This window comes from Massilia sp. LC238, assembly GCF_000735635.1.
Taxonomy (GTDB): Bacteria; Pseudomonadota; Gammaproteobacteria; order Burkholderiales; family Burkholderiaceae_D; genus Telluria; species Telluria varians.
In genome coordinates this window covers 1-54620 of the sequence record NZ_JNNN01000067.1, presented here as the reverse complement: position 1 = coordinate 54620, position 54620 = coordinate 1, and the positions used below count along the sequence as shown (strand labels likewise).

Annotated in this window: 53 protein-coding genes; 35 read left to right on the top strand and 18 right to left on the bottom strand. The window is 66.8% G+C overall.

The features are described 5' to 3' along the window. Nucleotides 1–136 precede the first annotated feature (136 nt). From FG94_RS19135 to FG94_RS19085, 11 genes are all read left to right on the top strand, one after another. Complete coding sequence (locus FG94_RS19135; RefSeq protein ID WP_036214905.1) at nt 137–931, top strand: hypothetical protein; 795 nt, start codon at nt 137–139, stop codon at nt 929–931. A 22-nt stretch (nt 932–953) separates the two neighbouring features. Further along, the gene (locus FG94_RS19130; protein WP_036214902.1) at nt 954–3179 is read left to right on the top strand and encodes a penicillin acylase family protein; all 2226 of its coding nucleotides are present in this window, start codon (nt 954–956) and stop codon (nt 3177–3179) included. 16 nt (nt 3180–3195) lie between these two features. Beyond that, nucleotides 3196–3750 carry a sugar O-acetyltransferase gene (locus FG94_RS19125; RefSeq protein ID WP_036214900.1) on the top strand — a complete coding sequence of 185 codons (555 nt, stop codon included), beginning with the start codon at nt 3196–3198 and terminating at the stop codon, nt 3748–3750. Between the two features lie 91 nt (nt 3751–3841). Then, the gene (locus FG94_RS19120) at nt 3842–4399 is read left to right on the top strand and encodes a thymidine kinase (protein ID WP_036214897.1); all 558 of its coding nucleotides are present in this window, start codon (nt 3842–3844) and stop codon (nt 4397–4399) included. 1 nt (nt 4400) lies between these two features. Beyond that, a complete protein-coding gene (locus tag FG94_RS19115; protein ID WP_051996924.1) occupies nt 4401–4937 on the top strand; it encodes a hypothetical protein in 537 nt (178 codons plus the stop codon). A 199-nt stretch (nt 4938–5136) separates the two neighbouring features. Beyond that, the gene (locus tag FG94_RS19110) at nt 5137–7395 is read left to right on the top strand and encodes a carboxy terminal-processing peptidase (protein WP_373965413.1); all 2259 of its coding nucleotides are present in this window, start codon (nt 5137–5139) and stop codon (nt 7393–7395) included. Nucleotides 7396–7732: 337 nt separating this feature from the next. Then, complete coding sequence (locus FG94_RS19105) at nt 7733–8473, top strand: PEP-CTERM sorting domain-containing protein (protein WP_152571047.1); 741 nt, start codon at nt 7733–7735, stop codon at nt 8471–8473. 126 nt (nt 8474–8599) lie between these two features. After that, nucleotides 8600–9802, top strand: coding sequence for an acyl-CoA dehydrogenase family protein (locus tag FG94_RS19100; protein ID WP_036214889.1), 1203 nt, complete (start codon nt 8600–8602; stop codon nt 9800–9802). Nucleotides 9803–9813: 11 nt separating this feature from the next. Continuing rightward, nucleotides 9814–10953: an acyl-CoA dehydrogenase family protein gene (locus tag FG94_RS19095; protein WP_036214885.1), complete on the top strand. Its 1140-nt coding sequence runs from the start codon at nt 9814–9816 to the stop codon at nt 10951–10953. A gap of 9 nt (nt 10954–10962) precedes the next feature. Next, a complete protein-coding gene (locus FG94_RS19090) occupies nt 10963–11430 on the top strand; it encodes a MaoC family dehydratase (protein ID WP_036214884.1) in 468 nt (155 codons plus the stop codon). After that, nucleotides 11423–11881, top strand: coding sequence for a MaoC family dehydratase (locus FG94_RS19085; protein ID WP_036214881.1), 459 nt, complete (start codon nt 11423–11425; stop codon nt 11879–11881). Before FG94_RS19090 ends, FG94_RS19085 begins: the two co-directional genes overlap by 8 nt. A gap of 203 nt (nt 11882–12084) precedes the next feature. Here FG94_RS19085 and FG94_RS19080 read toward each other — a convergent pair whose 3' ends face one another. The 3 genes from FG94_RS19080 to FG94_RS19070 form a co-directional block, all read right to left on the bottom strand. Then, nucleotides 12085–13317, bottom strand: coding sequence for an acyl-CoA dehydrogenase family protein (locus FG94_RS19080; RefSeq protein WP_036214879.1), 1233 nt, complete (start codon nt 13315–13317; stop codon nt 12085–12087). Nucleotides 13318–13340: 23 nt separating this feature from the next. Then, nucleotides 13341–14405, bottom strand: coding sequence for a phosphotransferase (locus FG94_RS19075; RefSeq protein WP_036214877.1), 1065 nt, complete (start codon nt 14403–14405; stop codon nt 13341–13343). Nucleotides 14406–14494: 89 nt separating this feature from the next. Continuing rightward, complete coding sequence (locus tag FG94_RS19070; RefSeq protein WP_036214875.1) at nt 14495–15199, bottom strand: histidine phosphatase family protein; 705 nt, start codon at nt 15197–15199, stop codon at nt 14495–14497. 157 nt (nt 15200–15356) lie between these two features. Between FG94_RS19070 and FG94_RS19065 the strand changes: the two genes are divergently transcribed. The 11 genes from FG94_RS19065 (at nt 15357) to FG94_RS28485 (ending at nt 26088) form a co-directional block, all read left to right on the top strand. Beyond that, nucleotides 15357–17060, top strand: a complete 1704-nt coding sequence (locus FG94_RS19065; protein ID WP_036214874.1) for a GspE/PulE family protein — start codon at nt 15357–15359, stop codon at nt 17058–17060. Further along, nucleotides 17060–18301, top strand: a complete 1242-nt coding sequence (locus FG94_RS19060) for a type II secretion system F family protein (RefSeq protein WP_036214872.1) — start codon at nt 17060–17062, stop codon at nt 18299–18301. Before FG94_RS19065 ends, FG94_RS19060 begins: the two co-directional genes overlap by 1 nt. Continuing rightward, nucleotides 18298–18804, top strand: a complete 507-nt coding sequence (locus tag FG94_RS19055; RefSeq protein WP_152571046.1) for a hypothetical protein — start codon at nt 18298–18300, stop codon at nt 18802–18804. Before FG94_RS19060 ends, FG94_RS19055 begins: the two co-directional genes overlap by 4 nt. Nucleotides 18805–18850: 46 nt before the next feature. Beyond that, a complete protein-coding gene (locus FG94_RS28585) occupies nt 18851–19351 on the top strand; it encodes a type II secretion system protein (protein WP_051996923.1) in 501 nt (166 codons plus the stop codon). A gap of 344 nt (nt 19352–19695) precedes the next feature. Further along, nucleotides 19696–20631, top strand: a complete 936-nt coding sequence (locus tag FG94_RS19045) for a hypothetical protein (RefSeq protein WP_036214868.1) — start codon at nt 19696–19698, stop codon at nt 20629–20631. Further along, complete coding sequence (locus FG94_RS19040; protein ID WP_036214866.1) at nt 20628–21275, top strand: PilN domain-containing protein; 648 nt, start codon at nt 20628–20630, stop codon at nt 21273–21275. The genes FG94_RS19045 and FG94_RS19040 overlap by 4 nt, the downstream gene beginning before the upstream one ends. After that, on the top strand, nt 21272–21982 hold the full coding sequence (gene gspM, locus FG94_RS19035) for a type II secretion system protein GspM (protein WP_036214865.1): 711 nt from the start codon (nt 21272–21274) through the stop codon (nt 21980–21982). Before FG94_RS19040 ends, gspM begins: the two co-directional genes overlap by 4 nt. Next, nucleotides 21979–22332, top strand: a complete 354-nt coding sequence (locus FG94_RS19030) for a hypothetical protein (RefSeq protein WP_229445993.1) — start codon at nt 21979–21981, stop codon at nt 22330–22332. The genes gspM and FG94_RS19030 overlap by 4 nt, the downstream gene beginning before the upstream one ends. A 26-nt stretch (nt 22333–22358) precedes the next feature. Continuing rightward, complete coding sequence (gene mshL, locus FG94_RS19025) at nt 22359–24131, top strand: pilus (MSHA type) biogenesis protein MshL (protein WP_036214973.1); 1773 nt, start codon at nt 22359–22361, stop codon at nt 24129–24131. After that, the gene (locus FG94_RS19020) at nt 24131–25021 is read left to right on the top strand and encodes an ExeA family protein (RefSeq protein WP_036214859.1); all 891 of its coding nucleotides are present in this window, start codon (nt 24131–24133) and stop codon (nt 25019–25021) included. Before mshL ends, FG94_RS19020 begins: the two co-directional genes overlap by 1 nt. Then, the gene (locus FG94_RS28485) at nt 25018–26088 is read left to right on the top strand and encodes a tetratricopeptide repeat protein (RefSeq protein ID WP_036214857.1); all 1071 of its coding nucleotides are present in this window, start codon (nt 25018–25020) and stop codon (nt 26086–26088) included. The genes FG94_RS19020 and FG94_RS28485 overlap by 4 nt, the downstream gene beginning before the upstream one ends. A gap of 60 nt (nt 26089–26148) precedes the next feature. Here the strand turns inward: FG94_RS28485 and FG94_RS19010 are convergent, their stop codons facing one another. Both FG94_RS19010 and FG94_RS19005 read right to left on the bottom strand, forming a co-directional pair. After that, nucleotides 26149–27306, bottom strand: a complete 1158-nt coding sequence (locus tag FG94_RS19010; protein WP_036214854.1) for a pyridoxal phosphate-dependent aminotransferase — start codon at nt 27304–27306, stop codon at nt 26149–26151. A gap of 25 nt (nt 27307–27331) precedes the next feature. After that, nucleotides 27332–27799 (bottom strand): putative toxin-antitoxin system toxin component, PIN family, encoded by a 468-nt coding sequence (locus FG94_RS19005; protein ID WP_036214851.1) that lies wholly within the window; start codon nt 27797–27799, stop codon nt 27332–27334. 34 nt (nt 27800–27833) lie between these two features. On the opposite strand from FG94_RS19005, the gene yaaA reads away from it, so the two are divergent. Beyond that, nucleotides 27834–28604, top strand: coding sequence for a peroxide stress protein YaaA (yaaA, locus tag FG94_RS19000; RefSeq protein WP_036214848.1), 771 nt, complete (start codon nt 27834–27836; stop codon nt 28602–28604). A 43-nt stretch (nt 28605–28647) separates the two neighbouring features. Here yaaA and FG94_RS18995 read toward each other — a convergent pair whose 3' ends face one another. Next, the gene (locus FG94_RS18995) at nt 28648–29484 is read right to left on the bottom strand and encodes an outer membrane protein assembly factor BamD (protein ID WP_036214845.1); all 837 of its coding nucleotides are present in this window, start codon (nt 29482–29484) and stop codon (nt 28648–28650) included. A gap of 97 nt (nt 29485–29581) precedes the next feature. Between FG94_RS18995 and FG94_RS18990 the strand changes: the two genes are divergently transcribed. Next, nucleotides 29582–30589 carry an RluA family pseudouridine synthase gene (locus tag FG94_RS18990; protein WP_051996922.1) on the top strand — a complete coding sequence of 336 codons (1008 nt, stop codon included), beginning with the start codon at nt 29582–29584 and terminating at the stop codon, nt 30587–30589. Further along, nucleotides 30589–31365 (top strand): peptidoglycan editing factor PgeF, encoded by a 777-nt coding sequence (gene pgeF, locus FG94_RS18985; protein WP_036214839.1) that lies wholly within the window; start codon nt 30589–30591, stop codon nt 31363–31365. The genes FG94_RS18990 and pgeF overlap by 1 nt, the downstream gene beginning before the upstream one ends. 25 nt (nt 31366–31390) lie before the next feature. On the opposite strand, the gene FG94_RS18980 is transcribed toward pgeF, so the two are convergent. Next, the gene (locus FG94_RS18980) at nt 31391–31615 is read right to left on the bottom strand and encodes a hypothetical protein (RefSeq protein WP_036214836.1); all 225 of its coding nucleotides are present in this window, start codon (nt 31613–31615) and stop codon (nt 31391–31393) included. Between the two features lie 55 nt (nt 31616–31670). Between FG94_RS18980 and phaC the strand changes: the two genes are divergently transcribed. From phaC to FG94_RS18960, 4 genes are all read left to right on the top strand, one after another. Beyond that, nucleotides 31671–33428, top strand: a complete 1758-nt coding sequence (phaC, locus tag FG94_RS18975; protein ID WP_051996921.1) for a class I poly(R)-hydroxyalkanoic acid synthase — start codon at nt 31671–31673, stop codon at nt 33426–33428. 358 nt (nt 33429–33786) lie between these two features. Then, nucleotides 33787–34350, top strand: a complete 564-nt coding sequence (gene phaR, locus FG94_RS18970; RefSeq protein ID WP_027867422.1) for a polyhydroxyalkanoate synthesis repressor PhaR — start codon at nt 33787–33789, stop codon at nt 34348–34350. A 133-nt stretch (nt 34351–34483) separates the two neighbouring features. Continuing rightward, nucleotides 34484–35932 (top strand): 30S ribosomal protein S12 methylthiotransferase RimO, encoded by a 1449-nt coding sequence (gene rimO, locus FG94_RS18965; RefSeq protein ID WP_200880001.1) that lies wholly within the window; start codon nt 34484–34486, stop codon nt 35930–35932. Then, nucleotides 35929–37092: a cystathionine beta-lyase gene (locus FG94_RS18960; RefSeq protein ID WP_051996920.1), complete on the top strand. Its 1164-nt coding sequence runs from the start codon at nt 35929–35931 to the stop codon at nt 37090–37092. The genes rimO and FG94_RS18960 overlap by 4 nt, the downstream gene beginning before the upstream one ends. Before the next feature lie 46 nt (nt 37093–37138). Here the strand turns inward: FG94_RS18960 and FG94_RS18955 are convergent, their stop codons facing one another. Further along, a complete protein-coding gene (locus tag FG94_RS18955; protein WP_036214830.1) occupies nt 37139–37501 on the bottom strand; it encodes a membrane protein in 363 nt (120 codons plus the stop codon). 118 nt (nt 37502–37619) lie between these two features. Continuing rightward, nucleotides 37620–38057, bottom strand: coding sequence for a thioredoxin TrxC (trxC, locus tag FG94_RS18950; RefSeq protein ID WP_036214827.1), 438 nt, complete (start codon nt 38055–38057; stop codon nt 37620–37622). A 105-nt stretch (nt 38058–38162) separates the two neighbouring features. On the opposite strand from trxC, the gene FG94_RS18945 reads away from it, so the two are divergent. The 4 genes from FG94_RS18945 to FG94_RS18930 all read left to right on the top strand — a co-directional run bounded on the left by FG94_RS18945 (nt 38163) and on the right by FG94_RS18930 (nt 40632). Beyond that, nucleotides 38163–38963, top strand: coding sequence for a DUF72 domain-containing protein (locus FG94_RS18945; protein WP_152571045.1), 801 nt, complete (start codon nt 38163–38165; stop codon nt 38961–38963). After that, nucleotides 38957–39739, top strand: coding sequence for a Mut7-C RNAse domain-containing protein (locus tag FG94_RS18940; protein ID WP_036214824.1), 783 nt, complete (start codon nt 38957–38959; stop codon nt 39737–39739). Before FG94_RS18945 ends, FG94_RS18940 begins: the two co-directional genes overlap by 7 nt. Before the next feature lie 88 nt (nt 39740–39827). Beyond that, complete coding sequence (locus tag FG94_RS18935) at nt 39828–40160, top strand: hypothetical protein (protein ID WP_229445992.1); 333 nt, start codon at nt 39828–39830, stop codon at nt 40158–40160. Between the two features lie 82 nt (nt 40161–40242). Next, nucleotides 40243–40632, top strand: coding sequence for a cupin domain-containing protein (locus FG94_RS18930; RefSeq protein ID WP_036214820.1), 390 nt, complete (start codon nt 40243–40245; stop codon nt 40630–40632). A gap of 239 nt (nt 40633–40871) precedes the next feature. Here the strand turns inward: FG94_RS18930 and FG94_RS18925 are convergent, their stop codons facing one another. The 4 genes from FG94_RS18925 to mfd form a co-directional block, all read right to left on the bottom strand. After that, the gene (locus FG94_RS18925; RefSeq protein WP_036214817.1) at nt 40872–41294 is read right to left on the bottom strand and encodes a hypothetical protein; all 423 of its coding nucleotides are present in this window, start codon (nt 41292–41294) and stop codon (nt 40872–40874) included. 91 nt (nt 41295–41385) lie between these two features. Continuing rightward, nucleotides 41386–42720, bottom strand: a complete 1335-nt coding sequence (locus FG94_RS18920; protein WP_161783982.1) for an SGNH/GDSL hydrolase family protein — start codon at nt 42718–42720, stop codon at nt 41386–41388. Between the two features lie 257 nt (nt 42721–42977). Continuing rightward, nucleotides 42978–43820 (bottom strand): phosphoserine phosphatase SerB, encoded by an 843-nt coding sequence (gene serB, locus FG94_RS18915; protein WP_036214968.1) that lies wholly within the window; start codon nt 43818–43820, stop codon nt 42978–42980. A 14-nt stretch (nt 43821–43834) separates the two neighbouring features. After that, the gene (gene mfd / locus FG94_RS18910) at nt 43835–47281 is read right to left on the bottom strand and encodes a transcription-repair coupling factor (protein ID WP_036214813.1); all 3447 of its coding nucleotides are present in this window, start codon (nt 47279–47281) and stop codon (nt 43835–43837) included. 137 nt (nt 47282–47418) lie between these two features. Here mfd and FG94_RS18905 point away from each other — a divergent pair, with 137 nt between their 5' ends. Further along, nucleotides 47419–48090, top strand: a complete 672-nt coding sequence (locus FG94_RS18905) for a class I SAM-dependent methyltransferase (protein WP_036214811.1) — start codon at nt 47419–47421, stop codon at nt 48088–48090. Between the two features lie 13 nt (nt 48091–48103). On the opposite strand, the gene FG94_RS18900 is transcribed toward FG94_RS18905, so the two are convergent. The 5 genes from FG94_RS18900 to FG94_RS18880 form a co-directional block, all read right to left on the bottom strand. Next, nucleotides 48104–49066 (bottom strand): HDOD domain-containing protein, encoded by a 963-nt coding sequence (locus tag FG94_RS18900; protein WP_036214808.1) that lies wholly within the window; start codon nt 49064–49066, stop codon nt 48104–48106. Nucleotides 49067–49203: 137 nt separating this feature from the next. Then, nucleotides 49204–49479 carry a hypothetical protein gene (locus FG94_RS27955; protein WP_051996918.1) on the bottom strand — a complete coding sequence of 92 codons (276 nt, stop codon included), beginning with the start codon at nt 49477–49479 and terminating at the stop codon, nt 49204–49206. A gap of 136 nt (nt 49480–49615) precedes the next feature. Then, nucleotides 49616–51379: a bifunctional diguanylate cyclase/phosphodiesterase gene (locus tag FG94_RS18890; RefSeq protein ID WP_036214805.1), complete on the bottom strand. Its 1764-nt coding sequence runs from the start codon at nt 51377–51379 to the stop codon at nt 49616–49618. After that, the gene (locus FG94_RS18885; protein ID WP_229445991.1) at nt 51372–52730 is read right to left on the bottom strand and encodes a diguanylate cyclase; all 1359 of its coding nucleotides are present in this window, start codon (nt 52728–52730) and stop codon (nt 51372–51374) included. The genes FG94_RS18890 and FG94_RS18885 overlap by 8 nt, the downstream gene beginning before the upstream one ends. 25 nt (nt 52731–52755) lie before the next feature. Beyond that, nucleotides 52756–53145 carry a PAS domain-containing protein gene (locus FG94_RS18880; protein WP_036214802.1) on the bottom strand — a complete coding sequence of 130 codons (390 nt, stop codon included), beginning with the start codon at nt 53143–53145 and terminating at the stop codon, nt 52756–52758. Between the two features lie 194 nt (nt 53146–53339). On the opposite strand from FG94_RS18880, the gene FG94_RS18875 reads away from it, so the two are divergent. Then, the gene (locus tag FG94_RS18875) at nt 53340–54590 is read left to right on the top strand and encodes an AMP-binding protein (protein WP_051996917.1); all 1251 of its coding nucleotides are present in this window, start codon (nt 53340–53342) and stop codon (nt 54588–54590) included. Nucleotides 54591–54620 lie beyond the last annotated feature (30 nt).

The following is a 54620-nucleotide window of genomic DNA, read 5'->3' as shown; positions in this document are numbered from 1 at the left end:
AAGGTGGATACTTCGGGAACTTAGCTAGAACGCTGCGGACCGATTCCGCTTACTCATCCATTGGTCGTCCCGCCGGGATGGTGTAGCATGCCGGACGGCGGTTTTACCCGTTGCCGCCGCTGCAAGAGGACAAGAATTGAACATCATTATCAATGACGAACTGCGTGCCTTCGTCGACCCGCTGACCGACATCGAATATGCCGCGCTCGAGCGCAGCCTGCTGGCCGAGGGTTGCCGCGATGCGCTGGTACTGTGGCGCGACACCCTGATCGACGGCCACAACCGCTACGAGATCTGCCAGAAGCACGGCATCCCTTTCCGTACCGTCCACAACAACAACTTCGCGTCGATCGACGACGTGATGCTGTGGATGATCGACAACCACCTGGCGCGCCGCAGCGTGTCGGACTTCCAGCGCGGCGTGCTGGCGCTCAAGAAGAAAGAGATCGTCACCTCCCGCATGGCGGAAGAGATGGCGAAAGAGCCGCCCAAGCCCGAAGCCGACGACATGGATTCGCGTCCGCCGCCGCCCTGGAACACCCGCGAGGAAGTGGCCAAGGCCGCGCGCGTGTCGGCCAATACCATCAGCCAGATCGAGCGCATCCAGAAAGCCGCGACGCCCGAACTGCGCGAAGCCGTGCGCACCGGCACCATCTCGATCAACGCCGCCGCCAACGTGGCGCAGCTGCCGGAGGAGGCGCAGAAGGCGGCCGTCGCGGGCGGACGCAAGGAGCTGCAGCAGGCCGCGCGCCAGGTGCGCGAGCAGAAGATGGCGACGCGCCCGAAGAAAGAGACCGTGCCGAGCGACCCGGCCGACGAATTGGCCGCCGCACGCGCCGAGATCGCTTCGCTGAAGGATCGCGTGGCGACCTTGCTGACCGAGAACGAAGTGCTCAAGCAGCGCCTGATCCACGCCGGCGCCACACAATAAAACCATAACAAGGAGACCACGCATGACCACCACCCGCACCATGCTGCCGACGATCCTGGCCTGTGCCCTCGGCGCGGCCGTTCCGGCGTTCGCCGCGCCGGCGGCCGCACCGGCCGAGAAACAGGCCGCAAGCAGCGCCGAGCTGGCGCGCTGGAAAAAGACGGCGGCGCGGGTGACCATCATGCGCGACAAGTGGGGCATCCCCCACGTGTTCGGCAAAAGCGACGCCGACGCGGTGTTCGGCCTGCTGTACGCCCAGGCCGAGGACGATTTCAACCGCGTCGAACTCAACTACATCAATGCGATGGGCCGCCTGGCCGAGGTCGAGGGCGAGAAGGAAGTCTGGCGCGACCTGCGCATGAAAATGTATATCCAGCCGAGCGACATGCAGGCCAAGTACGCGGCCAGCCCGGCCTGGCTGAAGGAGCTGATGAATGCATTCGCCGACGGCCTGAACTACTACCTGCACACGCACCCGGAAGTGAAGCCGAAGCTGATCACCCGCTTCGAGCCCTGGATGGCGCTGAGCTTCAGCGAAGGCAGCATCGGCGGCGACATCGAATCGATCGACCTGAAGGACCTGGAGCGCTTCTACGGCAAGCGCAATGTGGCGCAAAAAGTGGCGGCGCTGGAGAATGCCTTCGACGCCGAACCGCGCGGCTCCAACGGCTTTGCCATCGCCCCCAAGCTGTCAAAGACGGGCAATGCGCTGCTCCTGATCAACCCGCACACCTCCTTCTACTTCCGCCCCGAAGTGCACATGGTCAGCGAAGAGGGCCTGAATGCCTACGGCGCCGTGACCTGGGGCCAGTTCTTCATCTACCAGGGCTTCAACGACAAGGCCGGCTGGATGCACACCTCGGGCGGCGGCGACGTCATCGACGAATACCTGGAGACCGTGGTCGAGAAGGGCGGTAAATACTTCTATCAGTATGGAAGTGAACAGCGCCCGGTACAGGCAAGGCAGATCACGCTGCCCTACAGGACCCCATCCGGCGCCATGGCCAGCAAGAACGTGACCGCCTATTTCACCCACCACGGCCCGATCGTGCGCGAGGAGGGCGGCAAGTGGGTGGCCGTCAGGATGATGGATGAGCCGCTCAAGGCCCTTACCCAGTCGTACACGCGCACCAAGGCGCGCGACTACGATGCCTTCTACAAGGCGATGGAGCTGCGCACCAATTCCTCGAACAACACCGTGTACGCGGATGCGAAGGGGAACATCGCCTACTTCCACGGCAACTTCATCCCGAAACGCGACCCGCGCTTCGACTGGAGCCGCCCGGTGGACGGCAGCACTTCCGCCACCGAATGGCAGGGCCTGCACGCCATCAAGGAAACCATTACCCTGTTCAACCCGGCCAGCGGCTACATCTCGAACACCAACAACTGGCCGTTCAGCGCTTCCGGCGCGAGCAGCCCGAAGCGCCAGGACTGGCCCGACTACATGTGGTCGCTGCCGGAAAACGCGCGCGGCCGCCATGCCGAGCGCGTGCTCAAGGACGCCAAGGACTTCACCCTCGACAGCCTGATCGCCGCCGCCTACGACAGCCACCTGACCGCCTTCGAACCGCTGGTGCCCCAGCTGCTGAAGGATTACGACGCCCTGGCAGCGAACGACCCGCGCAAGGCGCTTCTTTCGGCCCAGGTGGCCAGCCTGCGCGGCTGGGACCTGCGTTTCGGCGTCGATTCGAAGCCGACCTCGCTGGCGATCTACTGGGGCCAGGACATGGTGGCCCAGCACGCGCCGCGCGCCCGCGCCGAGGGCACGCCGACGGTCGACTTCATCACGCACAAACTGAACGCGGACGAGCGCCTTGCCTCGCTGCAGCGGGCCTCCGGCAAGCTCACTGCCGACTTCGGCACCTGGCAGACCCCCTGGGGCGAGATCAACCGCTTCCAGCGTATCAGCGGCGACATCGACCAGCAGTACGACGACAGCAAGCCGAGCTGGCCGGTCGGCTTCGCCTCGGCCAACTGGGGTTCGCTGGCTTCGTTCGGCATGGTGGCCAAGCAGAAGACCAGGCGCATCTACGGCGACCGCGGCAACAGCTTCGTCGCGGTGGTGGAATTCGGCCCGCGCGTGCGCGCCAAGAGTATCCTTGCAGGCGGCAACAGCAACAACCCGGCCTCGAAGCACTTCGCCGACCAGGCCGAGATGTACAGCCGCGGCGAGTTCAAGGACGTGCTGTTCTACAAGGAAGACATCGAAAAGCACCTGGAGCGCAAGTACCACCCGGGCCAGTAATCCGCAAGATAAGCGCATGAAGATGAGCGAACGCCACAAGATGCTGGAGGGCCAGCCCTACCACGCCAGCGATCCCGAACTGGTGGCGGAACAGGCCCTCACTAGCGCCTGGCTGGCGCGCTACAATGCGGCGCTGGGCCAGCCGGCGCCTAGCTGGCGCAGCCTGCTGGCCGAGCGCCTCGCCGCGGTGGGCGAGGGCAGCATCGTGCGTCCTCCCTTCCATTGCGACTATGGCTGGAACATCCGCATCGGCAACCGGGTCTTCATCAATTTCAACTGCATCATCCTCGACGTCGCCCGCGTCGGCATCGGCGACGACACCCGCATCGGCCCGGCGGTCCAGATCTACACCGCCGAGCATCCGCTCGACTCCCACCAGCGCCGCAGCGGCCTGGAATCCGGCCGGCCGGTCACGATCGGCAGCAACGTCTGGATCGGCGGCGGCGCCATCATCCTGCCGGGCGTCACGATCGGCGACGACGCCGTGATCGGTGCCGGCAGCGTGGTGACCCGCGACGTGCCGGCGGGCGGGCGCGTGGCCGGCAATCCGGCCACGCTGCATGCCGGCTGAACGGGCCCGGAGGCTGGTGTCGGGACAGTCCTGCTTGTTATAATCCGGTAATTATTCGTATATTCGTATCGATTCGTTTCAGGGCAGGGCCGTGGCAAAACTCTATTTCAGGTACTCGGCGATGAACGCCGGCAAATCGACCGCCCTGCTGCAGGTCGCCCACAATTACGAAGAGCAGGGCCAGCAGGTCAAGCTCTACACGGCGGCCATCGACAACCGCTACGGCGTCGGCCTGATCACCTCGCGCCTGGGCCCGCAGCGCCAGGTCGACCTGTTCGACAGCGATACCGATTTCCTGGCCAGCGCGCCGCCCGTCGCCTGCATCCTGGTCGATGAAGCCCAGTTCCTCAGCACGGCGCAGGTGCAGCAGCTGCACCAGGTCGCCCAGGTGCGCGGCATCCCGGTGATCTGCTACGGCCTGCGCAGCGACTTCCGCGGCGAACCGTTCCCGGGCTCGGCTTACCTGCTGGCGCTGGCCGACGACATCGAGGAAATCAAGAACATCTGCACCTGCGGCAAGAAGGCGACCATGAACATCCGCGTCGATGCCGAAGGCCGCCGCATCCGCGAGGGCGAGCAGGTTTCAATCGGCGGCAACGAAAGCTATCGCCAGGCCTGCGGCCGCTGCTTCTACTCCGGATCGCATTGACATGAGCCTGGCGGGTTGGTCGGACCTGCTGCTCTACCTGCTACCCTCGGCCGCGCTGGCGCTGCTGCTGTGGATCGGTTCGGGCGCGCATCCCTTCTTCTTCGTGTTCACGGCCGCCGGCACCCTGTGCCACGAGCTGGCGCACTTCTCGGTCGGGCTGCTCACCAATGCCGAGCCGATCGGCTTGAGTGTGATTCCCAAACGCATCAAGAAGCCGGGCAAGGGCCACAACTGGGAACTCGGTTCCGTCACCTTTGCCAACCTGCGCTGGTACAACGCGGCGCCGAGCGCGCTGGCGCCGCTGCTGGTGCTGGCGCTGCCCTTCGCCGTTGCCTGGTGGCGCACCCGGCACGGCCTGGTGTTCGAGCCGGTCGACCTCGCGCTGGCGTTTTTCCTGGCGCCGCAATTCCTGTCCTTCTGGCCTTCTCCGGTGGACTGGCGCCTGGCGGCGCGTTCCTGGCCCTGGATCCCGGTCCTGCTGCTTGCCGGATTCGCCACGGTTTTCCGCGACGAACTGCTCCAGCTTGTCAAAGGATGAATGCCTGGCTTACGCCAGCCTTAATTAATGGGCGTAAATGCGCTTACGCTGGCTCTGCCTTCCCCCGGCTTCCTGTAGAATGGCCCGCAAAGGGCGTATTGACCGGCCCGCCGCCGGTCGCGCCGAGGCATGAAATACCGTTTCGGAGAGACGACGAATGAAGAAGCACCACCTGTTCATGGCCGCGATGGCCTTTGCGATGTCCGCCCATGTGGTGACGGCCCAGCCCGAAAAGGAAAAGGCCGTTGCCGCCGTGCCGGTCAAGGCTGCAGGCGCCGGTGCCGGGTCGGCCGCTGCCACGCTGCAGATGAAGCCGCTCGCCGAGCAAACCCAGGCGGCGCTGTGGGCATCGCGGGTGCTCGGCCGCTACCACTACAAGGCGGTGCCGCTCGACGATGCGATGTCGGTCAAGATCTTCGACAACTATTTCGAAGGGCTCGACAGCGAGAAGCTGTACTTCGTCCAGGCCGACCTCGACCGGTTCGCTTCGCTGCGGACCAAGATGGACGACGCCATCAACAACGAGGACCTGACCGGTCCCTTTGCCGTCTTCAACCTGTTCCAGCAGCGCTATAACGAGCGCATGAACTACGCGCGGCAGCTGCTCAAGACCCGCCCCGACTTCACCCTCGACGAATCGATCGAACTCGACCGCGAGAAGTCGCCCTGGGCCAAGAGCGAAGACGAAGTCCGCGAGCTGTGGCGCAAGCGCGTCAAGAACGACTGGCTGCGCCTGAAGCTCGCCGGCAAGGACGAAAAAGCCATCCGCGAGACGCTCGACAAGCGCTACGAGAACTACATGACCCGCATGCGCAAGTTGAACAACGAGGACGTGTTCCAGATGTTCATGAACGCGTATGCCACCGCGATCGAGCCGCACACCAATTACCTGGGCCCGCGCTCGGCCGACAATTTCGACATCGCGATGCGCCTGTCGCTGGAAGGCATCGGCGCCGTGCTGCAGACGCGCGACGAATACACCATCATCCGCGAGATCGTGCCGGGCAGCCCGGCCGCGCTGTCGGGCAAGCTGAAGGTCGGCGACCGCATCGTCGGGGTGGCCCAAGGCGACAAGCCCTTCACCGACGTGCTGGGCTGGCGCATCGACGACGTCGTGCAGCTGGTGCGCGGCGAGAAGGGCACCACGGTCCGCCTCGACGTCCTGCCCGGCGACGCCGGTCCCGACGCCAAGCACGTGAGCGTGTCGATGGTGCGCAAGAAGATCAGCATGGAAGAGCAGGCCGCCAAGAAATCGATCATCGAGGTCAAGGAAGGCGCCATCAAGCGCCGCATCGGCGTGATCTCGCTGCCGACCTTCTACCTCGACTTCGAGGCGCGCCGCCGCGGCGACAAGGATTACCGCAGCGCCACCCGCGACGTGGCCCGCATCCTGGGCGAACTCAAGAAGGAGAAGGTCGACAACGTCCTGATCGACCTGCGCAACAACGGCGGCGGCTCGCTGACCGAGGCGATCGAACTGACCGGCCTGTTCATCGACAAGGGCCCGGTGGTCCAGCAGCGCGATGCGCAGGGCCGCGTCGAGGTCGAGTCCGACCTGCAGCCTGGCCTGGCCTGGGACGGCCCGATGGGCGTCCTGATCAACCGCGGCTCGGCCTCGGCATCGGAAATCTTCGCCGCCGCGGTGCAGGACTACGGTCGCGGCCTGGTGATCGGCGAACCGAGCTTCGGCAAGGGCACGGTGCAGACCCTGATCGACCTGGACCGTTTCTCGCCGGCCGAGAAGGTGCGCTACGGCGAGCTGAAGATGACCATTGCGCAGTTCTTCCGCATCAACGGCGGCACCACCCAGCTGCGCGGCGTGACGCCGGACATCAAGCTGCCGGTGCTGACCGACCCGGAAAGCTTCGGCGAGTCCTCGTATGCCAACGCGCTGCCCTGGGTGGCCATCAAGCCGGCCAGCTACACGGCCGCGGGCGACCTCAAGGAGCTGATCGGTCCGCTGCAGAAGCGCCATGAAGCCCGTATTGCGAAGGACAAGGAGTTCCAGTTCCTGCAGGAAGACATCGCCGAGGTGCTCAAGATCCGCAAGGAGAACTCGATCTCGCTGAACGAGACGGTGCGGCGCAAGGAACGCGACGCCCAGGATGCCCGCGCCAAGCTGCGCGAAGCACGCCTGGCCGGCGCGAGCGGCACCAGCAGCGACGAGCCGGCGGCAGGCCCGGCCGGCAAGGAAGCGCGCGGCAAGGTGCCGAACCCGACCAAGCCGGCCAAGGCGGTGACCGCCGTGCGCGGCACACCGCGCCAGGACGATGGCCTGCAGTACGACGAGCGCGACCTGCAGGCGGAGCTGGCTGCGGAAAAGGCAGCCAAGGACGCCAAGGACATCCTGCTGCAGGAAGCCGCCAACATCCTGGCCGACGAAGTCGGGATGCTGCGTACCGATACCCGCCTGGCCTCGCGCGCCATGCCTTACATGGCCTCGCGCAACGGCAACTGAGCGGTACAGCGCCGCCTGAACCGGTCACATGGCCGGGTCCTGCTTGCAGGGCCCGGCCATTTTCTTTTGTTTTGCTAAATCCTCGTCAATTGCTTCTCAATTTCCTTTAGGATGCAAAGTTGCCTTAAAAGCACAAAAGCCTACAGTTAACTGCTCCAAGCCGTCCCCCCGCCAACCCTCCAAGTAGGATCAATCCTACTGAATTTAGAGTGTTTTTCTCAGATTCATACCCCGCGCACTGTTGAGCTGGACTTAAAGCTGAGTTTTTTTTAGCTGTGGTAGGATAACTCTACGGTTGTAAAAACAACAATTGCACATCAACTCAGGAGTTATCGCTATGTTAATTCGCCGCCTTGTCATCGCAAGTCTTCTCGCCGGCGCAGCTACTGCCCAGGCCGGTACCATCACCACCGCGGCTGCGCAGCCGTCGAACGTCGTCAGCGGTTGGACTACCGGTAACGGTACCGACGTGCTCGGTTCTGGTGTCCTGCAAGGCAACCTGAACCTGGTGGCCGGTGTGTCCCATACCGCGAACGCCAGCCTGGCCGACATCCTGTACGGCAAAGTCGCCGGCAGCGTGCAGCAGGTCGAAGGCCAGACCAAGCTGTTCTTCCAGCGCGGTATCGAGGCAAACTACCTGCTGGCGTCGGGCCACGGCATTCTGGCCGCCACCGCGGGTACCGGCAAGTCGGTGGTTGGTGACGCTTATGGCGCCATCATTTCGGATGGCGTGGGCAATCAGAGCTCGGGCGGCGGCAACAGCGCTCCGGGCCTCGTCACGGGCGGCGATCTCACGAGCACGATCCCGCCTGCCGGCCAGGGCAACGGCATGAACGACAGCACTTCCGGCCAGCTCCCGGGCAACGGCAATGGCAACGGGAATGGTATCGACAACGGCATCGGCAACGGCGCCCTGAACGGCAACGGCAATGGCATCGGCAACGGCCAGGGTAATGGCCTGGGCAACGTCGCCAACCAGGAAGGCCAGGCGGCCGAAGTTCCGGAGCCTTCGAGCATCGCCCTGATGCTGCTGGGCATGATGGGCGCGGGCGCGATCACCCGCCGCCGCAGCCGCTGACCCTGTCGCATGTAGGGCGGCAGTCCGTCCTGCATGCTTCCAAATTTCTAACTAGTCAGTAAAACTGTCGGGTACAATCCTTGTGAACGACCGTGCTTTTTAAGGCGGCGGTAACAAGGAGACGACATGGACCTGCACTACACGGACGAGGACCTGGCCTTTCGCGACCAGGTCCGCGCCTTCCTCGATTCCCACTTGCCGAAAGACCTGCAAGCCAAGGTGCTCAAGCACCTACGGCTGAGCAAGGACGACTTCGTCCGCTGGCACCGCATCCTTGCCGAACAGGGCTGGGTGGCGCCGGGCTGGCCCGTCGAATTCGGCGGCCCCGGCTGGACACCCGTGCAGCGCCATCTCTTCGAGGAAGAGTGCGCCCGTGCCGGCACCCCGCGCGTGATGCCCTTCGGGATCGACATGGTCGCTCCCGTCATCATGGCCTTCGGCTCCCAGGAGCAAAAGGATTATTTCCTCCCGCGCATCCTGTCCTGCGAGGACTGGTGGTGCCAGGGCTATTCGGAGCCGGGCGCCGGTTCCGACCTGGCCTCGCTCAAGACCACGGCCGTGCGCGGCGTGGACGCTCAAGGCGAGCACTACATCGTCAATGGCCAGAAGACCTGGACCACGCTGGCCCAGCACGCCGACATGATCTTCTGCCTGGTCCGCACCGACCCAGCCGTGCGCAAGCAGGAGGGCATTTCCTTCTTGCTGATCGACATGCATGCGCCCGGCGTCACGGTACGCCCGATCATCATGCTCGACGAAGACCACGAGGTGAACGAAGTCTTCTTCGACAACGTCCGGGTGCCGGCGGCCAACCTGGTCGGCCAGGAAAACCGCGGCTGGACCTACGCCAAGTACCTGCTGGGCCACGAACGCACCGGCATCGCGGCAGTCGGCCGCAGCAAGCGCGAACTGGCCTTCCTCAAGCGCCTGGCGCGCCGCGAGCAGAAGAATGGCCGCCCGCTGCTCGAAGACCCGCTGTTCGGCGCCAAGGTCGCGGACCTGGAGATCGAACTGATGGCGCTGGAAATGACCGTGCTGCGCGTGCTGGCCAAGTCCAGCAAGGCCCCGGGACCCGAGGCCTCGGTGCTGAAGGTGCGCGGCACCGACATCCAGCAGGCCCTCACCGAGCTGATGCTGGAAGCGGTTGGCCCGCTGGCCTTGCCCTTCGATCCCGCCTACCTGGAGGGCGAACACGAGCACAGTGTCGCGGGCGACGACGATGCCGCCCCGCTCGCGTCCTACTACTTCAATTACCGCAAGACCTCCATCTATGGCGGCTCGAATGAAATCCAGCGTAACATCATCTCCCAGATGATCCTGGGGCTGTAAGGAGAAGCACCATGCATTTCGACTTCAAGGAAGAGCAGCTCCAGTTCGCCGACGCGCTCAAGCGCTGGATAGGCCGCGACTACGGTTTCGAGCAGCGCCGCGCCATCGTCGCCTCCAGCCAGGGGACATCCGATGCGGCCTGGGCCACGCTGGCCGAGCTGGGCATGACGGCGCTGCCGGTGCCGGAAGCCCAGGGCGGATTCGACGGCACCGCGGTCGACCTGTTCGTGGTCATGCGCGAGCTGGGCCGCGGCCTCGTGGTGGAGCCGTATTTCGCCACCGTGCTGGGCAGCCAGTTCCTCAAGCTGGGCGGGGCGCACGGCCCGCTCCTGGAACAGGTGGCGCAGGGCAGCCTGAAGCTGGCCTGCGCGCTGGGCGAGCGGCAGGCGCGCCACGAGCTGTGCGACATCGCGACCCGCGCGCACGGCATCGACGGCGGCTGGCGCCTGGATGGCGAGAAGACGGCGGTCGTGCATGGCCTCGAGGCCGGCGTGCTGGTGGTCTCGGCACGTAGCGCCGGCAGCCAGCGCGACGAGGCAGGCATCACCCTGTTCGCGCTGCCGGCAGATGCGCCTGGCGTGCAGCTGACCGGCTACCGCACGCTCGACGGCCAGCGCGCGGCAAACCTGCGCCTGGACCGCGTGCAGCTGGGGCCGGACGCCGTGATCGGCACGCCAGGGGCCGGCTGGGACATCCTGGAAGCGGCTGCGGACTACGGCGCCGGCCTGCTGTGCGCCGAGGCGCTGGGCGCGATGGAAGCGCTGTTCGATGCCACGCTGGACTACCTCAAGACGCGCCAGCAGTTCGGCGTCCCGATCGGCAAGTTCCAGGCGCTGCAGCATCGCATGGCGGACATGGTCATCCACCTGGAGCAGGCGCGCTCGATGGCGCTGCTGGCGGCCGTGACCCTGGATGGCCTCGACGCCGGCGAGCGCCGCCGCGTGGTGTCGGCGGCCAAGTACCGCGTCGGCCAGGCGGCCCGCTTCATCGGCCAGCAGGCGGTGCAGCTGCATGGCGGCATGGGCGTGACCGACGAACTGGCGGCCGCGCACTACTTCAAGCGCCTGTCGATGATCGAGCTGACCCTGGGCGACCGCGACCACCACCTGGCGCGCTTCATGGCGCAGCCGGGCTTCCAGCAAGCCGCGTAAGGAGGACACATGGCGCGTCAATGGTATTTCGAAGATTTTCATCCCGGCCAGGAGATCGATCTCGGCGAGCGCAGCGTCAGCGAGGAAGAGATCGTCGCCTTTGCCCGGCAGTTCGATCCGCAGCCCTTCCATGTCGACCGCGACGCGGCCCAAGCGTCGATCTACGGCGGCGTGATCGCCAGCGGCTGGCACACCTGCAGCCTGATGATGCGGATGGTCGTCGACGGCCTGATGGCGTCAAGCTCGAGCATGGGCTCGCCGGGCCTGGACGGGGTGCGCTGGCTGCGTCCCCTGCGTGCGGGTGACACGATCAGGGTGCGCTACCTCACCACCCAGGTCAAGGCGTCGAACTCGAAGCCGGACCGCGGCGTGGTCTGGTCGAAGTGGACCGCCACCAACCAGCGCGGCGAGGAGATCTGCACCATCGAAGGCATGGGCATGTTCGCGCGCCGTCCCGGGGGAGGGGACGATGCCTAGGACGATTGCGTTCGCGCAGCTGCCGCAGCTGGTGGGAAGCGAGGTCGCCGTCTCGCACTGGTTCGAGGTCGGCCAGGAGCGCATCAAGGCCTTTGCCGAGGCGACCGAAGACCGCCAATGGATCCACGTCGATCCCGAGCGTTGCGCCCGCGAGTCGCCCTTCGGGGCACCGGTGGCGCACGGCTTCCTGACGCTGTCGCTGCTGCCCGCGATGCTGGACAGCGCGCTGGTGATCGAGGGCATGCGCATGGGGCTCAACTACGGGCTGAACCGGGTGCGCTTTCCGGCGCCGCTCCCGAGCGGGAGCCGGGTCCGGGGCAGGTGGCTGCTGGCGGCCTGCGATCCGATCGAGGGCGGGGTGCAGCTGACGTGGAACGTAGCCGTCGAACCCGACGGGGAGGGCGCCAAGCCGGTGTGCGCCGCCGAGTTCCTGATACGCGCCCACACCTGAATCGCCGTAGTTTCTTTCCTTGCGTTAGCCCTGAGACCGTCGCACGCCCCGCCGGGGCCTACGACTCCCGGCGAAGGCCGGAACCCAATTCCCATGCATAGTGGTGCATTCAGCTTGCACCACTACGCTGGCAAACTTGGGCCCCGGCCTTCGCCGGGGCGACGAGCTAACAAAGTTGGCATTGCAATCGGCGGATCGGCTGCCTAGTCTCCTGCCTTCGCATACTTCGCCAGCTCCAGCTTGGCCACCGCATTGCGGTGGACCTCGTCCGGCCCGTCGGCCAGGCGCAAGGCCCGGTTCGCCGCCCACTGGTAAGCCAGCGGGAACTCGTCCGACACGCCGGCCGCGCCATGGGCCTGGATCGCCCAGTCCAGCACGTCCTGGGCCACGGTCGGCGCCAGCACCTTGATCATCGCGATCTCCGCCTGGGCCACCTTGTTGCCGACCGTGTCCATCATGTAGGCCGCCTTCAGCGTCAAGAGGCGCGCGGTATCGATCCGGATGCGGCTTTCCGCGATGCGCTCGCGCCAGACACCCTGGTCGGAGAGCTTGCGCCCGAAGGCCACGCGGGTTTCCAGGCGCCTGCACATCAGCTCCAGCGCGCGCTCGGCCACGCCGATGGCGCGCATGCAGTGGTGGATGCGGCCCGGTCCCAGGCGGCCCTGGGCGATCTCGAAGCCGCGACCTTCGCCCAGCAGCATGTTCGTGCCCGGGACGCGCACGTTCTCGAACAGGATCTCGCAATGACCGTGCGGCGCATCGTCGTAGCCGAACACCGGCAGCGGGCGCAGGATGGTGATGCCCGGCGTGTCGGCCGGGACCACGATCATCGACTGCTGCTGGTGGCGGGGTGCGCTCGGATCGGTCTTGCCCATCACGATGAAGACCTTGCAGCGCGGGTCGCCGGCGCCCGAGATCCACCACTTGTGGCCGTTGATCAGGTAGTCGTCGCCACTGCGTTCGATCCGGGTGGCGATGTTGGTCGCGTCCGACGAGGCCACGCCCGGTTCGGTCATGGCGAAGGCCGAGCGGATCTCGCCGCGCAGCAGCGGTTCCAGCCACTGGCGCTTGATGTCTTCAGGCGCGTAGCGCTCCAGCGTTTCCATGTTGCCGGTGTCGGGCGCCGAGCAGTTGAATACTTCCGGGGCCCAGGGCACGCGGCCCATGATCTCGCACAGCGGCGCGTAGTCGAGGTTCGACAGGCCCTCGGGCGCGCGTGTCGACCGCGGCAGGAACAGATTCCACAGGCCGGCCTCGCGTGCCAGCGGCTTGAGGCGCTCGATCAGGTCGAGGGGCAGCCAGCGTGTGCCCCGGTCGCGGGCATTGGCCGCGATCTCTTCGTTGAACGCGCGTTCGTTGGGATAGATGTGCTCGTCCATGAAGGCGAGCAGGCGCGCCTGCAGTTCCCTGCAGCGCTCGGAATAGGCGAAGTCCATGGCTTGTCCTCCTGTCGTAGGAATCAGCGGCTGCGGCTGGCGAACTGCCACGCCATCTCGGCCATCGGCCGCGCCGCCTTGCCGTTCTCGAGGGCCTGCGCACTGGACGCGGTGCCGTCCACGTAGCGCTTCATGATGCCCTGCATGATGCCGGCCAGGCGGAACATGTTGTAGGCTAGGTAGAAATCGAAGTCCTCGGCGCGCAGGGTCTTGCCGGTGCGTTCGCAGTAGCGCGCCACGTAGGCCTCCAGCGAGGGGATGCCGAGCGCCTCCAGGTCCAGGCCCGCGATGCCGCGGAAGCGCCCCGGCGGGATGTGCCAGCTCATGCAGTGGTAGGAAAAATCGGCCAGCGGGTGGCCGAGGGTGGACAGCTCCCAGTCGAGCACCGCCAGGATGCGCGGTTCGGTCGGGTGGAAGATCATGTTGTCGAGGCGGTAGTCGCCGTGCACGATGCTGGTGTCGTCACCAGGCGGGATGTGCTGCGGCAGCCATTCGATCAGGCGCTCCATGGCCTCGATCGGCTCCGTGACCGAGGCCTGGTACTGTTTTGTCCAGCGCTCGATCTGGCGTGCGAAATAATTGCCCGGCTTGCCGTAGTCGCCCAGGCCGATGCTCGCGTAGTCGACCGTGTGCAATTGGGCGATCACGCGGTTCTGCTCGTCGTAGATGGCGGCCCGTTCGCTCGGCGACATGCCGGGCAGCGACTGGTCCCACAACACGCGCCCCTCGACGCATTCCATCACATAGAAGGCGCGCCCGATGATGGCTTCGTCCAGGCACAGCGCGTACTGGCGCGGGACCGGGAAGCCGGCGCCGTGCAGGGCGCGCATCACGCGGAACTCGCGGTCGATCGCATGGGCCGAGGGCAGCAGCTTGGCGGCCGGGCCGGGCTTGGTGCGCAGCACGTAGCGCTGGCCGCCAGCTTCGAGCCGGAAGGTGGGGTTGGACTGGCCGCCCTTGAACTGTTCGACCGCCAGGCTGCCGCCGGGATAGCCGTCGACATGCGCCTCGAGCCAGGCGCCGAGGGCCTCGAGGTCGAAGCGCTGGCGTTCGGATACGGGCTTGGTGCCCATCATTTCCTCGTACATCGCGTCTCCATGATTGTGTTTTGTTCTGCATTCTAGCCCGAGTTCGGCATGAATGCGCACGGGCGTGCTTTTTTTGCGGGTAAAAAGCTTCAGCGGCCTTTGCGGTACTGCTCGAACAGCTGTTCCATGGTGGTCGCACGCGCTTCCGGCTGCAGCGGGCCGGGGGGAACGTAGTTTACGAAGCGGACCAGCCAGTCGGCAGCGTCCTCGCCGACGTCGAGCGCATTGATGCAGCCGGCAGCCTGCGACAGGCCGCCCAGGAACAGGCGCTGCCCGGTCAGGGCCAGCGACAGGATGGCGCAATTGACGCCCCCGTGCAGCACCAGCAGCACGGTGTCCCAGTCATCCTGCGCGCGCAGGCGAGCGATCGCCGGATGGACCCGGTCCATCATCTGGCCGACCGATTCGCCGCCGAGGAAGCGCTGCTCTTGATCGACCACGCCCTCGAAGGCGCCGGTAAACGCGCGCCGCAGTTCCTGCGTCGGGATGGCGGACAGGCGACCGCCGCGGATCTCGTGCAGTTCCGGCCACACGTCCAGCGCGATCTCCTGCCCGCTCGCCGCCAGCACCCGCTGCGCCGTCTCATTGGTGCGCGGCAGGCCTGAGGTGATGACGCGGTCGAAGCGCACGCCGGCCTCGCGGAAGGCCAGGCCGGCGGCATCGGCCTGGGCCTGGCCGGCCGGGTTCAGCGCCACGGTTTCGGGAAGGAAGGGTTTGCCGGTCTCGTCGAAATAGGTAACGCTGCCGTGACGCATCAGGTAGACGCGGCGGCGCAAGCTGGGGGGGTGTTCCATGGGCTTCCTCGTCGTTTTTTCTGGCCATCTTACACGCGATGCCATTTCATCAAGGCGAAAGGGCGACACTTTGCATGCCGCGCGTTCATTTCGTAGGTCAATTCCTACAGGTTCTGGCATAAAATATTCATCGCAAGCAATAACAACAAGGGATGTCATGGCAAGGCCGGAAAAAATTCGCCTCGGCGAGGTGCTGATCCAGCAGAAACTGCTGTCGGAAGAGCAGCTCGAGCAGGCGCTCGCGGACCAGAAGCGCACCGGGCGCAAGCTCGGCCGTGTGTTCGTCGAGAGCGGCTTCGTCACCGAAGACCAGATCTCGGGCGCGCTGGCGCGCCAGCTGAACATCCCGTATATCAACCTCAAGTTCTACAACATCAACGCCGAGCTGGTGCGCCTGCTGCCGGAAACCGCCGCGCGCCGTTTTCGCGCCCTGGTGCTGGAAGACCGCCGCGAGACCCTGCTGGTGGGCGTGTCCGACCCGACCGACCTGTTCGCCTATGACGAGATCGCGCGCCTGCTGAAGAAGACCGTCGAGCTGGCGGTGGTCAACGAGACCGAGGTGCTGGGCGCGATCGACCGCATCTACCGCCGCACCGGCGAGATCACCGGTCTGGCGCGCGAGGTCGAGCAGGACCTGGGCGACACCTCGATCGATTTCGGCGCGTTGGCCGTCAATCCGGGACTGGAAGAGGCGCCGATCGTCAAGCTGCTGCAGTCGGTGTTCGACGATGCGGCCCAGGTGCGCGCCTCGGACATCCACATCGAGCCGCAGGACGGGCGCCTGCAGATCCGTTTCCGCATCGACGGCGTGCTGCACCTGCAGACCGAGGCCGACATCAAGGTGGCCACGCCGCTGGCCCTGCGCCTCAAGCTCATGGCCGACCTCGACATCTCGGAAAAGCGCCTGCCGCAGGACGGCCGCTTCGCGGTCAAGGTGCGCAACCAGCGCATCGACGTGCGTATCTCGACCATGCCGACCCAGTACGGCGAGTCGGTCGTCATGCGACTGCTGAACCAGGGCGGCACCACGCTGCGCCTGGATGCGATCGGCATGCCGGCGCGCATCGTGGAGCGTTTTCGCGCGCTGGTGCAGCGTCCCAACGGCCTGGTACTGGTCACCGGCCCCACCGGCAGCGGCAAGACCACCACCCTGTACAGCGCCCTGTCCGAGCTGAACTCGGTGGAGAAAAAACTCATCACGGTCGAGGACCCGGTCGAATACCGCCTGAAGGGCGTGAACCAGGTCCAGGTCAACGACAAGATCGAGCTCTCGTTCGCGCGCGTGCTGCGCTCGGCGCTGCGCCAGGACCCGGACATCGTGCTGGTCGGCGAGATGCGCGACCAGGAGACCGCCCAGATCGGCCTGCGCGCGGCCATGACCGGCCACCTGGTGCTGTCGACCCTGCACACCAACGACGCCGCCTCGACCCCCCTGCGCCTGATGGACATGGGCGTGCCGCGCTACATGGTGGGCGGTTCGCTGCAGGCGGTGCTGGCCCAGCGCCTGGTGCGCGTGATCTGCGAAAGCTGCTCCACGCCTTACCAGCCGACGCCCCTGGAAGCCAACTGGCTGCGCGCGGAACTGGGCGAACGCGCCGCAACGACGTCCTTCTTCCACGGCAAGGGCTGCTCGCACTGCAACGGCACGGGTTTTCGTGGCCGTACCGGCGTCTATGAACTGCTCGAGATGACGCGCGCCGTCACCGAGGCGGCCAACCACCCGGACCCCTCGCACTTCCTGAGGGTGGCGCATGCCGAGATGGGCGGAGAGACGCTGCGTCGCCATGGCGTGAGCCTGGCGGTGCAGGGCAGGACCACCATCGCCGAAGCGATGCGCATCAGTAACCAGTACGAAGACTGATGCCTTATTTTTCCTACAAGGCGCGCAACGCCGCCGGCGAACTGCTGCAGGGCATCCTCGAGGGCGCCGACAGCGGCGCGGTCGCCGACCAGCTGTTCGGCAGCGGCGCCACGCCCATCGAGATCAACCCCAGCCGCAAGGGACCGGCCTCGAAGGACGGCGGCGAAGGCTGGCTGGCGCGCCTGCAGGAAAAGAAGGTCACCTCGATGGACGTGCAGCTGTTCAGCCGCCAGATCTATACGCTGCTCAAGTCCGGCGTGCCGATCATGCGCGGCCTGGCGGGCCTGCAGGAGTCAAGCATCAACAAATCCTTCGGCCGCGTGATCAAGGACCTGCGCGAGTCGCTCGATTCAGGCCGCGAACTCTCAAGCGCGATGACGCGCCACCCGAAGGTCTTCAACACCTTCTACCTGTCGATGGTGCGGGTGGGCGAGATGACCGGCCGCCTGGAAGAAGTCTTCCTGCGATTGTTCGACCACCTCGAGTTCGACCGCGACATGCGCGAGCGCGTCAAGACCGCGATGCGCTACCCGACCTTCGTCGTGATCGCGATGGCGATCGCGATGGTGATCGTCAACGTGTTCGTGATTCCGCAGTTCGCGGCGGTGTTCAAGTCCTTCAATGCCGAGCTGCCCCTGATGACGCGGATCCTGCTGTCGACCTCGAATTTCACGGTCGCCTACTGGCCCGCCATGGCGGCCATGCTGGGCGGCGCCGTGTTTGGTTTCAAGGCCTGGGTGGCCACGCCCAATGGCCGTCTGGCCTGGGACAAGCACAAGCTGCGCCTGCCGATCGCCGGCAAGATCATCCACAAGGCGACCATGGCGCGCTTCGCCCGCAGCTTCGCGCTGTCGACCCGCAGCGGGGTGCCGATCGTGCAGGCCCTGACGGTGGTCGCGCAGACCGCCGACAACGCCTACCTGAGCTCGCGCATCGAGGGGATGCGCGACGGCGTCGAGCGCGGCGAGAGCATCCTGCGCACCTCGATCGCCGCCAATGTGTTTACCCCGATCGTGCTGCAGATGATCGCCGTGGGCGAAGAATCCGGCTCGCTCGACGACCTGATGGACGAGATCGCGCAGATGTACGAGCGCGAGGTCGATTACGAGCTGAAGACCCTGTCGAGCCAGATCGAACCGATCCTGATCACCTTCCTGGGTGTGATGGTGCTGATCCTGGCGCTGGGCATCTTCCTGCCGATCTGGGACCTCGGCAAGGCGGCGCTACACGGAGGCAAATGATGCTACCTGCCCGCATGCGCGGGGCCACCCGCTTCGAGTTTGCGGTCTGCGTCGTGGTGACGGGCTTGCTGGCGGGGGTGCTGCTGGGCCGCCTGCTCGAGTGGCGTGCGCAATCGGAGCGGACCGCCGCCTACCACGTGGTGGGCGCGCTGCGCACGGCGCTGGCGGCGCGCGAGGCCCAGCTGCTTACGGCGGCCGGCAAGGATGCTGTATTAAAACTATTGCAAGAAAATCCGATGAGTTGGTTGCTCAGGCAGCCAGCCAATTATGTCGGCGAATACTACTCGCCCAGGCCCGAGATGTTGCGGCGTGGAGCCTGGTTCTTCGACCGGACGGATCGGACCGTGAATTATGTGCTAAGTAACGACACTTTTTCTTTCAAGACATCTAAATTGCTTAAGTTCAAGGTAGAATTATCTAGTTCGTATCATCCGGCCGAAAGCGGGCGGAGCGGCAAGCACGGGGCACTGGTCATCGACGAAGTCGGCGCCGGGCCCAAATAAACCAAGACCGCGGGCTCACCCGCACACCTTCAACGGAGAGAATTACATGAACAAGTATTCCAGCAAGAGCGCGCAGGGCGGCTTTACCCTGATCGAACTGATCGTCGTGATCGTTATCCTGGGCATCCTGGCCGCGACCGCGCTGCCGAAGTTCGCCGATTTGGGCGGCGATGCCCGTGCCGCCAGCTTGAAAGCGGCAAAAGGTTCGCTCACTTCGGCAGCAGCGATGATCCACGCGAAGGCGCTGGTCGACAATGTCACCACTGGGCCGGTGGTTATCGAAGGCGCCCCTGTTAACCTGATCAATGGCTATCCGGCTACTGCGTCCCAGGCTAACGCGCGCGCGTTCGCCACTGCTGCCGGCCTCAGCGAAACCGACTACACCTTCAGCTTCGGCGGCACCGGGCTGACCGTGTCGCCGAAAGGTGTTACTACGGCCAACGTCGGCAAGTGCTCGGTGACGTACACGCCGCCAACAACGGCGAACACGGCCCCAACCTTCACCGACAATATGGACACGACTACCAACAAGTTCATCTGCAGCTAATACAGCTGTTCCGACTGCCGTCATGCTCCGCCATCCCGGTAGCCGCCGGGATGGTCATGCACCTCCCGATTTGCAGGACCGGTCGATCCGGCCGGAATGCAAAGCCCGTCATTCATTTCCGCTACCTTCGACCAGCCTTCGCGCCGGAGTCGACCAATAGCACGGGGACGGCGTTATTAGGCGTCCAGTCCTCGAATCCTGCATCGAATGCTGTCAAAAAAGCGTGGCGAATAAACTCGGAAATCGCCTATTTTTGCTGACAGGCGATTTATTGTGATCAAGGATGGCTCGGCTTGAATATAATCAAGTTTTTGCCGTATTGAATTATTTCCGCGATCCCGTGCATGCGTTTTCTTAAGAGAGCAAAGAAGAAAGATGGCTGGCTCACCATCGCCGTCCTGGCGGATGGCGTGGCCGCGACCAGCGTCAAACCGGTCGCGGAAGGAATGCCTTCCGTGCGCTTTGCTCATTTCTTGCCGGGCAAGCCGGATGCGGCCGTGCTGGAAAAGGCCGCGCGCGAGGGCCAGGCGCATGCCTACCGCTGCCTGACCCTGCTCGGGCCGGGCGAATACCAGCTCATCAACCTCGAGGCGCCGAACGTGCCGCGCGAAGAGCTCAAGACCGCGGTGCGCTGGCGCCTGAAGGACATCCTCGATTTTCCGGTCGTTGAGGCCACCGTCGACGTGCTCGACATTCCGGTCGACGCCGGCCAGGTGCGCGCCCAGCAGTCGGTGTTCGTGGTGGCGGCGCGCAATACCGTCATCAAGCCGCGCCAGCAATTGTTCCTCGACGCGAAGATCGGGCTGGAAGTCATCGACATCCCGGAAATGGCGCAGCGCAATATCTCGGCACTGATCGCGCCTGAAAACCGCGGCGTGGCCATGCTCTCGTTCGGCGCCGAGGGCGGTCTCCTGACCGTGACCTGGCGTGGCGAGCTCTACCTGTCACGCCGGATCGACGTCACGCTCGAGCAGCTGCTCGAGCCCGACCACGAGCGCAAGCACGCCAGCTTCGACCGCATCACCCTCGAGCTGCAGCGCTCACTCGACAACTTCGAGCGCCAGTATTCCTTCATCAGCATTGCCAAGCTGGTGCTCGGGCCCAGCAAGGTGAACGGCCTGGACGAGTACCTGTCGAGCAACTTGTACACCCCGGTCGAGACCCTCGACCTGGCCTCGGTGTTCGACCTGGTGCGCACGCCCGAGCTGCAGGACCAGGCCGTGCAGGGGCGCTTCCTGATCCCGCTGGGCGCCGCGCTGCGCGCGGAGGCGGCGCCATGACCCAGCAGATCAACCTGTTCAACCCGGCGTTCCAGCCGCAAAAGAAGGTCTTTACCGCGGCCACCATGGCGCTGTCGCTGCTGGTGCTGGTGGGCGGCATCGCCGCGCTGGCCGTCTATGGCCGGATGCAGACCGCCAGGCTGGAGGCGCAGGCCGGCGCCGGCGCCGTGCAGCTGGAGCGCAAGCAGGCGCGCCTGGCCAGCGTGAATCTCGACTTCGCGCCGCGCCAGAAGAACAAGGACCTCGACGCCGAGATCGCCGAGGCCCAGGCCCAGCTGGCCGCGCTGCGCAACATCTCGCGCGTGATCGAGCGCGGCGAGCTGGGCGACACGGCCGGCTATGCTGGCTACCTCAAGGCCCTGGCGCGCCAGAGCGTCACCGGCCTGTGGCTCACCGGCGTGAGCGTTTCTAGCGGCGGCAGGGACATCGGGATCCGCGGCCGCACCACCGACCCGGCCACGGTGCCCGGCTACCTGGCGCGCCTGACCGGCGAACCGCTGATGCAAGGTAAATCCTTCGCCAGCCTGTCGATCAGCCAGCCGGCGCCCGTGAACACCGCCGAGGCCGACGGCAAGCCGGTCGCCAGCCCCGCGCCCTGGGTGGAGTTCAGCTTGGAATCAAGGCCCGAGGAGCCGCGCAAATGAAGGCGCGCCTGATCGAACTGATGGCGCGCATCAACGCGCTCACGCTGCGCGAACGCGGCCTGCTGTTCGCGGCCGTCGCCGCGGTGATCGTGTTCATCGGCCACAGCGCGGTGCTGGGGCCGATCTACCGCGAGCAGGACCTGCTGCGCGAGCAGATCAGCCAGCAGCAGAACAACCTGGCCGGCATGGACGGCGAGATCGCCGCCAGGGTCCAGGCCTTCCAGGTCGATCCGGATGCGCCGGCGCGCGAGAAACTGCAGGCCATCCGGCAGGAAACCGCCGCGCTGGGCGACTCGCTGCTGGCGATGGAGCACGGCCTGGTGCCGCCCGAGCGCATGGCGCCGCTGGTCGATACCATCCTGCGCGCCAACGCGCGCCTGAAGCTGGTGTCGATGCGCACCTTGCCGGTCGAATCGATGTCCTCTCTTGGCGCACAGGCGGCCGCCACGCCGGCGCCGCCGGCCGCCGAAGGCAGCGACGCGGCGCCCGGCCAGGCGCCCGCCCCGGCACTGCTGTACCGCCACGGCGTCGAAGTCACCGTGCGCGGCAGTTACCTCGACATGGTCGATTACATGAGCGCGCTCGAAGCGATGCCCACCCGCCTGTTCTGGGGCAGGGCGCAGCTCGACGTGGAAGCGTACCCGGCCGCGCGACTGACGCTCACGCTGTATACCCTGAGTCTGGACCGCAAATGGATGAAGCTGTGAAAAAACTGACCCTCGCCCTGAGCCTGGCAAGCCTGCTGGCCAGCCTTCCGGCTGCCGCGCAAGCCCTGGCCGACCCGACCCGTCCGCCGGCCGCGCTGGATGCCAGCCGGCCGGACGGCGCCGACGGCCTGCCGCGCCTGCAGTCGATCTTGATCTCGCCGCGCGCGGGCGGACGCCACGTCGCCGTGATCGACGGCGAGACGGTGCGCCTGGGCGGGAGCTTCCGCGGCGCGCGCGTGGCCCGCATGACCGAGAACCAGGTCGAGCTGGTGCGCGGCCGCGAACGCCAGGTGCTGCGCCTCGACCCGGTGGAAGGCACGGTCGCCGGCATCACGCCTGCCGCCCAATGACGAATCGCTCGATGCCACGGACCATGATGAACAAGCTCTCCTTGACCAGCGCCGCCGTCGCCGGCGCGCTGCTGCTCTCCGGCTGCCAGACCAGTTCGCAGCACGAGACCTATGACGCGATCGGCAAGGAGATGGCCAAGGCCCAGGCCAGGCCCGCCGCCGCGCCCGCGGTCGACGATGCCGTCGCCGCGGCGCTGCTGCCGCCGGCCAGCGCGCTGGCCAGCCAGCTGCCCAAGGCCAGGCCGGCGCTCGAGGAGCGCTTCAACGTCGCGTTCAACAATGTGCCGGCGCAGCAGTTCTTCCGCTCGATCGTGGCCGGGACCCGCTACAACATGCTGGTCCATCCCGAGGTCTCGGGCAACATCAGCGCCAACCTGAAGGACGTGACCATCGCCGAGACCCTGGAAGCGATCCGCGACATGTACGGCTACGACTACAAGATCGACGGCACCCGCATCACGATCCGTCCGCTGACGATGCAGACCCGGATGTTCCAGGTGAACTACCTGACCGCCAAGCGCCGCGGCACCTCGAACCTGCGGGTCAGCTCGACCTCGGTGGCGGACGCGGGCCGGGATGGCACCGGCAACCGCAACAACAACGGCACCGGCCAGGGCAACACCGGCAACGACAGCGACCGCAACGCGCTCGGCGGCAACAACGTGCAGCTCGACAGCACCGACATCCGCACCACCTCCGACAACGATTTCTGGAGCGAGCTGAAGGCCGCGCTGGAAGCCATCGTCGGCTCGAAGGAGGGCGGGCGCAGCGTCGTGATCAGCCCGCAGTCGGGGGTGCTGGTGATCCGCGCCATGCCGGAAGAGCTGCGCAGCGTCGACGCCTACCTCAAGGCCACCCAGCTGGCGGTCGACCGCCAGGTGATCTTGGAAGCCAAGATCCTCGAGGTGGAGCTGAACGACAGCTTCCAGAGCGGGATCAACTGGGCCTCGTTCGCCTCGATCAAGAGCTCGCACCCGAACCGCGTCTCGGGCGGCATGATCGCCCCGGGCGCCAACCTGGCGCCGCTCCCCTACACCGGCGGCCAGCCGCCACCCATCAACAACGGCCAGGGCCTAGCCGCCAGTACCGGCTTCTCGCTGTCGAACGCGGCCACCGCGGCCGGTTCGCTGTTCGGCTTCGCCTTCCAGACCAATAACTTCGCGGCCCTGATTTCCTTCCTGGAGTCGCAGGGCCAGGTGCACGTGCTGTCCAGCCCGCGCGTGGCGGCGATGAACAACCAGAAGGCGGTGCTCAAGATCGGCACCGACGAGTTCTTCGTCACCGGCGTCACCAACACCATCAACGCCACCGACAACGGCACCACCAATACCCCGAGCGTGACCCTGCAGCCCTTCTTCTCGGGCGTGGTGCTGGACGTGACGCCGCAGATCGACGACAGGGGCAACATCCTGCTGCACGTGCACCCTTCCGTGAGCCAGGTCTCCACGGTGACCAAGAATGTCGACCTCGGTTCGGCCGGCACCCTGACGCTGCCGCTCGCGGCCTCGGCCACCTCGGAGCTGGACAGCTATGTGCGCGGCCAGAGCGGCCAGGTCGTCGCGATCGGCGGCCTGATGCGCCAGGTGTCGAGCGGGGACGTCGACCAGCTGCCGGGCGCGAGCAAGGTGCCGGTGCTCGGCGCGCTGTTCCGCAACAAGACGCGCATGAGCCAGAAGCGCGAGCTGGTGGTCCTGATCAAGCCGACCATCGTCGACGGCGCCAACGACTGGAGCCAGGACCTGCTGGACGCGAGCCGCCGCATCGAGGCGCTGGATCCGCGCACCCGGGAGCGCCGCTGATGTACGCGGCCCACTTCGGCCTGCGCGAGCTGCCCTTCGGGATCACCCCGGACACCAGCTTCTTCTTCGGCAGCGCGCGCTCGCAGGAGGCCCTGAACACGCTGCTGGTGGCGGCGCGCAGCGGCGAAGGCTTCATCAAGATCACGGGTGAGGTCGGCACCGGCAAGACCCTGCTGTGCCGCAAGTTCATGGCGACGCTGGGCGAGGGCTTCGTGACCGCCTACATCCCGAACCCCTACCTGGAGCCGCGCACCCTGATGCTGGCCCTGGCCGACGAGCTGGAACTCGATCTCGCGCGCGATGTCGACCAGCACCAGGTGCTCAAGGCGATCAACCTGCGCCTGCTCGAACTCGCGGGCCAGGACCTGCGGGTGGTGCTGTGCCTGGACGAGGCGCAGGCGATTCCGGTGGAGAGCCTGGAAGCCCTGCGCCTGCTCACCAACCTGGAAACCGAGAAGCGCAAGCTGCTGCAGATCGTGCTGTTCGGCCAGCCGGAACTGAACCGCAAGCTGGAACTGGAATCGATCCGCCAGCTGGCCCAGCGCATCACCTTCCACTACCATCTGGGCGCGCTCAGCCGCGACGACATGGACTATTACGTGGCGCACCGCCTGCGCGTGGCCGGCTTCACGGGTGCGCGCCTGTTCTCGCGCGCGGCGATCCGCGGGCTGTACCGCGCCAGCGGCGGCGTGCCGCGCCTGGTGAACATCATGGCGCACAAGGCCCTGATGCTGAGCTACGGCGAGGGCAAGCGCGAGGTGGCGGGCAGCCACGTGGCCACGGCGGCGCGCGATACGATCGGCGTCGGGCGCACCATCTGGACCTGGCTGCTCGGTGGCGCCGCGGTGTTCTCGACCGCTGCCGGCCTGGCATGGGTGTTTGCACGATGAGCCTCATCAACCGGATGCTGCAGGACCTGGACGCACGCGCCGGACAGCCCGGAGCGGCGCCGCTGCCGTCCGACGTGCGGCCGGTGCCGGCGCCCGCGCGCGCCTGGCCATTGAACCGCGTCGCCATCGCCGCCGGCGTCGCGGCGGTCGTGACGGCTGCAGGCTTTGCCGGCTGGCGCTTCTTCAAGCCGAAGGCGACTCCGGCGCCGGTGGCGGTTGCGGCCCCGGCCGCCGCACCGGTGCTCAAGCCGGCGGCGCCTGCCGCGGCCGTGCCGGTCGTGGCCTTCGAGGTGCCGGTAGCCCCGCGCCAGGACCTGGCCGGCCCTGCGGCGCCCGTGGCCGAGGCGGCGCAGGTCGACGCGCCGGCACCGGTAGCGAAGCCTGCCGCACCGGTGGCGGCCAAGGCTGCGATCAAGCCTGCGAGTCCGGTCGCAGCCAAGCCCGTGCGACCCGCGGCCGCGAAGCCCGTCGCGCCCGCGAAGGGCGGCAGGGAAGAGACGCCGACGCAGCGCGCCGAGAACGCCTACCGGCGCGCCCTGGCCAGCCTGGAGGACGGGCGCGTGACCGAGGCCATCGCCGGCCTGCAGGCGGCCCTGAAGGTGGACCCGCGCCACGAACCCGCGCGCCAGACTCTGGTGGGCCTGCTGGTCGAAGCCAAACGGCTTGATGAGGCCATGCGCCAGCTGCAGGCGGGGCTCGCACTCGACCCGGCCCAGCCGGCGATGGCGATGCTGCTGGCGCGCCTGCAGATCGAGCGCGGCGGCTCCGGCATCGAGACCCTGATGCGCAGCCTGCCGCATGCGGCGGGCAACGGCGACTACCACGCGTTCCTCGCCGGCGCGCTGGCGCGCGAAGGACGCCAGCGCGAGGCGGCCGAACACTATGGGGCTGCCTTGCGCACGGCGCCGCAGAACGGGGTGTGGTGGATGGGCCTGGGCATCTCGCTGCAGGCCGAGAAGCGCAACCTGGAAGCGGCCGGGGCGTTCCAGAAGGCGCTGGACAGCGGGACGCTGTCGGGTGAGCTGCAGGGGTTCGTGGAGCGCAAGCTGAAGCAGCTCAATCGCTAGCCGGTTGACCGCGTGGGCGGGAAAACAGTCCATTGGACTGTTTTCCCGCCCACCCTACGTTCATAGACGGCTCAAGGTATCGAGCGCCTTCTGCAGGGTCTCATCCTTCTTCGCAAAACAGAAACGCACGATCCCCGATTCGGTCGGCCGGCTGTAGAAGGCCGACACCGGAATCGCCGCCACCTTCGCTTCCACCGTCAGCCACCTGGCGAATTCCGCCTCCGGCAGGCTTGATATCGCGCCATAGCGCACGCACTGGAAATAGGTGCCGCTCGATTCCAGCAGCTCGAAGCGCGAGCCGGCCAGGCCGGCGCGGAACAGGTCGCGCTTGTGCTGGTAGAAGCCGGGCAGCTCCAGGTAGGGCGCCGGATCCTCCATGTAGGCGGCGATCCCGTGCTGCATCGGCGTGTTCACGCTGAACACGTTGTACTGGTGGACCTTGCGGAACTCGCGCGTGAGCGAGGCCGGGGCGGCCACGTAGCCCACCTTCCAGCCCGTGACGTGATAGGTCTTGCCGAAGCTCGAGACCACGAAGGCGCGTTCGGCCAGCACCGGGTGGCGCGACACCGAGGCATGTTCCTCGCCGTCGTAGACCATGTGCTCGTACACCTCGTCGGACAGCACCAGGATCTCGGTGCCGGCCACGATGGCGGCCAGCGCCTCGAGGTCGGCGGCGCGCAGGATCGAGCCGGTCGGGTTGTGCGGCGAGTTCACGACGATCATGCGGGTGCGCGGCGTGACCGCGGCGGCCAGCAGGTCCCAGGGCACGCTGTAGCCCGCGCTGTCCACGCGCATGGCCACCGGCACGGCGACGCCGCCGGCGAGCGCGATCGCGGGAAGATAGCAGTCGTAGGCCGGCTCGATGACGATCACTTCGTCGCCCGGATGCACGCTGCACAGGATGGCCGACTGGATCGCCTGCGAGGCGCCGTTGGTGACCGTGATTTCGCCGGCCTCGTCATAGCGGCGGCCGTACAGGCGCTCGAGCTTGGCGGCGATCGCCGTGCGCAAGGCGGGAATGCCGGTCATCGGCGCGTACTGGTTGTGGCCCGCGCGCATGGCTTCGTTCACGAGGTCGAGGAGCTTCGGGTCGCAGCCGAAGTCGGGGAAGCCCTGGCCCAGGTTGACGGCGCCGTGTTCGAGGGCGAGCTGCGACATCTGGGTGAAGACGGTGGTGCCCACGGCGGGCAGGCGGGTCGGCAATGCGGGAGTGCTCATGATGGCGTGGAAGATGTCGATGCTGTCATTCTAGCGTGCTTGCCTGCTGGGCCTTGAGCCAGGCTTCGGGCTGCATGATCTTGAACAGGCCTTCGCGCGCGGTGCGGCGGCCCAGCTTGAGCAGGGCCTTGTCCTTGGTGACCAGTACCTCGGCGTCGGCATCGCGTGCGATCTCCAGGAATTTCTGGTCGTCGCGGTCGGTGCAGACCGGCAGGCGCACGTGCCTGGCGTCGGGCGCCACCACCCGCAGCAGGGCGTCGAAGCGCTCTGCCGCCCGGGCACGGCTGCTGTCGTCGAGCGGCAGGTGCGGGTAGTTCAGCACGGCGCGATATTCGTCGCGGCAATCCGCGCGCGTCACGGCGACCAGTTCCCCCGACTCCAGCGCTGCCAGCAAGGGCAGGAAGCGCGGGTCGTGGAAGACGAACAGGTCGAGGCAGACGTTGGTGTCGATGACGATGGGTTTCACTGAGGTCGAGGTCAAAGCAGGTATCATGTAGGAAATTTTTCTAGTAAAGCAGTTTGAACCGATGCTGATTGTCCTGTCGCCCGCCAAATCCCTCGACCTCGAATCCCCAAGCACCACCAAGGAAGCCACCACCCCGGATTTCATCCCGCACGCCGCCGAGCTGATCGCCGTGCTGCGCGGCTATTCGCCCGGCCAGGTCGCCGAGCTGATGGACCTGTCCGATAGCCTGGCCATGCTCAACGTGTCGCGTTATGCGCACTGGAGCGAAGATCATGCCGAGGCACGCCAGGCCATCATGTCCTTCAATGGCGACGTCTATGCGGGGCTGGACGCGCGCACGCTTGCACCTGCGGCGATCGCCTACGCCCAGCGCCACCTGCGCATCCTGTCGGGCCTGTATGGCCTGCTGCGTCCGCTGGACCGCATGCATCCGTATCGCCTGGAAATGGGCACGCGCTTGAAGAATCCGCGCGGCGGCAATCTCTATGCCTTCTGGGGCGAGCGCGTGACGCAGGCGCTCAATGCCCAGCTGGCGGAAATCGAGGCGGGAGCCCTAGTCAACCTGGCGTCGGAAGAGTACTTCAAGTCGGTGAAGCCCAAGCTGCTGAACGCACCGGTGATCACGCCGGTGTTCGAGGACTGGAAGAACGGCAAGTACAAGATCATCTCGTTCTTCGCCAAGCGCGCCCGCGGCCTGATGGCGCGCTATGCGGCCGAGCACGGCATTCTTGACCCGCAGCAGCTCAAGGACTTCGACGTCGACGGCTATGCCTTCGACGCGGCGGCGTCGAGCGAGACCACCTGGGTGTTCCGCCGCCAACAGGCGGCATGAAGGGGCAGGGCGCGGCCGGATCGACCAGCCGCGCCCAAGCTGCTTACTGTACCGCGTCCTTCGGCGACGCCTTCGGGCCCGACTTCGACCAGAAGCGCCACCACGGCGCATCGCCCGCGGCGTTCGGGTTCAGGAAGCGGCTGTTCGGATAGTTCAGCACCAGCACGCGCTGGGTGTCGTCGCGCAGCACCGGCATGCCGAGCTTGTCGTAGGAGCGCATCATGAGGAACAGGGCTTCCTCGCGCGCCGGCGCATCGCTGTATTCCTGCACGGCCAGCTGGGCGCGGTTGAGCGCTGCCAGGAAGGCGCCGCGGCGGTAGTAGTAGTTCGCCACGTGCACTTCGTACTGGGCCATGGCGTTGACCAGGTAGTTCATGCGCGCGATCGAATCTTCGCGGTATTTACTGTTCGGGAACTTGTCGACCAGGGCCTTGAAGGCGGCGAAGGCTTCGCGGGTGGCTTTCGGGTCGCGCTCGGTCGGGTCCTGCTCGTAGATGAAGCTCAGGAAGCCGATCTGGTCGTTGAAGTTGATCAGGCCGCGCAGGTAATACATATAGTCGACCTGGGCGTGGTTCGGGTGCAGCTTGATGAAGCGCTCGACCGCTGCGAGCGCCTCGGCCTGGTCACCCGCCTTGTAATGGGCGTACGCAATTTCCATCTGCGCTTGCGCAGCATAGGTGCCGAAGGGGTAGTTCGATTCGAGCTGCTGGAACAGCTTGATTGCCGCTTCGTAGTGGCCGCCGTTCATCTCATCGCGTGCCTCAGCGTATAATTTCTCCGCTGTCCAATTTTTACTGGCGTCATCCGCCTTCGGCAAGATGTTGCAAGCGGACAGACTGAGGGTGAAAGCGACGACCAGCACAGACAATTTTTTTTGCATAGCTCTTTGCAAGAAAGTTTTACCTAGATTCAACGAACGGCTGATTATAGCCGATGGGACTCACGTGATATTAACTCCTGCGCCGAATTCGGCGGAAATGCCTGTGGACTCTGACCTCGACGATGAGATCGGGTTCGAACTCCCCGCCGGTCCGGACCTCTCTCCGATCACCCTGCAGCTCACGCCCGAGGTCTGCGGCCAACGCCTCGACAAGGTCATCGCCGGCCTGGTGCCCCAGTTCTCGCGCAGCCGCCTGCAGCTCTGGTTCGAAGGCGGCTTCGTCAAGGTCGACGGCAAGCCGGCGCGCGGCAAGGACACCGCCTACGGCGACGAAACCGTGCTCATCGAACCGCAGGCGGCGCCCGAAGACACGGCCTTCGCGCCCGAGCCCATGGAACTTTCCATCGTCCACGAGGACGAGGACATCATCGTCATCAACAAGCCGGCCGGACTCGTGGTCCACCCGGGCGCCGGCAACTGGTCGGGCACGCTGCTCAACGGTTTGCTGCACCATTGCCCGCAACTGGTGGGCGTGCCGCGCGCCGGCATCGTGCACCGCCTCGACAAGGACACCAGCGGCCTGATGGTGGTCGGCAAGACCCTGGCGGCCCAGACCGACCTGGTGCGCCAGCTGCAGGCGCGCACCGTCAAGCGCGAATACTTCGCGCTGGTCTGGGGCACGCCGCAGCTGTCCGGCACGATCAACGCCTCGATGGGCCGCCATCCGCGCGACCGCGTCAAGATGGCGGTGTCGACGGGCATGTTCGGCAAGCCCGCCATCACCCATTTCAAGCGCGTCGCCGAAGGCAGCCTCGACCGCCGTCCGGTGAGCCTGGTGCGCTGCAGCCTGGAGACCGGCCGTACCCACCAGATCCGCGTCCACATGCAGCACCTGGGCTTCGCGCTGGTGGGCGACGCCGTCTACGGCAAGCAGCACCTGGTCCCGGTGTTCCACCGCCAGGCCCTGCAGGCGCGCCGCCTCGGCCTGGTGCATCCGGGCACGGGCGAGCCCTGCGAATGGACGGTGCCGCTGGCCGCCGACTTCGCCGAGCTGATCTCCAAGGCCGGGATCGCCGAGCCGGGCGATGAAGACAGCGAGGAGTGATGGACCGCAGCGCTCTGGTATGGCCGGACTGGCCTGACCTGCCCGCGAACGTCGGCGCGCTGGCCACCAGCCGTGACGGCGGCGTGAGCCAGGGTCCGTACGACGACGGCAAAGGCGGCGGCGGCTTGAATCTCGGCATGCACTGCGGCGACGATCCCGAGGCCGTGCGCGGCAACCGCGAGCGATTGCAGGCCTGGCTGCCGGGCCGTCCGGCCTGGATCGCGCAGGTGCACGGCGCCGCCGTGGTCGATGCCTGCACGGTGGGACCAGGCCAGCCGGTGCGTACCGGCGACGCCAGCGTCACGACCGAGCCGGGCGTGGTGTGCGCGATCCTCACCGCCGACTGCCTGCCGGTGCTGTTCGCCGACCTCGAGGGCAAGGTGGTGGGCGCGGCCCATGCCGGCTGGCGCGGCCTGGCCGGCGGCGTGCTGGGCGAGACGCTGCGGGCGATGCGCGCTTCCGGAGCAGGCGAGATCACCGCCTGGATGGGACCGGCGATCGGCCCGCAGGCGTTCGAGGTGGGCGAGGATGTGCGCGACGCCTTCCTGGCCGCCATGCCCGGCGAGGCCACCCTGGCCGCGTTCACGCCGAAATTTGACCAACCGGTAAAATTCTTGGCCGACATGTTCACGCTGGCGCGCCTGATGCTGGCGCTTGAGGGCGTGACCCGCGTCCATGGCGGGGGCATGTGCACCTTCAGTGCGCCGCAGCGTTTTTATTCCTACCGCCGTGATCACGTCACGGGCCGCCAGGCCAGCTTGATCTGGCTCAAGTAAGCGGCGCCATGCGGGCCCACAATGTTCAGTCGCCTGCGCCGCCCGACGCGTCGTTTGAGGCCGCTGCCGCGTTGCTGCGGGCCAGCGCTTCGCGCCGCGCACGCCGTCGTTTTGACCCTGTGAGATAAAAAAGAATGGATAATGGCAGGGCGCAATAGAACAGGAACGTCATCACGCCGTGCACCACGGTCGGTTCGGTCACTGCCATGAGGGCAACGACATAAATCCAGGCAACGGCGACGATCCACATGAGCTTTCCCCAAGGTTTTTATTCTGTACCCCGATTCTAAACAACGGACGCTGACATGAACATGCCTGACCCCCAAGCTTTTGCCGCCTCCTGGATGAGCCAGTTCACCGACCCGAGCGTCTGGCAAGGCTGGATGACGATGCCGGCCATGACCCCGCCCGCCGCCGGCGCCAATGCCTTCGGCGCCAACCCGCTGGCCGGCGTGCTGAAGGACTTCGGCGCCGGCATCGCCCCGGCGAAGCTGGAAAGCATCCGCGACGACTACCTGAAAAAGGCCGGCCAGCTGTGGCAGGATTTTGTCAGCGGCAAGACGCCCGAGATCCACGACCGGCGCTTCTCCAGCTCCGAATGGCGCGAGCACCCGCTCTCGAGCTTCTCGGCCGCGTCCTACCTCTTGAATTCGGAATTCATGCTGGCCCTGGCCGACGCCGTCGAGGCCGGCCCGCGCGAGCGCCAGAAGATCCGCTTCGCGGTCCAGCAGATGGTCGACGCCATGTCGCCGGCCAACTTCTTCGCTACCAATCCGGAAGCGCAGAAGAAGCTGATCGAGACCAAAGGCGAGAGCCTGACCAAGGGTTTGAGCAACCTGCTGTCCGACCTGCAGAAGGGCCGCATCTCGCAGACCGACGAATCGGCCTTCGAGGTCGGCCGCAACGTCGGCACCACGCCGGGCCAGGTGGTGTTCGAGAACGAGCTGTTCCAGCTGATCCAGTACACGCCGAGCACGCCGAGCGTGAAGGCGGTGCCGCTCCTGATGATCCCGCCGTGCATCAACAAGTTCTACATCCTCGACCTGCAGCCGGAAAACTCGCTGGTGCGCTACGTGGTGGAGCAGGGCAACACGGTGTTCATGGTGTCGTGGCGCAACCCGGACCGCAATCTGGCAAACGTACGCTGGGATGACTACGTCGAGACGGGTGCGATCAAGGCGATCGAGGTGGTGCGCGAGATCAGCGGGCAGGACAAGACCCATGTGTTCGGCTTCTGCGTCGGCGGCACCATCGCCGCCACCGCGCTGAGCGTGCTGGCCGCGCGCGGCCAGCAGCCGGCCGCCAGCCTGTCGCTGCTCACCACGCTGCTCGACTTCCAGGACACCGGCGTGCTGGAAGTCTTCGTCGACGAGGCCCAGGTGGCGCTGCGCGAGCAGACCCTGGGCGGCGGCGGCCTGATGCCGGGCCGCGACCTGGCCACCACCTTCTCGGCCCTGCGGCCGAACGACCTGGTGTGGAACTATGTCCAGCAGAACTACCTCAAGGGCAAGGAACCGCCGGCCTTCGACCTGCTGTACTGGAACGCCGACAGCACCAACCTGCCGGGCCCGATGTTCTGCTGGTACCTGCGCAATACCTACCTCGAGAACAAGCTGAAAGTGCCGGGCGCCCTGAGCGTGTGCGGCGTGCCCGTGGACCTGGGCAGGATCGACTGTCCGGTGTTCCTGTACGGCTCGAAGGAAGACCACATCGTGCCCTGGGAAGCGGCTTTTGCCTCGATGAATCTCCTCAACCCGAAGAACCCGAAGGCGAACCGCTACGTGCTGGGAGCCTCGGGCCACATCGCGGGCGTGATCAATCCGGCTTCCAAGAACAAGCGCAGCTACTGGGTCAACGACAAATCGGGCAAGGCGCGCCCGAAGACGGCCGAGGCCTGGTTCGCGGGCGCTAGCGAGCAGAAGGGCAGCTGGTGGCCGGAGTGGGCCAAGTTCCTGGCGCAACATGGCGGCGCGGAGGTGCCGGCCCCGAGCGCGTTCGGCAACGGGCGCTACCAGCCGCTCGAGGCGGCGCCGGGACGCTACGTCAAGGCGCGCGCGGACTGAACGCAGCCTGTACAGCGGGTGGCTTTCCAACCGCTGTACATATCAAAATCATCACGTTAGTTTGTAGTCTAATAATTGCTGCACCTGCGCGCGGGTCGTGGTATGGTGTGGGCTTGTCCGTCCGTAAGGCAATAAAATTGCTGCGCGGCACGGCCCACGGGCCGGGTTTTCTGGTAACCAATCAAGAAAAAATAGCGTGCGGTCCACGCTAGGGCGACTCGAAAACCGTAGCGAGCGGCGGCACTGGTGGCAGAGAAGCGCAGCTGTACAAGCGTACAGCGAGCATCGCAGGCCGGCAGTGCAACGCGCAGTAGGTTTTTGGGGTGCCCGTACCGCAACGCACAATGAGAGACATGAAATGAGTAGTGTGAAAAAGAGTGCTGAACGCCTGATCAAGAAATACCCGAACCGCCGTCTGTACGATACCCAGACCAGTTCCTACATCACCCTGACCGACGTGAAGCAACTGGTGCTCGACGCCGACGAATTCACCGTCGTCGATGCCAAGACCAACGAAGACCTGACCCGCAGCATCCTGCTCCAGATCATCCTGGAAGAGGAGGCCAACGGCATCCCGATGTTCTCCAGTTCGGTGCTGGCCCAGATCATCCGCTACTACGGCCACGCCATGCAGGGCATGATGGGTTCCTATCTGGAAAAGAACGTGCAGGCCTTCACCGACATCCAGAACAAGTTCACCAGCAACGCCGCCGGCGCCCTCGAAGGCAAGCCCTTCAGCCCGGAAATGTGGACCCAGTTCATGAACGTGCAGGGCCCGATGATGCAGGGCATGATGAACAACTACATCGACCAGTCGAAGAACCTGTTCCTGCAGATGCAGGAGCAGATGCAGAACCAGAGCAAGGCGATGTTCGGCGCCTTCCCCTTCCCGGGCATGACGCCGCCGAACGACAAGAAGTAATCACCCAGGCAAGATTCGTCTTTTCGAGACATCCGCCGGCCCGGTCCCGGGCCGGCAAACACCCCCCTGGGTCCCACCGGCACACCCGGTTCGGGTACAATCGCGGATTGCCCAGATTCTTTGTCGTCCGCCCATGACCGAACTTCGTCGTATTCCCGTTTCCGCCAACACCGCTGCCGCTCCGGCCGCCGCCGCGCCTGCGCTCGTCATCCCGAGCCCGGCCGCCGGCACGGTCGCGCCCAAGGTCGGCTTCGTGTCGCTCGGCTGCCCGAAGGCGCTGGTCGATTCCGAGCAGATCCTGACCCAGCTGCGCGCCGAAGGCTATGAAACCGCCAAGTCCTACGACGGCGCCGACCTCGTGATTGTCAACACTTGCGGTTTCATCGACGCCGCGGTGCAGGAATCGCTCGATGCGATCGGCGAGGCCCTGGCCGAGAACGGCAAGGTCATCGTCACCGGCTGCCTCGGCGCCAAGAAGGACGCGGACGGAGCGGACCTCATCACCAAGGTGCACCCGAAGGTGCTGGCCGTGACCGGCCCGCATGCCGTCGCCGAGGTGATGGAATCGGTCCACCTGCACCTGCCCAAGCCGCACGACCCCTTCGTCGACCTGGTGCCGGACCATGGCGTGAAGCTCACTCCGAAGCACTACGCCTACCTGAAGATCTCGGAAGGCTGCAACCACCGCTGCAGCTTCTGCATCATCCCGTCGATGCGCGGCGACCTGGTCTCGCGCCCGATCCACGAGGTGCTGCAGGAAGCCGAGAACCTGTTCAAGGCCGGCGTGAAGGAACTCCTGGTCATTTCGCAGGACACCAGCGCCTACGGCGTGGATGTGAAATTCCGCCTCGGGTTCTGGAACGGCCGCCCGGTCCGGACCCATCTAACTCAGCTCACCGAAGAACTGGGCCGGATGGCGCGCCAGTACGACGCCTGGGTGCGCATGCACTACGTCTATCCGTATCCGCACGTCGACCAGGTCATTCCCCTGATGGGCGACGGCCACGTGCTGCCTTACCTCGACATCCCGATGCAGCACGCCCACCCGGACGTCTTGAAACGCATGAAGCGCCCGGCCAGCGGCGAGAAGAACCTCGACCGCATCCTGGCATGGCGCAAGATGAATCCGGACCTGACCATCCGCTCGACCTTCATTGCCGGCTTCCCGGGCGAGACCGAAGAAGAGTTCGAATACCTGCTGGCTTTTCTCCGCGAAGCGCAGATCGACCGCCTCGGTTGCTTCGCCTACTCGCCGGTGGAGGGTGCAACCGCCAACGAGCTGGCCAACCCGGTGCCGGAAGCCGTGCGCGAAGAGCGCCGCGCCCGCGTCATGCTGCTGCAGGAAGAGATTTCTTTGAAGCGCATGCAGGCCAAGGTCGGCAAGACCATGCGCGTGCTGGTCGACGAGGTCGGCGCCCGTGAAGCCATCGGCCGCACCGCCGCCGACGCGCCGGAGATCGACGGCGTGGTCCACATCAAGCGCGCCCTCCAGCCGGGCAAGCCGAAGCCGCAAGTGGGCCAGTTCATCGACGTGGTGATCACCAAGGCCGACGCCCACGACCTGTGGGCCACCGTGGCATGAGCAAGAAGAGCGTCCAGACTTCCCTGATCCATAGCGACTACCAGGCGCCTGGCGGTTTCGACGCTTTTCCGCCGGGCGTGCACCGCGCCTCGACGGTCCTGTTCGAGAACGTCGCCGCGATGCGCTCCGGGCAGTGGAAGGACAAGAGCGCCTACACCTACGGCCTGCACGGCACGCCGACCACCTTCACGCTGGAAGCGCGCCTGGCGCAGGTCGAGGGCGGCGAGCACTGCCTGCTGGCGCCTTCCGGCCTGTCGGCGATCGCGATGATCAACTTCGCGCTGCTCAAAAGCGGCGACGACGTGCTGCTGCCCGAGAACGTCTACAACCCGAACCGCGAACTCGGACGCTGGCTGTCCCAGGATTTCGGCGTCAGCGCCCGCTTCTATGACCCGATGGTGGGCAGCGGCATCGCCGAGCTGATCCAGCCCAACACCAGGCTGATCTGGACCGAGGCCCCGGGCTCGGTCTCGATGGAAGTGCCCGACCTACCGGCCATCTGCAGGGCCGCGAAGGAGAAGGGCGTGCCGGTCGCGCTCGACAACACCTGGTCGGCCGGCCTGGCCCTGCGCGGCTTCGACGCCGGCGCCGACATCGTGATGCACGCGCTGACCAAGTACCAGTCGGGCGGCGCCGACCTCCTGATGGGCGCCGTGATCACCCGGGACGGTGCGCTGAACGAACGCCTGGCGCAGGCCCACATGCGCCTCGGCCTCGGCGTCGGCGCCGACGATGCCTACCTGGTGATGCGCGGCCTGCCGACCATGAAGCTGCGCTTCGAGGCGCACGACCGGGCTGCGCGCCAGGTGGCGGCCTGGCTCAAGGCGCGCCCCGAGATTGCCAAGGTGCTGCACCCGGCCTTCGAGGATTGCCCCGGCCACGAAAACTGGAAGCGCGACTTCCAGGGCGCAGGCGGCCTGTTCTCGGTGCTGTTCGACCCGCGCTATACCGAGGAACAGACCGACCGCTTCGTCGACTCCCTCCAGCTGTTCGGCCTCGGTTACAGCTGGGGCGGCCCGAACAGCCTGGTGATGCCTTACCGGATCCGGGCGATCCGCAGCCAATGGCGGGAAGCGGGCGTGCTGGTGCGTTTCAATATCGGCCTGGAAGAGACGGGCGACCTGATAGCGGATATCGAGCAGGCGCTGGCTAAGTTATAAATGTGTTTCTCGTGCTGCCGGCCAACGGAACGTCGGCCCGCCGGCATCAGACCGGCATCGGCCGGTTGCTGTTCAGGTCGAGGAAGCCGCGGATGATCCGGTAGGCGGCCCACAGCCAGGCGGCGCCCCACACCAGCAGGGCGATCGGGATGGCGATGATGGTGATCGCCAGCACCCAGGCGACTACCGACCAGACCAGGTACCACCAGAAGGCCCGGATCATCCAGGTGTGGTGCGAATACACGATGGTGCCCTGGGTCTCCGGGCGCTTGACGTAGTTAACGATCAGCACCAGGAGCGACAGCATCCCGGCCGAGAAGAGGAAGGTCAGGGCGTGGGCGATGTACAGGATGCGCGCGAACTGCTTGGCGTCCTCGGTTCCGCGATCCATTACCAGGTCTTGCGACATCAGTTTTCTCCTTAGAGGAACACGGGAACGCCCCGTACGCGACGATTGTAGCAGCCAGTGCTGCCGTTTTGCCAACATGAGGGTCGAAGGCAGCTTCTTCAAGACCTGCTCGGCGGTGTCACCTCAGCTGCGATTCGACCCAGGCGACCAGGCGGCCGGCATCCATGGCCCCGGACTGGCGCGCGAGCTCGCGGCCGCCGCGGAACAGCGCCAGGGTCGGGATGCTGCGGATCGCGAACTGTGCCGCCAGGTCCTGGCTGCGTTCGGTATCGACCTTCAGCAGGCGCAGCGCCGGCTCGAGCCGCTGCGCCGCCTGGGCGAAGTGCGGCGCCATCATCTTGCAGGGGCCGCACCACTCGGCCCAGAAATCGACCAGCACCGGGATGTCGTTGCGGCCGACGTGTTTCATGAAGCGGGCGCTGTCGACGTCGAGCGGGCGCCCCGTAAACAGGGCTCCGGCGCACTTGCCGCACACTGGCGCATCGCGCAGGCGCTCCGGCGCCAGCCGGTTCACCGCATCGCATTGCGGGCAGACGATATGGATCGGTTCGCTCATCGGGTTCTCCTTCGTTGATACACCCCGGTATTGTAAGCCGAACATCATGCGCCGCCCGCGCGGCGCGTTTCGTAGAATGGGGCCATTGCCATCTTTGCCATGCTTATGACAGCTCATTCAACAGCGGATGCACGCCTGCCGGGCCGCCTGCTGGTCGGCTGTGCCGGCTGGAGCCTGCCCAAGGCCGATGCCGCTTCCTTCCCCGTCGAAAGCAGCCACCTCGAACGCTACGCCGCCGTGTTCCCCATGGTCGAAATCAACTCGTCCTTCTACCGTCCGCATCGCCCGGCGACCTATGCCAGGTGGGCCGCCTGCGTGCCCGAGGACTTCCGCTTCGCGGTCAAGGTGCCGCGGGCGATCACGCACGACGCCCGCATGGAAAACGTCGAACAGCTGCTGGTGCAGTTCGCCGCCGAGGCAGGGGAGCTGGGCGAGAAGCTGGGCTGCCTGCTGGTGCAGCTGCCACCCAAGTTCGGCTTCGTCGACGAGACCGCGCGCAGCTTCTTCCGCCAGCTGCACGCCATCTTCGGCACGACGGTCGCGTTCGAGGCGCGCCATCCGAGCTGGTTCTCGGAGGCGGCGACCGAGCTCCTGGTGGAGAGCCGCGTCACGCGCGTGATCGCCGACCCGGCGGCCGGGCAGCCCGGCCCGCACGTGCCGACCAGCAGCGACTCGGTCTACGTGCGCCTGCATGGCACGCCGCGCATCTACTACTCCAGGTACTCCCCGGAGTATGTCGAGTCGGTACGGCGCGAGCTCGACCGCCAGCGGGCGGCCGGGCGTACCTGCTGGTGCGTGTTCGATAACACCGCGGCCTTCGAGGCCGTGCCGAACGCGCTGCAGCTGCTGCACGGCCTCGACGGGCAGGTGCTCGACGAGGCCGCCATACCGCCGGCGCCATGGTGACCGCGAGCTTTCGCTTCTACGACGTGCTGGGCGACTTCCTGCCGCGCGAACGGCGCGGGCGCGCGTTCGGCACGCCTTGCGCGCGCGAGGCCACGGCCAAGCACATGATCGAGGCGCTGGGCGTGCCCCATACGGAAGTCGAGCTGCTGCTGGTAAGCGGCGTGTCGTGCGGCTTCGAGCACCTGCTGCGCGAGGGCGACCGGGTGGCGGTCTACCCGGCCTTCGGGATGCTCGACGTGCGCCCGCTGCAGCGCCTGCGCCCCTTGCCGGAAGGGCGCCCGCGCTTCGTGGCCGATGCCCACCTGGGCGCGCTGGCGCGGCTGCTGCGCATGGCCGGCTACGACACGCTCTACGACAACCATTACCACGACGACGAGATCGAGCGCATCGCGCGCGAGGAAGGACGGATCCTGCTCACGCGCGACCGCGCGCTGCTCAAGCGCCGCAGCGTCGAACGCGGCTGCTACCTGCATGCGCTGGCGCCGGAAGCCCAGCTGCGCGAACTGTTCGCGCGCCTGCGCCTGGGTCCCGGGATGCGTCCCTTTGTGTTGTGCCTGCACTGCAACCTGCCATTGCGCCCGGTCGCCAAGGTGGAGCTGCTTGACCGCCTGCCGCCGCGGGTGGCGCAGCTGCACCAGGAATTCACCACCTGCGATGCTTGCGGCCGGGTGTACTGGAAGGGCTCGCACCATGCGCGCATGGCAGGCCTCCTGCAGGGCGTGGCGGCGGCGCCGGCTGATGTAGAATCGCCGCCGACCCCTGACTCCCATCCATGACAGCGTGAGCGAGCAACTTTCGCCGTTTCCTTTCCCCGTCCGCACGGAGTGCCCTCCGGGCGCCTGCGTGTGCGAGCGCGACCGTGTCATGGCCAACCCGCAGGCCGACCACCGGCCCCTCGCCCTGACCCGCCAGCAGGAGCAGAAGCTGGTCGAGCGCATCGATCGCGTGAGCAGCTACGAAGACCTCAAGCACGTGCAGGAACTGATCCGCAAGAACCTGGGCGCCGAGCTGCGCATCGCGCCGGGCCCGAACGAGGTGCGCACCGTGCGCGGCATTATCGTCGTGCTGGAAGAGAAGCCGGGCCTGTGCAAGAAGGCCCGGCAGTCGGTGCCGGCGGCGGTGCGCCGCTGCCTGACCGAACACCCCGAGATCGCCTATGCGCTGCTGGATGCCCACGACCTGTTCGGCTCCCGCTAACCGCGCCGCACGCGTTTTGTTTGGCTCTTATACAATGTGGACGAGGCGGCAACAGCCGTGCGCATTTATCAGGAGAAAAGTAATGTCGGGCTACAGCATCAACATCGAAGAGAAAACCCTCGCTGGAAACAACTTCCGCGAGGTGCTCTACACCACCGGGCGCAGCCAGCTGGTCATCATGACCCTGCAGCCGGGCGAGGAGATCGGCCTCGAGCACCACGAAGGCCACGACCAGTTCATCCGCGTCGAAGCGGGCGAGGGTGTCGCGATCCTGGACGGCGAGGAGCACAAGCTGGAAGACGGCGTCGCGGTGGTGATCCCGGCCGGCACCGAGCACAACGTCATCAATACCTCGCAGACCGAGCCGATGCGCCTGTACACCCTGTACACCCCGCCGGAGCATCCGGACGGCATCGTCCACGCCACCAAGGCGGATGCCGACGAGTACGAGCGCCAGCACCACGGCCACTGATCCGGGTCGCGCCCATGAAAAAGGCCGGCATCCCTGCCTAATGCCAGTCAGTTAGCCGGAATTGTAGGGTGGGCGGATTCCCCGCCCACGCGGTGATAGTTGCGATATGAACAGCCGCGCGGGCTGCAGTACTGTGATTTGACCGCGTGGGCGGGAGACCCGCCCACCCTACGGATGAGCGCCGGCTCTTAAGTGACAGGCATTAGGCATCCCTGCCGGCCTTTTTTACGTGCACGCCTTTAGCGGCGCCAATGGTAGGGGAAGCGCGTCCCGATGTGGCCGCCCCAGCCGCGATGGTGCCCCCAGCCGCGGCCGAAATTGAAGCCGAGGCCGATCGAGACCGGCGGGTAGTAGTAACGCGGCTGGTACACCGGTTCCGGCACGTACACCGGCTGCGGCACGTACACCGGCGCCGGCTGCACATAGACCGGCGTCTGGTGCACGACCACCGGAGCAGAGCTATAGCTCGTGGTCGTCCCGGTGTCCCCGCTGGCGGCCGCACGGGCGCCCGTGCCCAGCGGTACCGGTGTCACCGACACGACTTGCCACTGGCTCGGATCGCCCGAACGCGGATAAGCCTGGCTGCCGTAGTAGTTCGGGCCCGGCGCGGCGCAGCCGGCCAGCACGGCCAGCGACGCGGTAACAATGATGAGTTTCTTCATGGCGGTCCTCCTGATGCCACCATGATAAAAAAATCCGTGCACTGTACCGCGTGGAATTACACCCTGTTACAACCGCCGGCGCCCAGAACGTTCATACGCGCAGCGACGCGAACTCCCGAAGCGGCACGGCGGCCGCCAGTGCCTGGTAGCCCGCATCGTTCGGGTGCAGCCCGTCGCCGCTGTTGTAGGCACTGCGCAGGTAGGCCGGTGCTTGCGGGTCGCGCAGCACGCTGTCCCAGTCGACCAGCGCGTCGAAGGCGTTCGGCGAGCGCAGCCAGCTGTTGACCTGCTGGCGCACCGTCTCGCGCGCCGCCGAGTTGCGCCCGGAGCCCTGGATCGGGGGCAGTGTCGCCCCGAGGATCGTGATGCCGCGCGCCCGCGCCTTCATGATCAGCTGGCGGTAGCCATTGACCAGGTTATCCCGCATCTGGGTCAGGGCCGTACTGGATGCCAGGATGATGTCGTTGATGCCGATCGCCACGATCGCGGCCTGCACCCCGGGCGTGGCCAGCACGTCGCGATCGAAGCGCTCGAGCACGTCGTGGCCGGCCAGCAGCGCGTTCGGGTTGTCCACCAGCAGCCGGTTGCCGGCAATCCCCCGGTTCACCACGCCGATGCGTCCCGCCGTGCCCAGTTCGGCCTGCAGCCGCCGCGCCAGGTAGTCCGGCCAGCGCCGGTTCTGGTTCACGGTGCTGCCCTGGCCGTCGGTGAGCGAGTCGCCGATCGCCACGATGCAGGGCGCGCCGACGTCGACGTCCACTTCGGTGAGGAAGGCCCAGGAAGCGAAACTGCGCGTGTAGCTGAAGGTGGTGCTGGCCGCGGCATTGCCCGAGGCGACATAGGTCGACGACCAGGAATCGCGGTGCAAGGTGCTGGCCCTGGCCGGCGCGCTCGACGGGAAATACAGGCTGATGGCGAGGTCGGCAAAGGGCGCGACCTGGAAGAACAGCGGATCGGACAGGACATGGGCGCCGGGCTGGATGGTGACGGTGCTCCTGCCGCCGAAGGTGAGCGGATGGTTCGATCCCGCGATCACGGCTTGCGCGCTGCTGCGCAGGCCGATCCAGGCGGCGTCGATGGCGAGCGGCGCGCTGCCCATCTGGTTGGACAGGCGCGCGCGCACGCGGTTGCCGCCGATGCTGGCGCGGATGAACATGCGGATCGTCTGCCCGCTGAAATTGTAGTCGTAGTAGCTGCCGGCAGGGGCGGGCCCGGCCGGTGCGCATCCCCAGCTCGCGCACCAGCCGGGCAGCTGCTGCGCCGATACGTCGAAGGGGGCGAGGGCAAGACTGCCGGCAAGGGCCGGCACACCGAGGACGAAGCGCCGTCGGCCGCTGTCCGGGCCGCCGGACGCGGGGGGGGGGGCATGGTCGGATTGGGAATCGGAAAGCTGAGGAAGCGAGGTGCGGAAGGCCGGAATGGACATGGCATGCTCCTGGAGTGAGGCGCAGCCGCGGCGCGGCCGCACCAATACCATAGACCAGCAGCGCTGCTCATCCAATCGTGCGTGTCAGTTCTTTTGCGCTGGCTCGTGTTTGAGCACCGAACTTACGGAACAGAGGAAACTTATGCGAAATGCGACGGTTCGTCAGTGCATGAAATTTCGTGCGTCACATGCAGATCGCCCGTGAATCCAGGCGCTATGCCGTGCGGCACTGTCTACGCCGCACGGAAAAACACGCGTCACTGCAGGATCGTCAAGAGACCGTCCAGTCCCGAGAAGTTCAGCGCCACCGAGGCCTGCGCACGCACTACCGGCTTGGCGCGGAAGGCCACCGACAGGCCGGCGATGCCCATCATCTTGAGGTCGTTCGCGCCGTCGCCCATGACAATGGCCTGGCGCGGCGTGAGGCCATATTGCGCGCAGACACGCTCGACGGTGCGCATCTTTTCTTCCGCATCGACGATGCCGCCGAGCACGCGGCCGGTCAGCTTGCCGCTTGCTACTTCCAGCACGTTCGCATGCGCGACGTCGAGCCCCAGGCGTTGTTGCAGGCGCTCGGTGAAGAAGGTGAAGCCGCCCGACACCAAGAGGGTCTTCAGTCCCGCCGCCTGCACCGCCTTCAGCATCGCTTCGCCGCCCATCGAGATGCGCAGGCGCTCGTCGTAGACGCGCTCCAGGGCCGAGGCGTCGAGCCCTTCGAGCAGGGCCACGCGGCGCGTCAGGCTGGCCGCGAAGTCGAGCTCGCCGCGCATGGCCGCTTCGGTGATCTCGGCCACCTGGGGTTTCAGGCCCTGCATGTCGGCGATCTCGTCGATGCACTCAATGGTGATCAGGGTCGAGTCCATGTCCATGGCCACCAGGCCGAAATCCGCTAGCCGACGCCCGGCCTCGATGAAGCAGGCATCGACGCCGGCCTCGAAAGCCGCCGCGTCGATGCGCTCCTTCAGTTCGGTGGAGAAGGGCACGTCCTCGCAGCGCAGGGCATGGTCGCCGAGGCGGACCACGCGCGCGGCTTGGGCGAGCAGGGCAAGGCGGTCGAGCGTGTCGAAAGAGGCCTGCGGCCCCTGGAGCACCAGGTTCATCGTCATTGTGTTTCTCAAGCGAGCAGTTGTTTGATGGTCTGTTTCACCTGCGTCACGCGCGCCGCCAGGTCTGGCATGCTGGCGCTGATGCGCAGCTTGTCCTGGCCGGCGAGCTTGATGTGGCGGTTCTTCTGGATCAGCGTGATGATCTTGATCGGATCGATCGGCGGCTTCTCCATGAACTGCAGGTTGGCCGCTTCGCCGTGGGCGTCGATCTTGACGATGCCGACCGACTTGGCCGCGATGCGCAGGCGGTGGGTCTCGATCAGGGCCTTGACCTGGTCCGGCATCTTGCCGAAACGGTCGATCAGCTCTTCCTGCATGGCGTCGATCTTGTCCTGGCTTTCGCAGTTGGCCAGGCGCTTGTAGATCGAGAGACGCTCGTGCACGTCGCCGCAGTAGTCCGAGGGCAGCAGGGCCGGCACGTGCAGGTTGATCTCGGTGGTCGAGGACAGCGGCGCGGCCAGGTCGGGCTCCTTGCCCGCCTTGAGCGACTTCACCGCTTCGTTCAGCATGTCCGAATACAGCTGGAAGCCGACCTCCAGCATCTCGCCCGACTGGTTCTCGCCCAGCACCTCGCCGGCGCCGCGGATCTCGAGGTCGTGCATCGCCAGGTAGAAGCCGCTGCCCAGTTCCTCCATCGCCTGGATCGCGTCCAGGCGGCGCTGCGCCTGCTTGGTGAGGCCGGAAACATCACTGACCAGCAGATAGGCATAGGCCTGGTGGTGCGAGCGCCCGACGCGGCCGCGCAGCTGGTGCAGCTGGGCCAGGCCGAAGCGGTCGGCGCGGTGCATGATGATGGTGTTCGCGGTCGGCACGTCGATGCCGGTCTCGATGATGGTGGTGCACAGCAGGATGTTGAAGCGCTGCGCAACAAAATCGCGCATCACCTTTTCCAGGTCGCGCTCGTGCATCTGGCCGTGGGCCACGCCGATGCGCGCTTCCGGCAAGAGTTCTTGCAGCATAGCGCGGCGGTTCTCGATGGTCTCGACCTCGTTGTGCAGGAAGTAGATCTGGCCGCCGCGCTTCAGTTCGCGCAGGCAGGCTTCGCGGATCACCGAGCCGTCCTCGCTGCGCACGAAGGTCTTGATCGCCAGGCGCTTCTGCGGCGCGGTGGCGATGATGGAAAAGTCGCGCAGGCCTTCCAGCGCCATGCCGAGGGTGCGCGGGATCGGGGTCGCGGTCAGCGTCAGGACGTCGACCTCTGCGCGCAGGGCCTTGAGCGCTTCTTTCTGGCGCACGCCGAAGCGGTGTTCCTCGTCGATGATCACCAGCCCCAGGCGAGTGAACTTCACGTCCGGCGACAGCAGCTTGTGCGTGCCGATCACGATGTCGAGCGTGCCGTCGGCCATGCCCTTGATCGCGTTGTTGATCTCCTTGCCGGTGCGGAAGCGCGACAGCTCGGCGATTTTCACCGGCCAGTCGGCGAAACGGTCGGCAAAAGTTTGGGCGTGCTGCTCGGCCAGCAGGGTGGTCGGGGCCAGGATCGCGACCTGCTTGCCGCCCATGACGGCGATGAAGGCTGCCCGCAAGGCCACCTCGGTCTTGCCGAAGCCGACGTCGCCGCACACCAGGCGGTCCATCGGACGGCCCGAGGTCATGTCCTTGATGACGTTGTGGATGGCCTCAAGCTGGTCCGGGGTCTCGTCGAAGCCGAAGCTGCCGGCGAAGTTCTCGTAGTCGGTGCTCGAATACTCGAAGGCGTGCCCCTGGCGCGCGGCGCGGCGCGCGTACAGGTTGAGCAGCTCGGCCGCGGTGTCGCGCACCTGCTCGGCGGCCTTGCGCTTGGCCTTTTCCCACTGGCCGGAGCCGAGGCTGTGCAGTGGCGCGTCTTCCGGCGAGGTGCCGGAGTAGCGCGAAATCACGTGCAGCTGCGAGACCGGCACGTAGAGCTTGGTTTCCTTGGCGTATTCCAGGTGCAGGAATTCCATCTCGCCTTCGCCCAGGTCCATGCTCATCAGGCCCATGTAGCGGCCGATGCCGTGGTTGATGTGCACCACCGGGTCGCCGATCTTCAGCTCCGACAGGTCGCGCACCATCGATTCGACCTGGCTGGTCGCTTCCTGCTTCTTCTTGCCGGCGCGGCGGCCCGAACCCGCGTACAGCTCGGTCTCTGTGATGAACACCAGGCGCCCGCTCGCTTCCTCGCTCAGCTCGAAACCGGCCTGCAGCGGGGCCACGCCGAGCGCAAGTTTCGCACTGGCGGCGCGGAAACCCTCGAAGCCTTCGACCGGCGCCAGTTCCAGCCCGTATTCGTGGAAGTACTGCTGCAGGGTCTCGCGGCGGCCGGCGGAATCGGCGACGATCATCACGCGCGCATCCTGGCGCAGCAGGTAGGCGCGCAGATTGGTCAGCGGATCGTCCAGGCGCCGGTTGACCGAGATGTCGGGAATCGGCGCCGACAGCTCGGAGCTTGGGGCGGCCGGGTCACGGCCGATGGTCCAGCGGCCATGCGGCTTGGCGCAGGTGAAGAATTGCTCTGCGCCCAGGAACAGCTCGCGCGGCTCGAGGATCGGCCGTTCGCGGTCGCTCTTGAGGAACTTGTAGCGCGACTCGGTATCGAGCCAGAAGCGCTGGATGGCGGCCTCGATGTCGCCGACCAGGGCCAGGGTAGCGTCCTGCGGCAGGTAGTCGAACAGGGTCGCGGTTTCTTCGAAGAACAGCGGCAGGTAGTATTCGATGCCGGCCGAGGCGATGCCGTTGCCGATGTCGCGGTAGATCGGCGAGCGCGAGGGATCGCCCTCGAAGCGCTCGCGCCAGCGGCCGCGAAAAGCGGTCCTCGCCGCTTCGTCCATCGGGAACTCGCGGCCCGGCAGCAGGCGCACTTCCTTGACCGGGTACAGCGAGCGCTGGGTGTCGGCGTCGAAGGTGCGGATCGATTCGATCTCGTCGCCGAACAGGTCGATGCGGTAGGGCAGGGCCGAGCCCATCGGGAACAGGTCGATCAGGCCGCCGCGCACCGAATACTCGCCCGGCGACATCACCTGCGACACGTGGGTGTAACCGGCCAGCGTCAGCTGGGCCTTCAGCCTGGCCTCGTCCAGGCGTTCGCCCTGCCGGAAGAAGAAGGTGTAGGCTGCGAGGAAGGACGGCGGGGCCAGCCGCACCAGCGCGGTAGTGGCCGGTACCACCAGCACGTCGCACTGGCCGTTGCGGATCTCGTGCAGCGTGGCCAGGCGTTCGGACACCAGGTCCTGGTGCGGCGAGAAGGCGTCGTAGGGCAGGGTTTCCCAGTCGGGCAACAGGTGGCAGGACAACTTGCCGTCCGCGAACCAGGGTATCTCGTCGAGCAGGCGCTGGCCGTCGCTGGCATTGGCCACGACGACGGTCAGTATCTGATTGTTGGCCTTGAGTGCCAGCGCGGCAGTGGCGAGCGCATACGCGTCGCTCGAGCCATGCAGGGCCGGCAGGGCAAAACGGGTTCCTGGTTTGGGAAGATTTTTCTTGAGATCGAAGGGCATTGAGCGCGCAGTGACGTTCGCAACAGTGGTGGGCCATTATAGACGAATGGCCCGGGCCACGCCGGGCAGGACGCCTTGGCGGATTGCGGTCCTGGCCTCGGTGCCGGCTTGAAGCGAGGTGCAGAATGAGAAGTGCAATGAAGCATTTTTCCGATCCGGCCGCAGTCGCGCATTACCACCAGGGCCCGCCGCGGCTGGTGCCGGGATTCAGCGACCTGCAGCGCATGGCGCAGGTGCTGCTGGCCGAACGGGCGCCGCTGGACGCCCGGGTGCTGGTGCTGGGCGCCGGCGGCGGGCTGGAACTGAAGGCCTTCGCCGATGCCCAGCCAGGATGGTCTTTCGACGGCGTCGATCCGTCGCACGAGATGCTGGAACTGGCCCACGACACCGTCGGCGAGCATGCAGGACGTGTCCGGCTGCACGAAGGCTACGTGGATGCCGCGCCGGCCGGTCCTTTCGACGCCGCGGCTTGCCTGCTGACCATGCACTTCATGCCGCTGTGCGAGCGCCGCCACGCGATGCGCGCGATCCGCCAGCGCCTGCGGCGCGGCGCGCCTTTCGTCGTGGCCCACATGAGCGTTGCCGAGGACGAGGACGAGCGCGCGCTCTGGCTGGCGCGCGACGAGGCCTATGCGGTAGCCTCCGGCGCGCCGCCCGAGGAAGCGCGGCAGCGCCGCGCGCTGATCGAGCGGGTGTTGCCGGTGCTGGCGCCCGAGCAGGACGAGGCGCTGCTGCGCGAGGAGGGTTTCAAGGAGGTGAGCATGTTCTACGCGGCCGGGGTGTTCCGCGGATGGATCGGCTACGCCTAGCGGCCGAGCCGCTTCACGCCTGGTGCGGACGGAGCTTTTCGAAGATGGCTGCCTGCGGCCCGGACAGGCTCGCCGCCCATTGCGCAGCCGCTGCGTTGCCCGCATCGCACAGCACACGCAGCTTGGCCAGCCGGTCGCCTTCATGCAGCGCCTGTGCGAGCGGCGTGGCCTCAATCTGGCCGGCCTGCAGGATCGCCTGCGCCACGCCCGGCGGGAATTCCCACAGTCCCGCGATCCCTGCCGACAGCCTGCGCGCGCTGTCCAGCAAGGCATGGGCGAAGTCGTCGGACTGCGGCAAGGGCGCCGCGCCGCCCAGCTGGTCCGCCAGGCGCAGGGCGACGACCAGCCCGACGCTGCGCATCAGGCCCGCGAGCGTGGCCTCGAAGGGATCGGCGCCGCAGGCGGGGGCCGCCATGCTGGCCGCCATCGCGCACTTCTCGGACTGGCTCCAGACCAGCGGCGCCGCCTGGCGCGCCAGGCGCCCGCTCTGGCTGCCGATCAGCGGACGGAAGGCCACCCGCGCCAGCAGCATGCGCAAGCCGTTCTGGCCCAGCAGCATCAGGGCGCCTTCGATGTTCGCGATCCTCGCCGTGGCACGGTAATACGGGCTGTTGACCTCGCGGATGACTTCCGCCACCAGGCTCACGTCCTGCGTCACCTGACGCGCCAGTTCGCCCGCTGAGGTGGCATCGCTGCGCAGGCTGCGCAGCAGTTGGGGGATGACCGCCGGCACCCGCGGCACCAGTTCGGCGGCCGCTTCCGGCTGGCGTGCCAGGCGCGCCAGCTCATCGAGAATCAATTGCTCGGGCATCTCGCCGGCATGCGTCGATCCTCCCGCAAGCGAGCGGTAAAAAACCAGGTCGAGGTCGAAGGATGGTGGCGGATTTACAACGCCGGTGGGGGCGGAAATGGCCGATGGCGGCGTCGGCGCCGGCTGCACCGGACTGCCGAACAGGCGTGCAAGCCAGCTTTTCATCGGGGACCGCAGGGAGAGGGTAACGAGCGACGGCCCGACTGCGCGACCGCGAAGCGGCCGCAGCCGGGCTGCGGGGCAGGTAGCCCGCCCGCAGGGAGCGGAAGGCGCAGGCAGTGCGCGCCGGTTCCGCGGGCCGTTCAGCGGCCGGTGCCCGAGGTCGACGAATTGGTCGCCGGCGGGGTGGTGGTGGTGCTCGGGTTGGTGGTGCCGGTGTTGGTGCCGCTCTGGCCCGAGCCGCCCGTGGTGTCGGAGCTGGTGCCGGTGCCGACGTTGCCGGAGGCGCTCGAGCTGCCGGTGCCGGTCGTGCCCATGCTGGCGTCGGAGCTGGAGCCGGTGTCGGTGCCGGTCGTGTTGCAGGCCGCTAGCGACAGGGCCATGATGCCGCCCAGCAGAACGGTGTGGATCTTGTTCATTCGTGTTCTCCTCGATGTGGTTGGGTCGGACCATCATGCGAGGTGTGCGGTGCACGTGAAATAGGAACAAAACTTCAGTCGGTGTAGGAGCGGGCGTACGTATTGCGTGGAGCGAAGTTCGCGCCCTCCATGCTGTTCAGGCAGCAATTGCCTGGTGACCGGCCAGCCATGCCAGCAAGTCGTCCGAAGGCAGCGGCCGGCTGTAGAAGTAACCTTGGCCCTTGGCGCAGCACTGGGCGCGCACGACGTCGGCCTGGGACTGGGTCTCGATGCCTTCGGCCACGGTCTTCATGCCCAGGCTCTGGGCCACCTTGACGGTCGCTTCGATCAGCACGCGGTGGTGGTGGCTGGTGTCGGCCTGGCTCACGAAGGAGCGGTCGATCTTGACCGTATCCACCGGCAGCAGGTGCAGGCTGGACAGCGACGAGTAGCCGGTGCCGAAGTCGTCGAGGGCCAGCTTGATGCCGAGCGCCTTCAGTTCATGCAGGCGCTGCTGGATGCCCCCGTCCTGCGCCGCCAGGCTTTCGGTGACCTCGAGCTGGAGCTGCTCGGGCGCGATGCCGGTGACCTGCAGCACGCGCCGCACGCTGTCGATCCAGCCCGGCTGCCCGAGCTGGGCGCGCGACAGGTTCACCGCGATCAGGCGCGGCGCGGCCGGCCCCAGGCGGGCGCGCCAGTCCATGAAATCGCGGCAGGAGCGTTCCAGCACGAAGTCGCCGACCGCGCCGATCAGGCCGCACTCTTCGGCGACGGCGATGAATTCGATCGGCGGCACGATGCCGCGCTCGGGATGGCGCCAGCGCACCAGCGCCTCGACGCCGGCCGCGTAGTCGGTGCCGCCATCGGGACGCAGGCCGACCACCGGCTGATAGACGACGAACAGCTGTTCCTCGGCCAGGGCCTGGCGCAGCTCGGCCTCGATGCCGGCGCGGCGCTCCGCGCGTTCGCGCATGGAAGCCTCGAACACCAGGTGGCGCGCACCGCCGGCACGCTTGGCCTCGACCATCGCGATGCCCGCGTCGCGCAGCACTTCGTCGGCGTCGCGCGCGCCGCAGTGGACAGATTCGGCTCCCCAGGCCAGGCCCAGGCTGGTGCCGCACACGACTTCATGGCCCTGCACCCGGTAGGGCCGGGCCAGCGCATCGAGGATGCGGCCGGCGACGCGCTCGGCATCCTCGCGCGAACGCATCCCGTCGAGCACCACCACGAATTCGTCGCCGCCCACGCGCGCGGCCAACTGGCCGCTGCCGCTGACGGTGTCGATGCGGTCGCTCGGCGGGCGCAGCGCGCCGCGGATGCGGTCGGCGATCTGCACCAGCAGCTCGTCGCCGGCCGCCTGGCCGAGGGTATCGTTGATCTGGCGGAAGCGGTCGCAGTTCATGAACAGCACCGCGAACTCGCCGGCCGACAGGGGCCGCTCCACCAGGTGCTGCAGCTGCTCGCGCACCGCTTCGCGGTTCGGCATGCGCGTGAGCGCATCGGTACGGGCGGCATTGCGCAGGCGGCGCAGCAGGGTTTCCTGCTCGCGCTGCACTTCCAGGGTGGCGTCGGTGACGACCGCCATCATGCGCTCGCTGTCGAGCTTCATCAGGCTGATCGCCAGCACCTGCGGGCTGCCCGGTGCGGTGAGTTCGGGCGGCAGCGTGGCGCGCAGGCCTTCGCAGATGACGCCCGAGGCTTCGCCGAACGCGGCGGCCAGCTGCGGAAGCTGCGGCGCGATCGGCGCCAGCACGGTGTAGAGGTTGTCGAGGCCGCTGTTGGGGGCGATCGGCATCAGGAGGTTCGATGCCATCGGGTTGAGCATGTCCACCGTGCCGTCCGGCGCGATCTGGGCCAGCCCGATCGGCGCCCGGTACAGGAACTGCACCAGGGCTTCGTAGGCGTCGCTCGGGTCATGCATGCTTGCGATCTCCTTCGGATTGGTGGGCCGGGCCGGAGGCCATTTCGGTGCGCCAGCGTTCGACGCGGTTGCGCCCCTGGCGCTTGGCCGCGTACAGGGCCTGGTCGGCGCGCTTGAGCAGCAGGTCGATGCCGCCCTCGCCCTCGGCCAGGCTGGCCACGCCCGCGCTGACAGTATACTGGATGCGATGTCCATCAAAGTGGACGACTTGCGAGGCCACGGCCGAACGCAGGCGTTCGGCCACCACCGCCGCGCGCGGCAGATTGGTGGACGGCAGCAGCACCGCGAATTCCTCGCCGCCGATGCGCGCGACCACGTCGACTTCGCGGAAGGTCTCGCCCAGGATCGCCGCCAGGTGCTGGAGCACGACGTCGCCGCCCGGGTGGCCGTAGCGGTCGTTGATGGCCTTGAAATGGTCGGCGTCGATCGCGATCACGGCGGTCGGGCGCGGCACCGTCAGGCTGCGGGTCAGCTCCTGCTCGGCCGCCTCGAAGAAGGCGCGGCGGTTCGCCAGTCCGGTGAGGTAGTCGCCGAAGGTTTCACGGCGGCGCCGTTCGCTGGCCTCGCGCTTGTCGGTGATGTCGCGCAGGATCAGGCAATAGGCCGGGCCGTCCGCCTCCAGGCCGCAGGGCGGCTCACGCTCGGGCAAGGGCGCGATCAGGGCGCTGCCCCAGAAGCCGCTGCCGTCGGCGCGCACGCGCTTGCCTTCGTCGAGGCTCCAGCCGTCGCGTTCGGCGTCGCGCAGGCGGTCGAGCAGGCGCTCCGGGGTCATCGCGTCAAGCGGGTAGAAGATCGAATAGGGCTGGCCCACCGCCTCCTGGCCGAAGCCGGTGACGCGGCCGATGCTCGGGTTCCATTCGGTGATGCTGCCGTGCGCATCGAGGCCGACCAGGGCGTAGTCGGTGATGCCGGTCAGGATGGCGTTGAACCACGCGTCGTTCTGGCGCAGCTGGCGCTCGCGCCGCACCTGCAGGGTGACGTCGTCGATCACCGCCATGATGCGCTGGGCGTCGAGCTTGAGCAGGGTGATCGCGAGGATCTGCGGGATCTTCTTGCCGCTACTGGCACCACTGCCGGCGTTCAGGTGCACGTGCAGGCCGTCGCAGATCTTGCCCGCGCGGCTGCCGTAGGTGCTGCACAGGTGGCGCAGCTCGGGCGCGACGCCTTCCAGCGCCGTGAACAGGTTGTCCAGGCCGCCGTCGCGCGAGAGCGGCATCAGGAGCTGGGCCGAGATCGGATTCATCATGACGATGGCGCCGTCGATGTCGGCCTGCACCAGGCCCACCGGGGCCAGGTACAGGAACTGGATCAGGGCTTCGTGCTCGGCCCGCAGCTCGTCGATGTCGTCCACGCGTGCGCCTCGGTCGTGCGGCGGCTCAGCGCTGGCGCTGGACCAGCACGTAGCGGTTGCCGCTGGCCGGGCTGGCCAGCAGGCGCAGCGCCACCTTGACCGGACGCATGCGCAGCGTCAGGACATAGTCGAGGGTGGCGTCCAGCGCGCTGCCATCCTCCATGGCGTCCTCGAAGCGCTGGGCCACCATGAAGTTGTTCAGGCAGGGGGCGACGTTGGTGAACAGCGGCTGGCCGACCACGCGCTGCGGCGACAGGCCGGCGGCCTGCGATTCGAAGGCGTTGTAGCGCTGGACATTGGTGTCGGCGTCGAAGCCGATCACGCCGAAGTCGAGCTGGTCGAGCTGTTCCGGGGAGCAGCTGTCGAGTTGGGACGCCAGGTCGGCGGTCGAAAACGACAGGGTGGGTACGTTCATGGCGTAAGTGTCGGGCGCGTTCGTTGATTTGAGGAAATTGATGTTGACATGCCGCCACCCCCTCTGTCAATTGTGCGCGACCGGGTTTTGACAGTTTGCGTTGTCGAATCACACTTTTGCCCGAAATTTCGGCAGTGTTGACAGGGTTCCAGGCTGTCGGCACCATCGACGGCTCGCCACGTATCCGCCAAGCCATGACTGTCAATACCGATTTCGAACCCCGTTGGTGGACCCACGGGCCAAGCCTGCTGCGCGTCCTGTCCGACCTGCTGGCCGGCGAACTGACCTTGATGCGGCCCGGCATTGTGCGCCGCCCGCCGCCTTGGCCGCCGGAGCTGGACTTGATGGCCGACCTCGGCGCCGATTCGCTCGAACTGCTGGGCCTGGCCACCGCCATGGAGCAGGTGCTGGGAATCGGCTGCATCGGCGAAGAGCGGGTGCTGGCCAACCCCCGGCTTGGCGCCTGGCGCGATGCGGCGGCATCCGGACTGGACCATGGCAGCGGGGTGATCAATTTCCGCACTTCGGGCAGCTCGGGCGCGCCCAAGGCATGTTCCCACCTGCTAGCCAGCCTGTGGCAGGAAACCGGCGCGCTGGCCGCGCTGTTCCCCGGCACGCGCCGGATCGTCGCGCTGGTACCGTCCCACCATATCTACGGCTTCCTGTTCACGGTCCTGCTGCCGCGTGCACTCGGCCTCGATCCCGCCGCGACCGTCGACCTGCGCGGCGCCTCGCCCGGCGCGGTGGCCCGGCAGCTGGCGCCCGGAGACCTGGTGGTCGGCTTTCCCGATTTCTGGCGCGCCTTCGCGGCGGTGGCCGGGACGCTGCCGGCGGGCGTGACGGGCGTCAGCTCGACCGCGCCATGCCCGGACGAGGTGGCGCGCGCCGCCATGGACGCCGGCCTGGCCCGTCTGGTGCAGGTCTACGGCAGTTCCGAGACGGCCGGCGTCGGTTGGCGCGACAGCCCGGATGAGGATTACCACCTGTTCCCGTACTGGGAGGTTGGCGAGGATGGGACGCAGCTCGAACGCTGCGGCGCGGACGGCAGCCGCCGGTCCTTCGCCTTGCAGGACCGGCTGGCCTGGAGCGCGCCGGGCCGGTTCCGGCCGATGGGACGGATCGACCATGCGGTGCAGGTCGGCGGCGTCAACGTGTTCCCCGGCTACGTGGCCGACGTGCTGCGCATGCACCCGCAGGTAGCAGATGCGAGCGTGCGCGCCATGCGGCCCGACGAAGGCCGGCGCCTGAAGGCCTTCGTGGTGCCGCGCGCGGGTGCGCCGCTGGAAGGCAGCCCGGAAGCGTCGGCGCTGCGCGCGCAACTGAGCGCGTGGATGGCCGAGCGCCTGCCGGCGCCGGAACGTCCCGCCGCGTATTCGTTCGGGGCCGCGCTGCCGCGCCAGGCCAGCGGCAAGCTGTCGGACTGGATCATCGACGCCGGCGCCTGAGGCCAGGCATCAGAATATCGTGGATGGGGC

What these genes read in the sequence shown, in the direction of transcription:
- FG94_RS19130 (WP_036214902.1), top strand. Translation starts at nt 954, where the DNA reads ATGACCACCACCCGCACCATGCTGCCGACGATCCTGGCCTGTGCCCTC.
- FG94_RS19125 (WP_036214900.1), top strand. Translation starts at nt 3,196, where the DNA reads ATGAAGATGAGCGAACGCCACAAGATGCTGGAGGGCCAGCCCTACCAC.
- FG94_RS19115 (WP_051996924.1), top strand. Translation starts at nt 4,401, where the DNA reads ATGAGCCTGGCGGGTTGGTCGGACCTGCTGCTCTACCTGCTACCCTCG.
- FG94_RS19110 (WP_373965413.1), top strand. Translation starts at nt 5,137, where the DNA reads ATGTCCGCCCATGTGGTGACGGCCCAGCCCGAAAAGGAAAAGGCCGTT.
- FG94_RS19105 (WP_152571047.1), top strand. Translation starts at nt 7,733, where the DNA reads ATGTTAATTCGCCGCCTTGTCATCGCAAGTCTTCTCGCCGGCGCAGCT.
- FG94_RS19100 (WP_036214889.1), top strand. Translation starts at nt 8,600, where the DNA reads ATGGACCTGCACTACACGGACGAGGACCTGGCCTTTCGCGACCAGGTC.
- FG94_RS19095 (WP_036214885.1), top strand. Translation starts at nt 9,814, where the DNA reads ATGCATTTCGACTTCAAGGAAGAGCAGCTCCAGTTCGCCGACGCGCTC.
- FG94_RS19090 (WP_036214884.1), top strand. Translation starts at nt 10,963, where the DNA reads ATGGCGCGTCAATGGTATTTCGAAGATTTTCATCCCGGCCAGGAGATC.
- FG94_RS19085 (WP_036214881.1), top strand. Translation starts at nt 11,423, where the DNA reads ATGCCTAGGACGATTGCGTTCGCGCAGCTGCCGCAGCTGGTGGGAAGC.
- FG94_RS19080 (WP_036214879.1), bottom strand. Translation starts at nt 13,317, where the DNA reads ATGGACTTCGCCTATTCCGAGCGCTGCAGGGAACTGCAGGCGCGCCTG.
- FG94_RS19075 (WP_036214877.1), bottom strand. Translation starts at nt 14,405, where the DNA reads ATGTACGAGGAAATGATGGGCACCAAGCCCGTATCCGAACGCCAGCGC.
- FG94_RS19070 (WP_036214875.1), bottom strand. Translation starts at nt 15,199, where the DNA reads ATGGAACACCCCCCCAGCTTGCGCCGCCGCGTCTACCTGATGCGTCAC.
- FG94_RS19065 (WP_036214874.1), top strand. Translation starts at nt 15,357, where the DNA reads ATGGCAAGGCCGGAAAAAATTCGCCTCGGCGAGGTGCTGATCCAGCAG.
- FG94_RS19060 (WP_036214872.1), top strand. Translation starts at nt 17,060, where the DNA reads ATGCCTTATTTTTCCTACAAGGCGCGCAACGCCGCCGGCGAACTGCTG.
- FG94_RS19055 (WP_152571046.1), top strand. Translation starts at nt 18,298, where the DNA reads ATGATGCTACCTGCCCGCATGCGCGGGGCCACCCGCTTCGAGTTTGCG.
- FG94_RS28585 (WP_051996923.1), top strand. Translation starts at nt 18,851, where the DNA reads ATGAACAAGTATTCCAGCAAGAGCGCGCAGGGCGGCTTTACCCTGATC.
- FG94_RS19045 (WP_036214868.1), top strand. Translation starts at nt 19,696, where the DNA reads ATGCGTTTTCTTAAGAGAGCAAAGAAGAAAGATGGCTGGCTCACCATC.
- FG94_RS19040 (WP_036214866.1), top strand. Translation starts at nt 20,628, where the DNA reads ATGACCCAGCAGATCAACCTGTTCAACCCGGCGTTCCAGCCGCAAAAG.
- gspM (WP_036214865.1), top strand. Translation starts at nt 21,272, where the DNA reads ATGAAGGCGCGCCTGATCGAACTGATGGCGCGCATCAACGCGCTCACG.
- mshL (WP_036214973.1), top strand. Translation starts at nt 22,359, where the DNA reads ATGAACAAGCTCTCCTTGACCAGCGCCGCCGTCGCCGGCGCGCTGCTG.
- FG94_RS19020 (WP_036214859.1), top strand. Translation starts at nt 24,131, where the DNA reads ATGTACGCGGCCCACTTCGGCCTGCGCGAGCTGCCCTTCGGGATCACC.
- FG94_RS28485 (WP_036214857.1), top strand. Translation starts at nt 25,018, where the DNA reads ATGAGCCTCATCAACCGGATGCTGCAGGACCTGGACGCACGCGCCGGA.
- FG94_RS19010 (WP_036214854.1), bottom strand. Translation starts at nt 27,306, where the DNA reads ATGAGCACTCCCGCATTGCCGACCCGCCTGCCCGCCGTGGGCACCACC.
- FG94_RS19005 (WP_036214851.1), bottom strand. Translation starts at nt 27,799, where the DNA reads ATGATACCTGCTTTGACCTCGACCTCAGTGAAACCCATCGTCATCGAC.
- yaaA (WP_036214848.1), top strand. Translation starts at nt 27,834, where the DNA reads ATGCTGATTGTCCTGTCGCCCGCCAAATCCCTCGACCTCGAATCCCCA.
- FG94_RS18995 (WP_036214845.1), bottom strand. Translation starts at nt 29,484, where the DNA reads ATGCAAAAAAAATTGTCTGTGCTGGTCGTCGCTTTCACCCTCAGTCTG.
- FG94_RS18990 (WP_051996922.1), top strand. Translation starts at nt 29,582, where the DNA reads ATGCCTGTGGACTCTGACCTCGACGATGAGATCGGGTTCGAACTCCCC.
- pgeF (WP_036214839.1), top strand. Translation starts at nt 30,589, where the DNA reads ATGGACCGCAGCGCTCTGGTATGGCCGGACTGGCCTGACCTGCCCGCG.
- FG94_RS18980 (WP_036214836.1), bottom strand. Translation starts at nt 31,615, where the DNA reads ATGTGGATCGTCGCCGTTGCCTGGATTTATGTCGTTGCCCTCATGGCA.
- phaC (WP_051996921.1), top strand. Translation starts at nt 31,671, where the DNA reads ATGAACATGCCTGACCCCCAAGCTTTTGCCGCCTCCTGGATGAGCCAG.
- phaR (WP_027867422.1), top strand. Translation starts at nt 33,787, where the DNA reads ATGAGTAGTGTGAAAAAGAGTGCTGAACGCCTGATCAAGAAATACCCG.
- rimO (WP_200880001.1), top strand. Translation starts at nt 34,484, where the DNA reads ATGACCGAACTTCGTCGTATTCCCGTTTCCGCCAACACCGCTGCCGCT.
- FG94_RS18960 (WP_051996920.1), top strand. Translation starts at nt 35,929, where the DNA reads ATGAGCAAGAAGAGCGTCCAGACTTCCCTGATCCATAGCGACTACCAG.
- FG94_RS18955 (WP_036214830.1), bottom strand. Translation starts at nt 37,501, where the DNA reads ATGTCGCAAGACCTGGTAATGGATCGCGGAACCGAGGACGCCAAGCAG.
- trxC (WP_036214827.1), bottom strand. Translation starts at nt 38,057, where the DNA reads ATGAGCGAACCGATCCATATCGTCTGCCCGCAATGCGATGCGGTGAAC.
- FG94_RS18945 (WP_152571045.1), top strand. Translation starts at nt 38,163, where the DNA reads ATGACAGCTCATTCAACAGCGGATGCACGCCTGCCGGGCCGCCTGCTG.
- FG94_RS18940 (WP_036214824.1), top strand. Translation starts at nt 38,957, where the DNA reads ATGGTGACCGCGAGCTTTCGCTTCTACGACGTGCTGGGCGACTTCCTG.
- FG94_RS18935 (WP_229445992.1), top strand. Translation starts at nt 39,828, where the DNA reads ATGGCCAACCCGCAGGCCGACCACCGGCCCCTCGCCCTGACCCGCCAG.
- FG94_RS18930 (WP_036214820.1), top strand. Translation starts at nt 40,243, where the DNA reads ATGTCGGGCTACAGCATCAACATCGAAGAGAAAACCCTCGCTGGAAAC.
- FG94_RS18925 (WP_036214817.1), bottom strand. Translation starts at nt 41,294, where the DNA reads ATGAAGAAACTCATCATTGTTACCGCGTCGCTGGCCGTGCTGGCCGGC.
- FG94_RS18920 (WP_161783982.1), bottom strand. Translation starts at nt 42,720, where the DNA reads ATGTCCATTCCGGCCTTCCGCACCTCGCTTCCTCAGCTTTCCGATTCC.
- serB (WP_036214968.1), bottom strand. Translation starts at nt 43,820, where the DNA reads ATGAACCTGGTGCTCCAGGGGCCGCAGGCCTCTTTCGACACGCTCGAC.
- mfd (WP_036214813.1), bottom strand. Translation starts at nt 47,281, where the DNA reads ATGCCCTTCGATCTCAAGAAAAATCTTCCCAAACCAGGAACCCGTTTT.
- FG94_RS18905 (WP_036214811.1), top strand. Translation starts at nt 47,419, where the DNA reads ATGAAGCATTTTTCCGATCCGGCCGCAGTCGCGCATTACCACCAGGGC.
- FG94_RS18900 (WP_036214808.1), bottom strand. Translation starts at nt 49,066, where the DNA reads ATGAAAAGCTGGCTTGCACGCCTGTTCGGCAGTCCGGTGCAGCCGGCG.
- FG94_RS27955 (WP_051996918.1), bottom strand. Translation starts at nt 49,479, where the DNA reads ATGAACAAGATCCACACCGTTCTGCTGGGCGGCATCATGGCCCTGTCG.
- FG94_RS18890 (WP_036214805.1), bottom strand. Translation starts at nt 51,379, where the DNA reads ATGCATGACCCGAGCGACGCCTACGAAGCCCTGGTGCAGTTCCTGTAC.
- FG94_RS18880 (WP_036214802.1), bottom strand. Translation starts at nt 53,145, where the DNA reads ATGAACGTACCCACCCTGTCGTTTTCGACCGCCGACCTGGCGTCCCAA.
- FG94_RS18875 (WP_051996917.1), top strand. Translation starts at nt 53,340, where the DNA reads ATGACTGTCAATACCGATTTCGAACCCCGTTGGTGGACCCACGGGCCA.